This window comes from Mesorhizobium helmanticense, assembly GCF_003034915.1.
GTDB classification, from domain to species: domain Bacteria; phylum Pseudomonadota; class Alphaproteobacteria; order Rhizobiales; family Rhizobiaceae; genus Mesorhizobium; species Mesorhizobium helmanticense.
This window is the reverse complement of record NZ_PZJX01000058.1, coordinates 1-55001: the sequence shown is the minus strand read 5'-3', so window position 1 is coordinate 55001 and position 55001 is coordinate 1. Positions and strand designations below refer to the sequence as shown.

General features: G+C 62.8%; 59 protein-coding genes, 1 other RNA gene and 1 pseudogene (1 of these 61 running past the window's edge). 35 read left to right on the top strand and 26 right to left on the bottom strand.

Annotated elements, in window-relative coordinates:
* From C9427_RS30050 to C9427_RS30035, 4 genes are all read right to left on the bottom strand, one after another.
* Positions 1-330: the beginning of an MBL fold metallo-hydrolase gene (locus C9427_RS30050; protein ID WP_107652654.1), read on the bottom strand. 483 nt of this gene lie to the left of the window's left edge; the window shows 330 of its 813 coding nt (coding positions 1-330); the start codon lies at positions 328-330; its stop codon lies beyond the left edge, outside the window.
* A 9-nt stretch (positions 331-339) separates the two neighbouring features.
* The gene (locus tag C9427_RS30045; RefSeq protein ID WP_107652653.1) at positions 340-1530 is read right to left on the bottom strand and encodes a vWA domain-containing protein; all 1191 of its coding nucleotides are present in this window, start codon (positions 1528-1530) and stop codon (positions 340-342) included.
* A 7-nt stretch (positions 1531-1537) separates the two neighbouring features.
* The gene (locus C9427_RS30040) at positions 1538-1984 is read right to left on the bottom strand and encodes a GNAT family N-acetyltransferase (protein ID WP_107652652.1); all 447 of its coding nucleotides are present in this window, start codon (positions 1982-1984) and stop codon (positions 1538-1540) included.
* 80 nt (positions 1985-2064) lie between these two features.
* On the bottom strand, positions 2065-2904 hold the full coding sequence (locus C9427_RS30035) for an AAA family ATPase (RefSeq protein ID WP_107652651.1): 840 nt from the start codon (positions 2902-2904) through the stop codon (positions 2065-2067).
* 172 nt (positions 2905-3076) lie between these two features.
* Here C9427_RS30035 and ssrS point away from each other — a divergent pair.
* From ssrS to C9427_RS30015, 4 genes are all read left to right on the top strand, one after another.
* Positions 3077-3232, top strand: a non-coding RNA gene (gene ssrS / locus C9427_RS30030) — 6S RNA.
* 92 nt (positions 3233-3324) lie between these two features.
* Positions 3325-3912 (top strand): 5-formyltetrahydrofolate cyclo-ligase, encoded by a 588-nt coding sequence (locus C9427_RS30025; RefSeq protein ID WP_107652650.1) that lies wholly within the window; start codon positions 3325-3327, stop codon positions 3910-3912.
* Positions 3913-3991: 79 nt separating this feature from the next.
* Positions 3992-4816 (top strand): TIGR00282 family metallophosphoesterase, encoded by an 825-nt coding sequence (locus tag C9427_RS30020; protein ID WP_107652649.1) that lies wholly within the window; start codon positions 3992-3994, stop codon positions 4814-4816.
* A gap of 68 nt (positions 4817-4884) precedes the next feature.
* Positions 4885-5652 (top strand): TerC family protein, encoded by a 768-nt coding sequence (locus C9427_RS30015; RefSeq protein ID WP_107652648.1) that lies wholly within the window; start codon positions 4885-4887, stop codon positions 5650-5652.
* Here the strand turns inward: C9427_RS30015 and C9427_RS30010 are convergent.
* Genes C9427_RS30010 through C9427_RS29995 form a run of 4 tightly spaced genes read right to left on the bottom strand, consistent with a single transcriptional unit; the run spans position 5600 to position 7496 of the window.
* Complete coding sequence (locus C9427_RS30010; RefSeq protein ID WP_245437217.1) at positions 5600-6157, bottom strand: SRPBCC family protein; 558 nt, start codon at positions 6155-6157, stop codon at positions 5600-5602. The two genes, C9427_RS30015 and C9427_RS30010, sit on opposite strands and share 53 nt — an antisense overlap.
* Before the next feature lie 26 nt (positions 6158-6183).
* Positions 6184-6546, bottom strand: a complete 363-nt coding sequence (locus C9427_RS30005; protein ID WP_107652647.1) for a hypothetical protein — start codon at positions 6544-6546, stop codon at positions 6184-6186.
* Positions 6547-6598: 52 nt separating this feature from the next.
* The gene (locus C9427_RS30000) at positions 6599-6991 is read right to left on the bottom strand and encodes a VOC family protein (RefSeq protein WP_107652646.1); all 393 of its coding nucleotides are present in this window, start codon (positions 6989-6991) and stop codon (positions 6599-6601) included.
* A 22-nt stretch (positions 6992-7013) separates the two neighbouring features.
* Complete coding sequence (locus tag C9427_RS29995; protein WP_107652645.1) at positions 7014-7496, bottom strand: SRPBCC domain-containing protein; 483 nt, start codon at positions 7494-7496, stop codon at positions 7014-7016.
* A 51-nt stretch (positions 7497-7547) separates the two neighbouring features.
* Here C9427_RS29995 and C9427_RS29990 point away from each other — a divergent pair, with 51 nt between their 5' ends.
* From C9427_RS29990 to C9427_RS29980, 3 genes are all read left to right on the top strand, one after another.
* Positions 7548-7871 (top strand): ArsR/SmtB family transcription factor, encoded by a 324-nt coding sequence (locus C9427_RS29990; protein ID WP_107652644.1) that lies wholly within the window; start codon positions 7548-7550, stop codon positions 7869-7871.
* A gap of 235 nt (positions 7872-8106) precedes the next feature.
* The gene (locus C9427_RS29985) at positions 8107-8856 is read left to right on the top strand and encodes a YebC/PmpR family DNA-binding transcriptional regulator (RefSeq protein WP_107652643.1); all 750 of its coding nucleotides are present in this window, start codon (positions 8107-8109) and stop codon (positions 8854-8856) included.
* A gap of 54 nt (positions 8857-8910) precedes the next feature.
* The gene (locus tag C9427_RS29980) at positions 8911-9207 is read left to right on the top strand and encodes an Rdx family protein (RefSeq protein WP_107652642.1); all 297 of its coding nucleotides are present in this window, start codon (positions 8911-8913) and stop codon (positions 9205-9207) included.
* A 23-nt stretch (positions 9208-9230) separates the two neighbouring features.
* Here the strand turns inward: C9427_RS29980 and C9427_RS34260 are convergent, their stop codons facing one another.
* From C9427_RS34260 to C9427_RS29970, 3 genes are all read right to left on the bottom strand, one after another.
* Positions 9231-9392 carry a glycine zipper domain-containing protein gene (locus C9427_RS34260; RefSeq protein ID WP_167434537.1) on the bottom strand — a complete coding sequence of 54 codons (162 nt, stop codon included), beginning with the start codon at positions 9390-9392 and terminating at the stop codon, positions 9231-9233.
* A gap of 64 nt (positions 9393-9456) precedes the next feature.
* The gene (locus C9427_RS29975) at positions 9457-9936 is read right to left on the bottom strand and encodes an anthrone oxygenase family protein (protein ID WP_107652641.1); all 480 of its coding nucleotides are present in this window, start codon (positions 9934-9936) and stop codon (positions 9457-9459) included.
* Between the two features lies 1 nt (position 9937).
* Entirely contained in the window at positions 9938-10768 is an 831-nt protein-coding gene (locus C9427_RS29970; RefSeq protein ID WP_107652640.1) for an NAD(P)H-binding protein, read from the bottom strand.
* A gap of 106 nt (positions 10769-10874) precedes the next feature.
* Between C9427_RS29970 and C9427_RS29965 the strand changes: the two genes are divergently transcribed.
* Positions 10875-11510, top strand: coding sequence for a TetR/AcrR family transcriptional regulator (locus tag C9427_RS29965; protein ID WP_107652639.1), 636 nt, complete (start codon positions 10875-10877; stop codon positions 11508-11510).
* A 97-nt stretch (positions 11511-11607) separates the two neighbouring features.
* On the opposite strand, the gene rpmE is transcribed toward C9427_RS29965, so the two are convergent.
* Positions 11608-11829 carry a 50S ribosomal protein L31 gene (gene rpmE, locus C9427_RS29960; RefSeq protein ID WP_077380693.1) on the bottom strand — a complete coding sequence of 74 codons (222 nt, stop codon included), beginning with the start codon at positions 11827-11829 and terminating at the stop codon, positions 11608-11610.
* Positions 11830-12039: 210 nt separating this feature from the next.
* Between rpmE and C9427_RS29955 the strand changes: the two genes are divergently transcribed.
* Positions 12040-13842 carry an ABC transporter transmembrane domain-containing protein gene (locus C9427_RS29955; RefSeq protein WP_107652638.1) on the top strand — a complete coding sequence of 601 codons (1803 nt, stop codon included), beginning with the start codon at positions 12040-12042 and terminating at the stop codon, positions 13840-13842.
* Between the two features lie 17 nt (positions 13843-13859).
* On the opposite strand, the gene C9427_RS29950 is transcribed toward C9427_RS29955, so the two are convergent.
* Positions 13860-15347 (bottom strand): carboxypeptidase M32, encoded by a 1488-nt coding sequence (locus C9427_RS29950; RefSeq protein WP_107652637.1) that lies wholly within the window; start codon positions 15345-15347, stop codon positions 13860-13862.
* Positions 15348-15538: 191 nt separating this feature from the next.
* Between C9427_RS29950 and C9427_RS29945 the strand changes: the two genes are divergently transcribed.
* Positions 15539-15892, top strand: a complete 354-nt coding sequence (locus tag C9427_RS29945; protein ID WP_107652694.1) for a DUF1304 domain-containing protein — start codon at positions 15539-15541, stop codon at positions 15890-15892.
* Positions 15893-16020: 128 nt separating this feature from the next.
* Here C9427_RS29945 and C9427_RS29940 read toward each other — a convergent pair whose 3' ends face one another.
* From C9427_RS29940 to C9427_RS29900, 9 genes are all read right to left on the bottom strand, one after another.
* The gene (locus tag C9427_RS29940; protein ID WP_107652636.1) at positions 16021-16455 is read right to left on the bottom strand and encodes a hypothetical protein; all 435 of its coding nucleotides are present in this window, start codon (positions 16453-16455) and stop codon (positions 16021-16023) included.
* 239 nt (positions 16456-16694) lie between these two features.
* Positions 16695-17726 carry a peptidoglycan -binding protein gene (locus C9427_RS29935; RefSeq protein WP_008873758.1) on the bottom strand — a complete coding sequence of 344 codons (1032 nt, stop codon included), beginning with the start codon at positions 17724-17726 and terminating at the stop codon, positions 16695-16697.
* A gap of 1 nt (position 17727) precedes the next feature.
* Positions 17728-18753 carry a MotA/TolQ/ExbB proton channel family protein gene (locus tag C9427_RS29930; RefSeq protein WP_107652693.1) on the bottom strand — a complete coding sequence of 342 codons (1026 nt, stop codon included), beginning with the start codon at positions 18751-18753 and terminating at the stop codon, positions 17728-17730.
* 112 nt (positions 18754-18865) lie between these two features.
* On the bottom strand, positions 18866-19558 hold the full coding sequence (trhA, locus tag C9427_RS29925) for a PAQR family membrane homeostasis protein TrhA (RefSeq protein WP_107652635.1): 693 nt from the start codon (positions 19556-19558) through the stop codon (positions 18866-18868).
* An 84-nt stretch (positions 19559-19642) separates the two neighbouring features.
* The gene (locus tag C9427_RS29920; protein WP_107652634.1) at positions 19643-20443 is read right to left on the bottom strand and encodes an inositol monophosphatase family protein; all 801 of its coding nucleotides are present in this window, start codon (positions 20441-20443) and stop codon (positions 19643-19645) included.
* 126 nt (positions 20444-20569) lie between these two features.
* Entirely contained in the window at positions 20570-21136 is a 567-nt protein-coding gene (gene efp / locus C9427_RS29915) for an elongation factor P (RefSeq protein WP_008873762.1), read from the bottom strand.
* Positions 21137-21288: 152 nt separating this feature from the next.
* Entirely contained in the window at positions 21289-22323 is a 1035-nt protein-coding gene (locus tag C9427_RS29910) for a tetratricopeptide repeat protein (protein ID WP_107652633.1), read from the bottom strand.
* 1 nt (position 22324) lies between these two features.
* Entirely contained in the window at positions 22325-22972 is a 648-nt protein-coding gene (locus tag C9427_RS29905; RefSeq protein WP_107652632.1) for a thiamine phosphate synthase, read from the bottom strand.
* Between the two features lie 244 nt (positions 22973-23216).
* Positions 23217-23678, bottom strand: a complete 462-nt coding sequence (locus C9427_RS29900) for a GNAT family N-acetyltransferase (RefSeq protein ID WP_107652631.1) — start codon at positions 23676-23678, stop codon at positions 23217-23219.
* Positions 23679-23857: 179 nt separating this feature from the next.
* On the opposite strand from C9427_RS29900, the gene C9427_RS29895 reads away from it, so the two are divergent.
* Complete coding sequence (locus tag C9427_RS29895; RefSeq protein WP_107652630.1) at positions 23858-24628, top strand: sulfite exporter TauE/SafE family protein; 771 nt, start codon at positions 23858-23860, stop codon at positions 24626-24628.
* Positions 24629-24671: 43 nt separating this feature from the next.
* Here the strand turns inward: C9427_RS29895 and C9427_RS29890 are convergent, their stop codons facing one another.
* Positions 24672-25223: a DUF2269 family protein gene (locus tag C9427_RS29890; protein WP_107652692.1), complete on the bottom strand. Its 552-nt coding sequence runs from the start codon at positions 25221-25223 to the stop codon at positions 24672-24674.
* A 325-nt stretch (positions 25224-25548) separates the two neighbouring features.
* Here C9427_RS29890 and C9427_RS29885 point away from each other — a divergent pair, with 325 nt between their 5' ends.
* The 8 genes from C9427_RS29885 to C9427_RS29850 all read left to right on the top strand — a co-directional run bounded on the left by C9427_RS29885 (position 25549) and on the right by C9427_RS29850 (position 31211).
* Positions 25549-25926 carry a hypothetical protein gene (locus C9427_RS29885; RefSeq protein ID WP_107652629.1) on the top strand — a complete coding sequence of 126 codons (378 nt, stop codon included), beginning with the start codon at positions 25549-25551 and terminating at the stop codon, positions 25924-25926.
* 360 nt (positions 25927-26286) lie between these two features.
* Positions 26287-26817 carry a protease adaptor protein RcdA gene (rcdA, locus tag C9427_RS29880; RefSeq protein ID WP_107652628.1) on the top strand — a complete coding sequence of 177 codons (531 nt, stop codon included), beginning with the start codon at positions 26287-26289 and terminating at the stop codon, positions 26815-26817.
* A 399-nt stretch (positions 26818-27216) separates the two neighbouring features.
* Positions 27217-27738 carry a crossover junction endodeoxyribonuclease RuvC gene (ruvC, locus tag C9427_RS29875; protein ID WP_107652627.1) on the top strand — a complete coding sequence of 174 codons (522 nt, stop codon included), beginning with the start codon at positions 27217-27219 and terminating at the stop codon, positions 27736-27738.
* A gap of 44 nt (positions 27739-27782) precedes the next feature.
* Positions 27783-28052 carry an AbrB/MazE/SpoVT family DNA-binding domain-containing protein gene (locus tag C9427_RS29870; protein WP_107652626.1) on the top strand — a complete coding sequence of 90 codons (270 nt, stop codon included), beginning with the start codon at positions 27783-27785 and terminating at the stop codon, positions 28050-28052.
* Complete coding sequence (locus C9427_RS29865; RefSeq protein WP_107652625.1) at positions 28030-28446, top strand: type II toxin-antitoxin system VapC family toxin; 417 nt, start codon at positions 28030-28032, stop codon at positions 28444-28446. The genes C9427_RS29870 and C9427_RS29865 overlap by 23 nt, the downstream gene beginning before the upstream one ends.
* Before the next feature lie 27 nt (positions 28447-28473).
* Entirely contained in the window at positions 28474-29094 is a 621-nt protein-coding gene (gene ruvA, locus C9427_RS29860) for a Holliday junction branch migration protein RuvA (protein WP_107652624.1), read from the top strand.
* A 43-nt stretch (positions 29095-29137) separates the two neighbouring features.
* Complete coding sequence (ruvB, locus tag C9427_RS29855) at positions 29138-30178, top strand: Holliday junction branch migration DNA helicase RuvB (protein ID WP_107652623.1); 1041 nt, start codon at positions 29138-29140, stop codon at positions 30176-30178.
* Positions 30179-30308: 130 nt separating this feature from the next.
* Complete coding sequence (locus tag C9427_RS29850; protein WP_107652622.1) at positions 30309-31211, top strand: metallophosphoesterase; 903 nt, start codon at positions 30309-30311, stop codon at positions 31209-31211.
* 6 nt (positions 31212-31217) lie between these two features.
* Here C9427_RS29850 and C9427_RS29845 read toward each other — a convergent pair whose 3' ends face one another.
* Positions 31218-32468 (bottom strand): glycoside hydrolase family 5 protein, encoded by a 1251-nt coding sequence (locus C9427_RS29845; protein WP_107652621.1) that lies wholly within the window; start codon positions 32466-32468, stop codon positions 31218-31220.
* Positions 32469-32601: 133 nt separating this feature from the next.
* Here C9427_RS29845 and ybgC point away from each other — a divergent pair, with 133 nt between their 5' ends.
* The 9 genes from ybgC to ftsH all read left to right on the top strand — a co-directional run bounded on the left by ybgC (position 32602) and on the right by ftsH (position 42652).
* Entirely contained in the window at positions 32602-33075 is a 474-nt protein-coding gene (ybgC, locus tag C9427_RS29840) for a tol-pal system-associated acyl-CoA thioesterase (RefSeq protein WP_107652620.1), read from the top strand.
* Positions 33076-33363: 288 nt separating this feature from the next.
* The gene (tolQ, locus tag C9427_RS29835; RefSeq protein ID WP_006327716.1) at positions 33364-34074 is read left to right on the top strand and encodes a protein TolQ; all 711 of its coding nucleotides are present in this window, start codon (positions 33364-33366) and stop codon (positions 34072-34074) included.
* Positions 34075-34085: 11 nt separating this feature from the next.
* A complete protein-coding gene (tolR, locus tag C9427_RS29830) occupies positions 34086-34538 on the top strand; it encodes a protein TolR (protein ID WP_107652619.1) in 453 nt (150 codons plus the stop codon).
* A gap of 7 nt (positions 34539-34545) precedes the next feature.
* Positions 34546-35703, top strand: a complete 1158-nt coding sequence (gene tolA / locus C9427_RS29825; RefSeq protein WP_107652618.1) for a cell envelope integrity protein TolA — start codon at positions 34546-34548, stop codon at positions 35701-35703.
* Between the two features lie 41 nt (positions 35704-35744).
* The gene (gene tolB / locus C9427_RS29820) at positions 35745-37055 is read left to right on the top strand and encodes a Tol-Pal system beta propeller repeat protein TolB (protein WP_107652617.1); all 1311 of its coding nucleotides are present in this window, start codon (positions 35745-35747) and stop codon (positions 37053-37055) included.
* Positions 37056-37320: 265 nt separating this feature from the next.
* On the top strand, positions 37321-37830 hold the full coding sequence (gene pal, locus C9427_RS29815; protein ID WP_107652616.1) for a peptidoglycan-associated lipoprotein Pal: 510 nt from the start codon (positions 37321-37323) through the stop codon (positions 37828-37830).
* A gap of 227 nt (positions 37831-38057) precedes the next feature.
* The gene (gene ybgF / locus C9427_RS29810) at positions 38058-39158 is read left to right on the top strand and encodes a tol-pal system protein YbgF (RefSeq protein WP_107652615.1); all 1101 of its coding nucleotides are present in this window, start codon (positions 38058-38060) and stop codon (positions 39156-39158) included.
* 52 nt (positions 39159-39210) lie between these two features.
* Complete coding sequence (gene tilS, locus C9427_RS29805; RefSeq protein ID WP_107652614.1) at positions 39211-40602, top strand: tRNA lysidine(34) synthetase TilS; 1392 nt, start codon at positions 39211-39213, stop codon at positions 40600-40602.
* Between the two features lie 121 nt (positions 40603-40723).
* The gene (gene ftsH / locus C9427_RS29800; RefSeq protein ID WP_107652613.1) at positions 40724-42652 is read left to right on the top strand and encodes an ATP-dependent zinc metalloprotease FtsH; all 1929 of its coding nucleotides are present in this window, start codon (positions 40724-40726) and stop codon (positions 42650-42652) included.
* A gap of 451 nt (positions 42653-43103) precedes the next feature.
* Here the strand turns inward: ftsH and C9427_RS29795 are convergent, their stop codons facing one another.
* The gene (locus C9427_RS29795) at positions 43104-43766 is read right to left on the bottom strand and encodes a hypothetical protein (protein WP_425351691.1); all 663 of its coding nucleotides are present in this window, start codon (positions 43764-43766) and stop codon (positions 43104-43106) included.
* Between the two features lie 781 nt (positions 43767-44547).
* Between C9427_RS29795 and glmM the strand changes: the two genes are divergently transcribed.
* From glmM to serA, 5 genes are all read left to right on the top strand, one after another.
* Positions 44548-45900 carry a phosphoglucosamine mutase gene (gene glmM, locus C9427_RS29790; RefSeq protein ID WP_107652611.1) on the top strand — a complete coding sequence of 451 codons (1353 nt, stop codon included), beginning with the start codon at positions 44548-44550 and terminating at the stop codon, positions 45898-45900.
* 236 nt (positions 45901-46136) lie between these two features.
* On the top strand, positions 46137-46952 hold the full coding sequence (locus tag C9427_RS29785; RefSeq protein ID WP_107652610.1) for an outer membrane protein: 816 nt from the start codon (positions 46137-46139) through the stop codon (positions 46950-46952).
* 279 nt (positions 46953-47231) lie between these two features.
* Entirely contained in the window at positions 47232-47996 is a 765-nt protein-coding gene (locus C9427_RS29780) for an outer membrane protein (protein ID WP_107652609.1), read from the top strand.
* Between the two features lie 203 nt (positions 47997-48199).
* Positions 48200-49375 (top strand): phosphoserine transaminase, encoded by a 1176-nt coding sequence (locus C9427_RS29775; protein WP_107652608.1) that lies wholly within the window; start codon positions 48200-48202, stop codon positions 49373-49375.
* A 68-nt stretch (positions 49376-49443) separates the two neighbouring features.
* Positions 49444-51045 (top strand): phosphoglycerate dehydrogenase, encoded by a 1602-nt coding sequence (gene serA / locus C9427_RS29770; RefSeq protein ID WP_107652691.1) that lies wholly within the window; start codon positions 49444-49446, stop codon positions 51043-51045.
* Between the two features lie 271 nt (positions 51046-51316).
* Here the strand turns inward: serA and C9427_RS29765 are convergent, their stop codons facing one another.
* Complete coding sequence (locus C9427_RS29765) at positions 51317-52207, bottom strand: DMT family transporter (protein WP_107652607.1); 891 nt, start codon at positions 52205-52207, stop codon at positions 51317-51319.
* A 421-nt stretch (positions 52208-52628) separates the two neighbouring features.
* On the opposite strand from C9427_RS29765, the gene C9427_RS29760 reads away from it, so the two are divergent.
* The gene (locus tag C9427_RS29760; protein WP_107652606.1) at positions 52629-53927 is read left to right on the top strand and encodes an adenylosuccinate synthase; all 1299 of its coding nucleotides are present in this window, start codon (positions 52629-52631) and stop codon (positions 53925-53927) included.
* A gap of 73 nt (positions 53928-54000) precedes the next feature.
* Positions 54001-55001 (top strand): annotated as a pseudogene (locus C9427_RS29755) (hypothetical protein); the annotation flags it as partial.

The window sequence follows — 55001 nt, the reverse complement described above, 5'->3', positions numbered from 1 at the left end:
GCCTCGCCGGTTGATCTCGGCCACCGCCTCATCGCTGACCATCGAGATGCAGTCCCACAGCACATTGCCGTGCGGCGTTTCGACCAGAAGCGCCCGCTGGCCGATGGCAAAGCGTGGCTCGATGCCGAAGGCGAGCACGCCGGCGTCGTCCTTCATTACGAGCCGATGCCCCGCCGCGAGCACTTCCGGCGTGATCCAGGCCTGGCCTTCCCAGCGCACATATTGCCGCTCGTCCTCACACACGGGACAACATTCCGGCGGCGCTTCGCTGGGGGCGAACTGGACGCCGCATTGCAGGCAGAGGAAACAGGTCGTCGTCGCACCAGTCATGGGAATTGCTCAATGCTTGCGTGAAAGCTGCTTCGTGGCGGCTTCGAGCCCGGAAAGCGTCAGCGGAAACATGCGGCCGCCGAAGATGTCGCGGATCATGGCGATCGAGTGGGTGTAACCCCAGTTCTTCTGGCTTTCCGGGTTGAGCCATACCGCATTCGGCCATTGCTGCAGCAGCCGGCCGAGCCAGATGGCGCCGGCCTCGGGGTTCCAGTGCTCAACCGAGCCGCCGGGATGGGCGATCTCGTAAGGGCTCATCGAGGCGTCACCGACGACGATCACCTTGTAGTCCGGCCCGTATTTGTGGATGAGATCGAAGGTCGGAATTGTCTCGGCATGACGGCGGCGATTGTCCTTCCACACGCCCTCATAGAGGCAGTTGTGGAAGTAGAAATATTCGAGCTGGCGGAATTCGGCGCGGGCGGCCGAAAACAATTCCTCGACGCTCCTGATGTGGTCATCCATCGAGCCACCGACATCGAAGAACATCAGCAGCTTCACCGCATTGCGCCGCTCGGGCCGCGTCCTGACGTCGAGATAGCCGTGCTCAGCGGTGGCATGGATGGTGCCGGGCAGGTCGAACTCCTCCTCCGCACCCTCGCGCACCCAGCGGCGCAGTCGCTTCAACGCGATCTTGATGTTGCGGGTGCCAAGTTCGACGGCATCGTCGAAGTTTTTGAACTCGCGCTTGTCCCAGACTTTGACCGCGCGGCGGTGGCGGCTTTCGTGCTGGCCGATGCGCACGCCTTCGGGGTTGTAGCCATAGGCGCCGAAGGGCGAGGTGCCGCCGGTGCCGATCCATTTCGAACCGCCCTGGTGGCGGCCCTTCTGTTCCTCCAGGCGCTGCTTCAATGTATCCATCAGCTTGTCGAAGCCGCCCAGCGCCTCGACCAGCTTTTTCTCCTCGTCGGTCAGGTGCTTTTCGGCAAGCCGGCGCAGCCATTCCTCGGGGATGTTGGCGACGTCGACCGCGTTTTCGCCGGCCAGCGCCTCGACCCCCTTGAAGATGTGCGCGAAGACCTGGTCGAAGCGGTCGATGTGGCGCTCGTCCTTCACCAGTGCTGCGCGGGCGAGGTAATAAAAACCCTCGACGTCATAGTCGACCAGCCCGGCCTCCAGCCCTTCCAGCAGCGACAGATATTCCCTGAGCGAGACGGGAATGCGTGCGGCCTTCAGTTCGAGGAAGAAGGGGATGAACATGGTCTATCTACAGCAGATCGTACTCGATGAAGCCGGTCCGCCGCGCCACATAGTCGTAGAGCTTGCGTGCCGTGGCGTTGGTCTCGTGGGTCATCCAGTAGACATTCTTGACGCCGATCTTGCCGGCTTCCTGCTTGACCGCTTCGATGAGCGCAGCACCCACACCCTTGCCGCGCACCTCGGGGTCGGCGAACAGGTCCTGCAGGTAACAGTTGTTTTTTTCGGACCAGCAGGAGCGATGGTAGAGATAGTGGGTCAAACCCACCGCCTTGCCGTCAAGGGTGGCGATGAAACCCTTCGGCTCGAACTCGCCCGCCGTGAACAGCCGCTTCCAGGTGACGGCATAGACCTCTTCCGGCAGCTTGGTTTCGTAAAAGGTGAGGTAGGCTGTCCACAGGCGCTGCCAGTCGGCATGGTCGGATTGCGCCAAGGGGCGGACGGTGGTCTCGGTCATTTCTCTTTCTCCTGCGAAGTTCAGGCCCGAAGCTGCCTTTCCGTTTGCTCTGCTGCAACGGTCCACAGCCGGAGAAACCGCTACTGCTGCCGTCGCGCCATGAAGGCCAGCCGCTCGAACAGATGCACGTCCTGTTCGTTCTTCAGCAATGCGCCGTGCAGCTTGGGCAGCGCGTTCTTCGGATCGCCACGCAGATCCTCCGGCGCGATGTCGTCGGCGACAAGCAGCCTTATCCAGTCGAGCGCTTCGGAGGTCGACGGCTTCTTCTTCAGGCCCGGCACTTCACGGATCTCATAGAACTGGGTCAGCGCGGCGCGCACCAGGTTCTGCTTGATGCCGGGATAGTGGACGTCGACGATCCTGTGCAGCGTGTCCACATCGGGGAAGCGGATATAGTGGAAGAAGCAGCGGCGCAGGAAGGCGTCAGGCAACTCCTTCTCATTGTTGGAGGTGATGATGACGATCGGCCTGACTGCCGCGCGGATGGTCTCGCCGGTCTCGTAGACGAAGAACTCCATCCGATCGAGTTCCTGAAGCAGGTCATTGGGAAATTCGATGTCGGCCTTGTCGATTTCGTCGATCAGAAGCACGACCTTCTTGCCAGCGGCGAAGGCTTCCCAGAGCTTGCCGCGCTTGATGTAGTTCCTGATGTCGTTGAATCTGATATCGCCGAGCTGGCTGTCGCGCAGCCGCGAGACGGCATCATATTCGTAGAGTCCCTGCTGCGCCCGCGTCGTCGATTTGACGTGCCATTCGATCAGGTCGAGGCCGAGTGCTGCCGCCACCTGGCGGGCAAGTTCGGTCTTGCCGGTGCCGGGCTCGCCCTTGACCAGCAAGGGCCGCTCCAGCGCGATCGCCGCATTGACTGCCACCATCAGATCCTTGTCGGCGACATAGGCCGCCGTGCCTTCAAAACGCATCTCTGCTCCTCGGTTTTTCCGGCGACCGTAAGGAGACGACCTGGCCAGCGCAAGCACTGCGGCCAAGCGCATGGCGGAACTTCGTGGCGATGCTGCCTGTCAGCCAGGGATTTGCAGCGAATTGCCCTGCCGTTCTCTGGCGCTCAGGCTGCCATCGGCCTATATTGAGGTTGACGGTCTGCGCTTCCCGGCAGGAGACACTTTTCCCCGGGGCCTTAACGATCCTTAGGGAGCTGTCCCTGGGAAGACCCGTGGGTTTTCTCACACGGCGCCCACCTACTTTGTAGGCACCCGGGATCGACTTCTCCACCGGTTGTGTGGATCGTCACTCGACGCAAAGGATCCATTTTGGTGGATCATGCGGTGGAAAACGTCGCTCCCAAAGCTTCAACCAGATCTGGCCTTTTCTACCGTCGGCGCATGACCTCATCAAAAGAACTGAAAAAACAGCTGCGCAAGGAAGCGCTCGGGCGCCGCGATGCGCTCGACGAATTCTGGCGGGTGGAAGTAGCGCTTGAAATGGCCGAGACGGCGCGGGATCACCTCGAGGTCGAACCGGGCCAGGTCGTCTCCGGCTTCTGGCCGATGCGCTCGGAGGTCGATGTCCGGCCGCTGATGTTCGCCCTGCGCGAGAAGGGCGCAAGGCTCTGCCTGCCGGCCATACTCGACAAGACCACCATCGTCTTTCGCGAACTGGTGCGCGGCGTGCCGATGGTCGAGATGGGTTTCGGAACCGTCGGGCCGCATGAGGAGGCCGCGGTGCTCGATCCCTCGGTGATGCTGGTGCCGCTCGCCGCCTTCGACGCGCGCGGCCATCGCATCGGCTACGGTGCCGGCTATTACGACCGCGCCATCGCCAGGCTGGTCGACAAAGGAATGACGCCCCGGCTGATCGGCATCGCCTTCGATTGCCAGGAAGTGGCGCTGGTCCCCGATGAAGACCATGACGTGATCATCCCGGAAATACTGACCGAGAGCGGGTTGCGTCAGTTCGCGCCACAATTGTAGATAGTTTCCTGGGCGCATGATCTTCGGGAAAGTCATGCAACTTTGGCTGCACTGACCTTCGGTTCGGGATCATGCTTAGATGAGACTTCTCTTCCTCGGTGACATGGTCGGCAAGACGGGACGCACGGCGGTTTGGGAACAATTGCCCGGCCTGATCTCGGATTTCAAGCTCGACTTCGTCATCGTCAATGGCGAGAACGCCGCCGGCGGCTTCGGCATCACCGAGGAGATCTTTCGCGAGACGATTGCCGCAGGCGCAGATGTCGTCACCACCGGCAATCATGTCTGGGACCAGCGCGATGCGCTGATCTTCGCGCCGCGCGAGGAACGCTTTTTGCGCCCATCGAATTTTCCCAAGGGCACGCCCGGGCGCGGCTCCGGCGTCTACATCGCCAGGAACGGCGCGCGCGTTTTGGTCGCCAACATCATGGGCCGGGTGTTCATGCACCCCGAACTCGACGATCCGTTCCAGGCCGGCGAGCGCGAACTGGCGGCCTGCCCGCTTGGCGAGCAGGCCGATGTTGTCGTTATAGACTTCCATGCCGAGGCGACCTCGGAAAAAATGTGCTTTGCGCATTTCGTCGACGGTCGCGCCAGCCTGGTCGTCGGCACCCACACACATATGCCGACCGGCGACCACCAGATCCTCAGTGGCGGCACCGGCTATATGTCCGATGCCGGCATGTGCGGCGACTATGATTCCTCGCTCGGCATGGACAAGGAGGAGCCGCTCAACCGGTTTCTGTCGAAGGTGCCGAAAGGCCGCTTCGAGGCGGCGACGGGACCGGCGACATTGTGCGGCGTCGGTGCCGAGATTTCCGACCGCACCGGCCTGACGGAGAAGATCGCGCCGTTTCGCCGCGGACCGCGGCTGGAAGAAACCGCGCCATCCTTCTGGTCGTGACATTGATATAAACGCCTGCAATACCTAACTGCCGGCGACACTGCTCTAGATCGTAGGGGACGACCTCCATGCAGCTCATCGAATTCCTGGCGCCGCACTTCGCCTTTGTTTCCGATCCGACCGCGTGGGTCGCGCTGCTGACGCTGGTGGTGCTGGAGATCGTGCTCGGCATCGACAATCTGATCTTCATCTCGATCCTCACCAACAAATTGCCGGAGGCACAAAGAGCCCGCGCCCGCCGGCTCGGCATTTCCGCCGCGCTGATCATGCGCCTGGTGCTGCTGGCCACCATCTCGATCATCGTCCAACTGACCACGCCGGTGTTCACCGCCTTTGACCATGGCTTCTCTTGGCGCGACCTGATCCTGATCGCCGGCGGCCTGTTCCTGGTCTGGAAGGCGACCAAGGAAATCCACCACACGGTCGATCCGGACGATCACAAGGATTCAATGATGGGCGAGACGCTGCAGATTTCGCTCGCCGGCGCCATCTTCCAGATACTGCTGCTCGATCTCGTCTTCTCGATCGATTCGATCATCACCGCGGTCGGCATGACCGATGAGATCGCCATCATGTACATCGCCGTGATCGTGGCGGTCACCGTGATGATGCTGGCGGCAGGGCCGCTCGCCGATTTCATCGCCAAGAACCCGAGCATCGTCATGCTGGCGCTGGGCTTCCTGTTGATGATCGGCATGACGCTGATCGCCGACGGCATGGGCTACCACGTACCGAAGGGCTACATCTACGCGGCCATGGGTTTTTCGGCCTTGGTCGAGGGGCTCAATATGCTGTCGAGGCAACGGAAGAAGGCAAAGTCCGGCGGCGGGCATTGAGCTCAAGGCGCTTCTTCGGAGTAAGACGGAGCGCTTTCCAACTCGCCGGCACACCCTTCGGGTGGCGGTCGCCGATCAGGCCAAGCGTCAGGCCTTGCTCCAGCCATGCCTTGGCTCCGGCCAGCACGAGCGTGAAGCCGCCGGTTGAACCGATGGCCTCTTTCACCTGCTCGTCGCCATTGCCGGCAAAGCCGAAATTGCGGACCTCGATAAAGGTGGCACTCCCAGGCATTTCGGTGAAGGTCCAGACCACGGTGGTCGGCGGCCCGCTCCACTGCATGACGATCTTCTTGTCCTTGACGATCTCGCTGACATCGACCGTCGCCGAGACGTCGTACATGCGCCACTCCCAGCGGATCTGCCTGCCGCTGTCCAGCCGGCCGCTGCCGTGCGTGAACCAGAATTTCGTGGTGATGGCCGGATCGACGATGGCTTCGAACACTTCTGCGACCGGCCGGCGGATCAGCATGCCGGCTTCGGCTGTCGGGTTTTCGCGGATCTCCATGGAATGCTCCTTCCAGGCTTTGGCACTCACCAGGCGTCGGGCTCGCGCACCATGTGGATGATATTGGCCGGATTGCTGATCCAGCCGCCGCGGAAGCGCTCGCCCAAAGGCTCGATAGCGTCGCAACGCACGACGCGGGCCTTGGAGAAATGATCGGCGGCGGCCGGAAAATCGTCGGTGAACAGCTCCAGCCAGACCTCGGCCTGGCTCAGCATCGGCGCTTCATCGATCCACAGGCGGTTGGGACCAAGCTCGAAACCGATTGCCGGCGCCTTGGCGGTGAACGGCTTCAGGCCGACGACATCGCGGTAGAAGGCGATCGTGTCCTGGTATTGGTGCGGGGGCACTTTCATGGCGATGTTGATGCCACCGGTGATTTTCGCGGTCATTGCTGGCTCCGTTGTCGGCTTAGTTGTTGTGGTTGGCCCGGCGCTGACCTCGCTATGCCAGATTGATCTGCCAGGAGACCCCGAACCTGTCGTTCAGCCATGCGAAACGGCAGCTGAAGCCGTAATTGTCGGGCGGCATTAGGAACCCGCCGTCCTTCACCAGCGTCTCGACAATGCGGTTCAGTTCCTCCTCGGAAGAACAGTCCACATAGAGCGAGACCGACGGCGTGAACGTGAAGGCATGGTGGACGGGGCTGTTGAAGACCATCACGTCCAGGCCGCCAATGGACAAGCGCGCCAGCTTCACCGTTCCTTCCGGGCCGTCTTCGCCGGGGCCGTAGCGTGTGACTTCAAGGATGCTGCTGTCGGGAATGGTCTCGCAATAGAGAGCCATTGCCTCCTCGGCCCTACCCTCGAACATCAGGAATGGCGTTACTTTTCTCATCGCGGACCTCCCTTACGGTCGCTCAAATATTGGTCTCGTTGGCCGGCTCGCCCCTCATCTCGCTGCGATAGTAGCCGTCGCGCAGGTTGATGCCGTGTTCGACATAGGCCTTCATGCAGGCCAGCATCTGCGACCAGCCCTCGCAATTGAGGTAGGATTTCTTCAGGCCGACGGCGTCCTCGCGCCAACCGGTCTCGGCGATGGTCACGAAGGTGCCGCCGTCGTCCAGCGGCTCGAAATTCATCTCGATGCGCGTCTTGTAGGCCGGCTTGCCGTCGGCATCGGTGGCGTCCCAGCGCAGCACGATGCGGCGATCCTTCTCCACCTCGTCGACCTCGACCGGGACCTTGCCCCACCAGACGACGCCGGCACCCGCCACCAGCGGCGCGCTGGCGCCGCCGATGGTGGTGAAATAGCCGCTGAGCTTCCTGGGATTGACGACCGCGTCGAAGACTTCGGCGACCGGCTTGCCGATGCGTCCGGAAACCTTGAATCCAAGAGTCATATCCACAGCTCCTTCCTTGATTGGCTCAAGGATATGTTATATAAACATAACATGTCAAGCCGATCGCAAGACGACAATGTTTTCAAGGCGCTGGCGCATCCGCGCCGGCGTGAATTGCTGGACGAATTGAGGGATGAGCCGAAAACCACGGGCATGCTCTGCGCGGCCTTTGCCGACATGGACCGCTGCACCGTCATGCTGCATTTGAAGGTGCTGGAAGAGGCCGAGCTGATCGTGGCAAAGCGCCAGGGGCGCGAGCGCTGGAACCATCTCAACGCGCTGCCGATCAAGCAGATCCACGACCGCTGGATCAGCCAATATGCCGGCCACGCGATCAGCATCATCGACCGGCTGAGGTCCGATCTCGAGGGGTGAGCTGCTGCGGCGATCCGTCAGGGTTCCGCTCCGCGGAGCCTCTGTGCACGCATCGCATGGCGCGGCTGGACGAATTGAGCCGATTTATCTATAAGCCGGCCATTCCGACAGAGAGCGCCGTGCGTCCATACGGACCATCAGGGACGTTCTGAATTTGAATTCGAGCATTTTTTTGCGAAAACGCCGGGTGAATCCACCTGGTGCAAATGCTCTAGCCGAAGACGACAGGGGTGCCATGGCTGGCCATTCACAGTTCAAGAACATCATGCACCGCAAGGGCCGCCAGGATGCGGTGCGGTCGAAAATGTTTTCCAAGCTGGCGCGCGAAATCACTGTCGCGGCCAAGACGGGCACGCCCGATCCTTCGATGAACCCGCGCCTGCGCCTTGCCGTGCAGAACGCCAAGGCGGTGTCGATGCCGAAGGACAACATCCAGCGCGCCATCAACAAGGCCTCGATGGGCGATGCCGAGAATTATGAAGCCGTGCGCTACGAGGGCTATGGGCCGGGCGGCGTGGCGCTGATCGTCGAGGCGCTGACCGACAACCGCAACCGCTCGGCCTCCAATGTGCGCGCCGCCTTCACCAAGGCCGGCGGGGCGATGGGCGAAACCGGCTCGGTGTCGTTCATGTGGGACCGCGTCGGCGAGATCTACTATCCGGCCTCGGCGGGCAGCGCCGAGAAGGTGATGGATGCCGCGATCGAGGCCGGCGCCGACGACGTCCAGTCGGACGAGGAAGGCCACACCATCTATTGCGCCTTCGAAAATCTCGGCGAAGTGTCGAAGGCGCTGGAAGGCACGCTCGGCGAGGCGGAATCGGTCAAGCCGATCTGGCGGCCGCAGAACAACATTCCGGTCGACGAAGAGCGGGCGCAGTCGCTGATGAAGCTGGTCGCCACGCTCGAGGACGATGACGACGTGCAGAGCGTCTACGCCAATTTCGAGGTCGACGACGAGACCATGGCCAAGCTCAGCGCGGCATGAGCGGAGCCCTGCCTGAGATATGAGCGGAGCTCAATCTGACATGAGCGGACTGACATGACGGAAAAGCCGCTGCCCATCATCCGCATCACCTATTGCACGCAGTGCCTGTGGCTGCTGCGTGCCGGCTGGATGGCGCAGGAATTGCTCTCTACTTTCGGCCCGGATCTCGGCGAGGTGACGCTGGTGCCCGGCACCGGTGGCATCTTCACCATTTCCTGCAACGACACACTCATCTGGGACCGCAAACGCGACGGCGGCTTTCCCGATGCGGCTAGGCTCAAGCAATTGGTCCGCGATGTGATCGATCCCGACCGGGATCTCGGCCATGCCGACCGTAAGGCGAAGAGCTGAGCTCTACGCGCAACGCGAAAAGATCACTTTCCACGCCGCTGTCCGAAAAACGCACCAATGCCGGCACCGATGGCAATGCCCATGCCGATGCCGGCCGATATGTCGTCCATCGCAACACCAAAGGCGACCCCGAGACCGACCCCGATCGCCATGCCGAAGGCCATGTTCGAATATTGATCCTTCAAGGTTCTTCTCCGCACGATGCTGTAAATGCCTCCAGGCGGGCCGGGCGCAGCGGCCCGAGACATTTCAACGTGCGGCGAACCAGAAGGATGCCAGCGCGGCGATAGCGGTAATGGTGCGGACGTGGTTCCACATCACCCAGTCCCTGAGATAGGTGGTCCAGACAGTGGCGCCGCTGGCGCTGACCGGATCGACGGCGGCGAGCGCGTTGTTGAGCGGCACGTTGAAGACCATGGTCACGACCAGGTTGCCGACGAGGTAGATCAGGGCGCCGGCGAGCAGCCAGAACGAACCCGGCTGGCTCCAGCCGATGACGGCGCCAACCGCGAGGACGAGGCAGACCAGCCCGGTGCCGAAAAGCGCGGTCATGAACATCGGCGTCACCGCAGTGACGTTGATCGAATTCATGGCGGCGATGCCGCCCGCGGCAGGCATGCGGGCGAGGCCCGGCATGACGAAGCTGGAAAAGGCGAAGAAAACGCCAGCGACGATGCCCGAGCCGAGCGCGGCGATGAAGGTGAGGGTGGGAAGCAGTTTCATGATCATGTCAGTTGCTCCAGATGCCAGAAGCGGCGGTTTCGGTTGCATAGGCGGAAAAGTCTTTTGGCGCGCGGCCGAGCACGCGCTGGACGCCATCGGTCAGCGACTCGTTGCGACCGTCGAGCACCTCGGTGAACAGCTCGTTGATGAGCCAGACGAACTCGGCCGGTAGTTGCTGGGTTGCCACCGCGGCTGTGAACTCGGCATGCGAAATCCTGATGTAGCGAATGCTGCGCCCGGCGGCCCTGCCGATCTCGGCGACCGCATCGGCGAAGCTCATGAGCCGCGGTCCGGTCAGTTCATAGAGTTGGCCGACATGGCCCGGCTGGGTCAGCACGACAAAAGCTGCCTCGGCGATATCGTCGGCATCGACGAACGGCTCGCCGACATTGCCGATCGGCAACGCCACCTCGCCTTCGAGCAAGGACTCGACAAGGAAGCCTTCGCTGAAGTTCTGGGAAAACCAGGCGCAGCGCAGGATCGTCCAGTCGGCGCCAGACGCCTTCAGCATCTCTTCGGCGCGCTGTGCTTCCGTTTCGCCGCGCCCTGACAGCAGCACCAGCCGGGTGACACCGCGTTCCACTGCAAGTTCGGCGAAGGCGCCGACCGCTTCGGCCGCGCCCGGCACCGCCAGATCGGGATAGTAGCTGATGTAGACGGCGCCGACGCCAGCGAGCGCCGGAGCCCAGGTCGTCTTGTCCTGCCAGTCGAAGGCTAACGCGGCCGAGCGCGAGCCGATCCGCACCGGCAGGCCTTGCGCCGTCAATCGTTCCGCCAGCCGGCGGCCGGTCTTGCCGGTGCCGCCGAGGATCAAGGTCGGTTTGCTTGCATCATTCATTGTGGCTGTCCTCCGTTTCAAAATATGAATAATCCTCACATTTGCAAAACGTGATAAACCCTCGTATTTTGCGAGTCAAGCCGTTTGTTGAGTCCGGGAGACGTTCATGGAAGGCAGAGTTGGTTCGCAGGATGGACAGATCGCCTCGCCGCGCCGGGCGCCCAGCCAGCAGCGCAGCCGCGAGCGGGTCGAGCGCATGCTGGCCGCCGCATCGGCGCTGATCGCCGAGCAAGGCAGCGACGCCATGCGCATGGGCGAGGTAGCGGAACGGGCTGGGGTGTCGATCGGCTCGCTCTACCAGTTTTTTCCCGACAAGCGGGCGATCGTCTGGGCATTGGCCGAGCGTTACACCGCCGAAAGCCAGGCCTGCATTTCAGCCGCGCTGGCGGATGTCAGTGATGCCGAGGGCCTGGGCCAAGCATTTTCGGAGCTGGTCGATATCTATTACCGGCTGTTCCTGGCGGAGCCTGTCATGCGCGACATCTGGTCGGGCACGCAGGCCGACAAGGCGCTGCGCGAGCTCGAACTCGCCGACAGCCGGGCCAATGCCGAATTTCTCACCGCGGTGCTGAAGCGGCTGCGGCCCGCCGCCGATCCGGCGGCGCTGGAAACGACGGCGTTTCTGGTCTGGCAGATGGGAGAGGCGGCGATGCGCTTAGCAATCTCGGTCGGGCGAGAGGAAGGCGACAGGCTAGTCGCCGCCTACAAGCGTATGGCGCTGCGGGAGTTGCTTGACCAGTAGGCAGCCGATGTCCGCAATGCTGGTTGCTACTCGGCGGGCAGCAACAAAAAACCCGCCTCAAGGGCGGGTTTTGATCTGCGACAAAGCCAAGAGGGCTTTAGAGGCCGAAACCTTCGAAACGCTTCTTGAACTTCGACAGGCGGCCGCCACGGTCGAGCAGGGTCTGCTGGCCGCCGGTCCAGGCCGGATGGGTGGTCGGGTCGATATCGAGGTTCATCGTATCGCCTTCCTTGCCCCAGGTCGAACGGGTCATGTATTCTGTGCCGTCGGTCATGACGACCTTGATGGCGTGGTAGTCGGGATGGATATCGGTCTTCATGGTTCTGTTCCTGAGCTCTGGCTTGCCGGCGCTGTGACGGGCCTATGGCCTGCGTCGATGCGCCCCTTTTTAAAACTCGAAGCCGCAGCTATTGAGGAGCCGCGGCTTCTAAAACGGTCGGCGAGCCTATACATCAGCCGGAATTGAATCACAAGGCCGCAGCAAGCGCATATTGAGGCGCATGGCAAAAGGCGGCCAGAGGAAACGGTCATGGCGGACATCAGTGGCGATGCAGACGAGCGCCGGCGCTCGCTGAGGCCGCTGCGGCGCCTGTTCCCCTACATCACCCGTTACCGGAAAATGGTTATTGGCGCGGTCGTCTCGTTGACCGTCGCGGCGGCGACGACGCTGGCGCTGCCGCTGGCCGTGCGGCGGATGATCGACCACGGCTTTTCCGCTTCCGATTCCAGTTTCATCGCCGAGTATTTCGCCATGCTGGTGGTGATGGCTGGCCTGCTCGCCGCGGCGTCGGCGAGCCGCTACTATTTCGTCATCACGCTGGGCGAGCGCGTCGTCGCCGATATCCGCAGCGATGTGTTCGCCCATGTCACCACGCTGTCGCCTTCCTTCTTCGACACGGTCCAGTCTGGCGAGATCGTGTCGCGGCTTGCCGCCGACACGACACAGGTGAAATCGGCCGTAGGCGCCACCGCCTCGGTGGCGCTGCGCAACGTCATCCTGGGTCTCGGCGCCGTGGCGATGATGGTTTTCACCAGCCCGAAATTGTCTGGTCTCGTCATCGCCGCCATCCCGGTGATCGTGCTGCCGCTGGTCGCCTTCGGCCGCTCGGTGCGACGCAAATCGCGGCAGGCGCAGGACACGCTGGCCGACGCCACCGCCTATGCCAGCGAGCAGATCGGCGCGGTGCGCACGTTGCAGGCCTTCACCAACGAGAAGCTGGTGACAGGGCATTTTTCATCCGCCGTGGAGGCCGCCTTCGAAGCGGCGCGTTCCTCGATCTTCGCCCGCTCCTTCCTCACCTTCTTTGCCATCTTCATGATCTTTTCCTCGGTGGTGGCGGTGTTGTGGTTCGGCTCGCGTGACGTGCTTACCGGCACGCTGTCGCCGGGCACGCTCGGCCAGTTCCTGCTTTATTCGGTGTTCGCCGCCGGCGCGCTCGGCGCGCTGTCGGAAGTCTGGGGCGAGCTGGCGCAGGCGGCGGGTGCTGCCGAACGGCTGACCGAGATCCTGGCGGAGACGCCCGCCATCCAGCCGCCCGCCAATCCGAAGCCGCTGCCGGCGACAGCCAGGGGCGCGATCCGTTTCGATGACGTGTCCTTCTCCTATCCCGCCCGGCCCGACCGCGCCGCCGTCCATGGCCTGAGTTTTGAGGTGAAGCCTGGCGAGAAGGTGGCGATCGTCGGCCCGTCGGGCGCCGGCAAGAGCACCGTCTTTTCGCTGATCCTGCGCTTTTACGATCCTGAAACCGGCAGCATCCTGATCGACGGCGTCGAAGCACGCGAAGCCGACCCCGCCGCGATCCGGGAACGCATCGCCATCGTGCCGCAGGACGTCACCATCTTCGCGGCGAGCGCGCGCGACAATATCGGCTTTGGCCGACCAGGCGCCAGCGACACCGAAATCGAGGCGGCGGCCAAGGATGCGCTTGCCGACGAGTTCATCCTGAAACTCGAAAAGGGCTATGACAGCCAGGTCGGCGAACGCGGCGTGACGCTATCCGGCGGCCAGCGCCAGCGCGTGGCGATTGCGCGCGCCATCCTGCGCGACGCGCCGATCCTTCTGCTCGACGAGGCGACCTCGGCGCTCGACGCCGAAAGCGAGACGCTGGTGCAAACGGCCCTGGAACGGCTGATGCAAGGCCGCACCACCATCGTCATCGCCCACAGGCTGGCGACCGTGCTCAAGGCCGACCGAATCCTGGTCATGGAAAGCGGCCGCATCGTCGAGGAAGGCACGCATCAGAGCCTCGTCGCCAAGGGCGGCATCTATGCGCGGCTGGCCAAGCTGCAATTCGAAACCGGGGCGAGTGCCTTCAGGGGCGCTGCGGAGTAGCCAGGGATCGCCTCGCCTCATGCGGTTCCGTAGCGCTTCTTCAGATGCTCGGTGAAATGCGCTGCGTTGAGTTTTTCACCCGTCGCGCGTTCGAGCAACTCCGGTGTCGACCAACGCGAACCCTGCGACCAGATTCTTTCAAGGCGCCAGTCGTTGATAGCAGCGAAGTCACCCTTGGCGAGGTCATCGTCGGCCGAAGGATGGTCTCGCGTCAGCGCCGCCCATTGCTGCGCTGCCATCATCGCGCCCAGCGTGTAGGATGGAAAATAGCCGAAGGCCGCACCCGGCCAGTGCACATCCTGCATCGGCCCGTCAGCGGGGTTGTCGATGGTCGAGAGGCCAAGGTATTCGCGCATCTTGGCGTCCCAGGCCTCGGGCAGGTCCGCCGCCTCCAGCCGCCCTGATACCATCTCCTGCTCCAGCTCGTAGCGCAGGATGACGTGCAGCGGATAGGTCACCTCGTCGGCGTCGACGCGGATCAGGCCGCGCTCGACCCGGTGTACATGCGGCAGGATGTCGTCGATCGACCACGCCTCGCCGAGATGCCTTTCGACCACCGGTAGCGCCCAGCGCCAGAATTGCGGGTTGCGGCCGAGCTGCTTTTCGACGAACAGGCTCTGGCTTTCATGCACCGCCATGCCGCGCGCCTTGCCAAGCGGCCAGTGCGACCATGCCTTGGGCAGGTTCTGCTCGTAAAGCGCGTGGCCGGTCTCGTGCAGCACGCCCATCAGCGCCGACAGGAAGTCGGTCGTCTTGTAGCGGGTGGTGATACGAACGTCGCTGGGCACGCCGCCGCAGAACGGATGATGCGACACCGACAGCGAGCCGTGAGTCAGGTCGAAGCCGACGGCCGCCATCATGGCAAGGCCCAGTTCTCGCTGCCTGTCGATCGCGTAGCTGCCCGAAAGCGGCTTCAGCGGGTGCTTTGCCAGCCGCGCTTCCTGCACGGCCAACGCCTCCGGCACGAATCCTTTGAGGAAAGTCTTCAGCTCGGCAAAGACCGGCGTTATGTCGGCGGCGCGGTTGCCTGGGTCGTACTGCTCCATCAGCGCGTCATAGGGATCGAGACCGAGCACGTCGGCGCGCAGGGCAGCTTCCTCGCGTACCAGGGCAACGACGCCTTCGAGTGCCGGCAAAAACCCTGACCAGTCGTTCTTGGCGCGCAGATCGCGCCAGAGCTGCTCGGAGCGCATGCGCGCGGCCGTCTGGCGCTCGACGAATTCGACGGGCAGGCAGGTCAGGTTGGTGTATTGGCGCCGGAATTCCTTGAGCGCCGCCTGCTGTTCCTCGTTCAGCGTTTCCTGTTCGGCCGCCGCGATCCAGTCGGCGATCTCCAGTGCCGTGGCCTGCCGGTGATGCATGCCGGCAAGGGCCGACATCGCCTCGGCGCGCTTCTCGCCGCCGCCGACGGCCATATGCGTCGCCTCGTCGGCGCCGAGGATGGCAAGTGCATGTTCCAGCGCTTCGAGCTTGTGGCCGAGGTCGTCGAGTTTTTGAAAGGACATGGCGGGTTCCGGTGAATTTGAACGGCGGGAAAAGATACCAATGCGCTGATGTTGGCAACCCTCAAGCGGGTGCACTGCCATGGTGTCCGGATCGCGATCCGCCATGCCAGGAGCAACATACCTTGCGGAAGCGACGGTGTGCGTGATCAATGGCGTTGGCGGCGCGCAAGACCGCGACGGGGAGACGAAACATGATCGCCAATGTGCTGGTCGGGCTGGTGGCCCTGATCCACCTCTACATCGTCTATCTGGAGATGGTGCTGTGGGATACGCCGCGCGGCCACAAGGCGTTCAGCCTGACGCCGGAATTCGCCAGCGCATCAAAGGTGCTTGCCGCCAATCAGGGACTCTACAACGGCTTTCTGGCCGCTGGGCTGATCTGGGGACTTTATCTCGGCGGAGCTGGCTTCCAGGTCAAGATATTCTTCCTGCTCTGCGTCGCCATCGCTGGTCTCTACGGCGCGGCGACCGTCACCCGGAAGATCCTGTTCATACAGACCGCGCCGGCCGCGCTGGCGCTGGTCGCGGTCGTGCTTGGCTGGTGACAGGCCGGTAATCGAATCGGGCCAGTCATTGGATCAGGCTAACAGTCAAAACGGGCCAGCGATCAAAAAGGACGCCAGCGGGGCACGGCCCCGAGGCGTCAGGCGGTCCCTTCCTCCCTGTGGCGATTTCAGCCGTTTGGATAATGGCCACCGTCGGAGCCGTCGCCCATCAGGAAGCCGGTGCCGCTATCGACCCTCAGCGCCTGGTCGACGTTGTCGAGCCGGCGCAGCAATTGCCGATATTGCGGAGCCGGTATCCGGCCATGGTTCGCGGCGGCCGTCCGTTCGGCAACCCGGCTGATATGGGCGGCCCGCATATGCAGTTTTTGCGCCTCGGCCGGCGCGATCGTTTTCGCCTCTCTGGCGTCCGCGATGCCTTCGTCCACACCTTGAATCTGATCGATAAGGCTCCTCTCGCGCGGACCGTAAATGGCGGGCTGCGCCGATTCGTCGAGCGCGCTCCGTCTGTGATGCCCCGCGGCGTGGGCGCCGGCGAATGGTGCAGTGATGAAAAGTGCGGTGAGAGTTACAGTCCTGAGGGTTCCAGGAGCGAAAGAGCGCATGGTTGCATCCTCCTCTTACTGTGGAAGGGGCGATGCTTTCGCCCAACTTCCGGTCACGGGCCGTCCGGTTCCGTCGCGTCGCGATGCGGGAGACATCGCCGGCGGTTCTCGGCCCGCAACGGAAATTAGAAGCGCCTCGCGGCAAAGTGTAATTAAAAAAAGATAATCTTTTCAGGCCTTGTCGGCCCGACACCTGCGCCCTAGCGTTGAGCCGGCGAACAAATTCGCGTGATGCGGGATCACCGTTCGGTGAGCTTCAGTTCAATGCGGCGGTTCTTGTTGCGCGCCTCTTCGGTGTCGGCAGGATCGAGCGGCTGGAATTCACCGAAGCCGGCCGCGACCAGCCGATTGGCCGGCACGCCGTTCTCGATCAGGAACTTCACCACCGAGGTCGAGCGCGCCGTCGACAGTTCCCAATTGTCACGGTAGCGGCCGGTGCCCGACAGCGGAACGTTGTCGGTATGGCCGTCGACGCGCAGCACCCAACTGATCTCCGGCGGGATCTCCTTCTGCAATTCGATGATGGCGTCGGCGAGCTTCTTCATCTCGACCTTGCCGGCATCGTTGATCACCTCGGAGCCGGGCGGGAAAAGCACTTCCGACTGGAAGACGAAGCGGTCGCCGACGATGCGGATGTTTTCGCGGTCGGCAAGGATTTCGCGCAAGCGCCCGAAGAAGTCGGACCGGTAGCGGTTCAACTCCTGCACGCGTTGCGCCAAAGCGACATTCAGCCGGCGGCCAAGATCAGCGATCTTGGTGTTGGAATCGCGGTCGCGAGTTTCGGACACGTTGAGCGCGTCTTCGAGCGCTCCGATCTGCTTGCGCAGCGCTGCGATCTGCTGGTTGAGGATTTCGACCTGGCTCAGCGCCTGCTGGCTGATCTGGCGCTGGCCTTCAAGTTCGCCTGAAAGTGCCGTGGCGCGCTGGTTGGCCGCGTCGCCGGCACCGGCGCCTTGCGCCAGCAATTGTTCGAGCCGGCTTTTTTCCGCTTCCGACTGCGACAGCGACGCCTGCAGATTGGCGAGCGAATCTTCCTTGTCCTGCGTCGTCGAGCGCTCCAGCGCCAGAAGCTGGGTCAGTTCGTTGATCTGCGAGTTGAGGCGGTTGAGGACCGTGTCCTTGCCGGAAATTTCGCGACCGAGCAGGAACTGCGCCAGCACGAAGACCGTCAGCAGGAACATGATCGCCAGCAGCAGCGTCGACAGCGCATCGACGAAGCCCGGCCAATAGTCGATGCGGCGATCGCTGCGCCGCGTCCGCGCCAGGGCCACGTCAGTGGACTCCCGGCTTCTTCAGGGCGTCGGCGATCTTCTCCAGCGTGTTGCGCATCGCCTTCTGCTCGTCGGACTGGGCCTCGACCCAGTCGCGCATGATCTGCTGCTCGGAGCGCATGTTCTTGACCAGGCCGGAAATGCCGTCGGCAAGGTTGGCCATGGCGGTGGCAACGCGCGGATTGGGGCTGCCACCATTTTCCTGGAGGCTGCGCAGCTTCTCGGACAGGACGCGGATCTCGTCGGAGGATTCAGCCTTGGTCGGGTCGGAAACGACGATATCCGACGACAGATCGGTGACCGAGGACAACCAGTTCTCGAGCTCGGTGTAGAAGCGCGTCTGGGCGCGACCGGCCTGCAGGTCGAGGAAGCCGAGCACCAGGGAGCCGGACAGGCCGAACAGCGAGGACGAGAAGGCGGTGCCCATGCCGGCCAGCGGCGCGGAAAGTCCCTGCTTCAGGGAATCCAGCACGGCGGCGGCGTCACCGGTGCCTGGATCGAGCGACTCGATGGTTTCGCGGATCGAGCCGATCGTGTTGAGCAGGCCCCAGAAGGTGCCGAGCAGCCCAAGGAACACCAACAGCCCGACGAGGTAGCGCGAGGTGTCGCGGCTTTCGTCGAGGCGGGTGGCGATCGAATCCAGCATGGTGCGCATCGAACTGGTCGAAAAGGCCATCGACGACGAGCGGCTGAGCATGGCCTTCATCGGCGCCAGCAGCACCGGTTCGGTGGTTTCGGAGCCGGCCCGGAAGGAGTTGACCCAGCGCACTTCGCGAAACAGCCGCCCGACCTGCACGAAGGCCAGCAGGATACCGACCACAAGCACGCCGACGATCAGGCCATTGAGGCCGGGATTGGTGACGAAAGCGGTCGAGATCTGGCGGGTCAGGATGGCGGCGATGAAGGCGACGATCACCAGGAAGATGAGCATGGTGAGCAGAAAGACCTGCGGGCTCGACAATTTGTGGGGGTCGTAGACCAGGACGTCGGAGCGCCTGCCTATGCCGAGGGATTTGAGAAAAGCCATCCGTGCCCCGTTTCCGATGCCGCCGCCGATCACGTTGAGCGCGACTCTAAACGGAATTGTGACGAAATTGAATGGCGCTTGGCAATATTGGCCGCCGATTGCAAGCTCGACATCAGAGTCGGTTAATGACCAGGCAGTCGACCATGGCGGCCAGATGCAGGCCGGCCCCGGTGACGACAAAGCCGTGCCACAGCGCGTTGTGGTAGCGTAGGCCCTTCCAGGCGAAAAAGATGACGCCGCAGGAGTAGACGATGCCGCCGGCAACGATCAGCACGATCGATGTCGCCGGCAGCGTCTCAACGAGCGGCTTGACCAGGACGATGCCGCTCCAGCCGATGGCGAGATAGAAGACGACCGCCAGCCGGTCGAAGCGGCCGGGAAGAAACACCTTGATGGCGATGCCAATCACTGCCGCAACCCAGACCAGGACGATCATCGAGACGGTCAGTGGCGAGCCATCGAGCTGGGCCAGGAAGGGCGTGTAGGTCGCGGCGATCAAAAGATAGATCGCGGCATGGTCGAAGCGCCGCAGTATCCACTTCACCGGTGAGGATATTGGCCACAGATTATAGGCCAGCGAGACCGAGAGCACGGTGAGCAGCGAGACCACATAAAATGCGGCGGCGATATATTCGCCAGGACCGGTACGGAAGGCGGCCAGCGCCAGCAACGCGGAACCGGCCGCTATCGCCAGCACGATGCCGACCGCATGGACGATGCCGTCGGCGATCATCTCGGCGCGCGAATAGTGCCAGCGTCCCACAAAGGGGATTTCGATCTCGGTTTCGGGGCCGGTGTTGGTCATGAAAGGTCCTGCGTCTCCCTTATCTGGGCGGACACCGGACAGTATTTCAAGTTTCGGTTGCGGTTTTGCGACTGCGCCAAATTGTCAGCGCGGCGTCACCGGCTTCTTCACCGTCTTCAGCAGCGCGCGCTGGATGACCTCGTTGCCGGCGACGACCGAGCCACCCTCCAGCATCTCCTGTCCGCCGGCGAAGTCGGAAACGAAGCCACCGGCTTCACGGATCAAAAGCAGGCCAGCGGCGATGTCCCAGGCCGACAGGCCGACTTCCCAGAATCCGTCCATGCGGCCGGCGGCGACATAGGCGAGATCTAGCGAGGCGGAGCCGAGGCGGCGCACGCCCGAGACCTCGGCCATTACGTTGCGCAACTCGACGAGGAAGTTGCCGTGCTGGCCGCGCCCGAGATGGGGTATGCCGCAGCCGATCACGGCATCGGTGAGCTTCGTTCTGCCGGCAACGCGCAGCCGGCGGTCGTTCATGAAGGCGCCGCCGCCGCGCTCGGCGGTGTAGAGTTCGTCCATCGCCGGATTGTAGACGACGCCGGCGACGATCTGGCCCTGGCGCTCCAGTGCGATCGAGATGGCGAAGAGCGGAATGCCATGCAGGAAATTGGTGGTGCCGTCGAGCGGATCGACGAGCCAGCGGTGCTGGCCGTCGTCGCCCGCGACCGCGCCGCGCTCCTCCATCAGGAAGGCATAGCCCGGCCGCGCCTTCGACAGTTCGGTGAACAGGATTTCCTCGGCCTTGCGGTCGGCCTGGCTGACATAGTCGCCCGGCCCCTTCATCGAGACCTGCAGGTTCTGGACTTCGCCGAAATCGCGCGACAGCGAGCGGCCGGCCTTCATCGCGGCCTGGACCATGACATTGAGAAGTGCTGAACGCGCCATATGCTTCTTCCTGCTGCTAAAGCACGTCGCGGCTATCCTGATTTATGCGACGTACTTTAAGTCTTTGTCTTATGCATGTCGTTATCCCAAAACCGCTGCGCGTTTTTGGACGACATGCACTGGGCGTCAGTCCGCGCGGCGCACGTAAGTGATTTCGTTGGTGTCGACGATGATGCGCTCGCCCGAGCCGATGAAGGGCGGCACCAGCACGCGGATGCCGTTCTCCAGCATCGCCGGCTTGTAGGACGAGGCCGCCGTCTGGCCCTTCACCACCGGGTCTGCTTCGGTGATGGTGAGCGTCACCTGGTCGGGCAGCGAAATACCGATCGGCCGTTCCTCATAGAGTTGGACCGTCACCATCATGCCGTCCTGCAGGAAGGCGGCGCGGTCGCCGACGAAATCCTTCTGCAATTCGAGCTGCTCATAGCTTTCGGTGTCCATGAACACCAGCGCCCCGTCCTGCTCGTAGAGGAAGGAGAAATCCTTCAGATCGAGCCGGATCTGCTCGACGGTCTCAGCCGAGCGGAAGCGCTCGTTGAGCTTGGTGCCGTTGATGAGGTTCTTCAGCTCGACCTGGTTGTAGGCGCCGCCCTTGCCGGGCTTGACGGTATTGGTCCTGACCGCCACCCACAGGCCGCCGTCGTGCTCGATGACATAGCCGGGACGGATTTCGTTGCCATTGATCTTGGCCATGATGATCTTGATCCGGAATGAGATGTTCGCCGAATGGGCGATTTTCGCCCCCAAGACCACAAATCGCACGAAGAGGCAAGGCACGAAGAGGCAGGGGAGCGGCAGAGAGGGAGCGGGCAGAGAGGCCTGAACCGCGGCGGCAATCCGCGGCGTTACGGCAGACGGTTCGCCTTCTGCAGTATTTGCTTGGTCTGGTCGTCGTCCAAACCTTGCAGAAAATCATCCATCCGCGGATCGATGAGCCCGGCGCGGCGGGCGACGATGTACCAGGCGCCGGCAAGGATCATATCCGGATCGGTGCCGATGCCTTCCATATAGAGTTTGGCGAGGCGGTTCTGGGCGGCGACATTGCCGCCCTCGGCGGCCTGCTTCATCCAGCCGAAGCCGGATTTAAGGTCGCGCGGTCCGCCACGTCCCTCGATCATCCAGGCGGCGAGATCGATCTGCGCCGTGTCGTAGTTCTGCCGCGCGGCCTGCGCCAGCAGGCCCCGCGCCTGGACATCGTCGCGCGGCTTGCCACCGGCGCCGTTGGCATAGATCTGCGCCATCGCATATTGCGCGTCGGCAAGGCCGGTCGCGGCGGCGCGCTCATAGTAGGACGCGGCCTTGGCGATGCCGGCGTCGCCGGGATCCTGCTTGACCAGCAACTGCGCGAAGTTGAACTGCGCCAGGCGATTGCCGGCTTCGGCGGCCGACTGCATCAGCGCATAGGCTTCCTTTTCATCCTTCTTGACGTAGCGGCCGTCGAGCAGCATCAGCGCATACTGGAACTGCGATTCCGGTATGCCCTGCTCGGCGGCAAGCGCGTACCATTTTGCCGCTTCCCCAGCGTTGAGCGGCACGCCGAGACCGCGCGACAGTATCTCGGCCACCAGTGTCTGCGCCGCCGAATCGCCGTTCTTGGCGCGGACCAAAGCCAGGTTATAGGCCGTCTTGTAAAGGCCGCGCTGAAAGGCGCCGTAGGCGGGGTCCGACGGTTTGGCACCGAAACGTTCGGGATTGATGGCGTCGGCCGACGGCAGCGGAGCCGTGGTGGCGGGCTGCGGCAACGGCGTGTCGATCGGCTTGTCCGCGTGCGCGCCGGCGTCCGGCTTGGGTTGCGGCAATGGGACGGTCTTTTCAGCCGCGACAGCCTGCACCGTGAGCGCCGCGAGGAAGGCATGGAAAAGGATTGTCCGGGACAGCACGTCAGTCCTCGAAACGCGGCGCGGTTTCGTCGAGCAGCGCGTTGGCCCTGGCGATCGTCACCTTCGGATCGACGCCGTCGGCGAAGACGGCGCTGGACAGAGCGACGAATTCGGCGCCGGTGGCGGCCACTGCCTCGACAGAGGCGATGTCCGACCCGGCCATGACGATGCAAGGGATCTGGATCACATCCGCCCACCATTGTCCCAGCGACAGGTTGCGCGGGTGCGGCTCCGGCTTGTTGTCGTAACCGAAGCGGCCGAAGAAGATATAATCGGGCCTGAGTTCACCGAGCTCCAGCGCATCGTCTCGGGTCTTGGCGCCGCCGCAGCCGACCATCATCTTGGCCTGGAAGTGTTCGATCGTCTCGGCGAGTTCGGCCTTGCCGACCTCGACATGGATGCCGTCGGCCTGGACGCGGCCGGCAATGCGGGTGTCGCCGGCAATGACGACGGCGGCGCCCGCCGCTTGTGCCACCGGCACGATCTTCTCGGCGAAGGCCTGGAAGGAGGCCTCATCCATGCCGTTTTCGGGCAGGATCAGCGAGGCGACGTCGCCGCCCTCGAATGCCGCGCCGATACGCTCGGCCGATGCGCCGGGCGGCGCGATCAGCACGATGCGGCAGCGATTTGGAGGCGTTGCGTCGTTCATCGGTCTTCGATCCCGGTTTTCGCCTATGCCGGGCGAAGATGGTTGCATTGCGGCATAAAGCGCGTCGCGTAGAACGGATTCATGCAACGCGCCTTAAGCTCTTGTTGTTGCAAAACCGCTGCGCACCCATGGGCCAAGCCCGAGGACATGCTTTTGCGCGACATGCATTAGAACAAAGTGCTCGCCTTGAACAGGCTCGCCAGGATCAACGCGATGGGCTTGGTTTACGGTCACAATCGGCAGCTCATCTAAGCTCGAGCTTGTAGCCGACATGGCTGGCCTTGAAGCCTAGCCGCTCATAGAAACGATGCGCATCGGACCGGCTCTTGTTGGTTGTTAGTTGGACCAGCCGGCAGCCGCGCCTGTCGCACTCCGCGACCGCCCATTCGAGCAAGCGTTGCCCGAGCCCCGTACCGCGCCGGTCGGCGGCGACACGGACCGCTTCGATCTGGCCGCGCAGGGCGCCTTGCGATGAGATCCCGGCCAGGAAAGTGAGCTGCAGCGTACCGATGATGCGCGCACCCTCGGTCATGACCGCGAGAAATTGATTGGGATCCTTGTCGATCGCGGCGAACGCATTGAAATAGGCCCTGGCAAGCGGCTCGCTCGTATCCTCCCGGGCGCGGCCGAGCGGATCATCCGCAAGCATGGCAACGATGGCCGGGAGATCGGATTGTTCGGCGCGGCGAACATTGATTTCGATCATTACAGAACCTCATGCATGTCTCGAATTTATGCACGTGCCGCCTGGTTGCGGCAAATCCGGTAGAGCCGAGTTGCGGACAGTTGGTCGCCGGTATCGGCTGTTGATGATATTGGCTATCGCGAGACAGGAGCTTCTGGTCTATTCGAGATCACCACCCATCCCTCCAGCCCGCTTTCCCCATGTCCGGTCTTCTTCTCGATCCCTGGTTCTATGCCGCGGCAATTCCGGCCGTCATCCTGACCGGCCTGTCCAAGGGTGGGTTCGGCGGCGCCGTCGGCCTCATCGGCGTGCCGATGATGGCGCTCGCCATGCCGCCGGTGCAGGCGGCGGCCATCCTGCTGCCCATCCTGTGCCTGATGGACATCGTCTCGGTGTGGACGTGGTGGGGCGTCTACGACCGCAAGATGCTGATCGATATGATGCCGGGCGCCATCGCCGGCATCGGGCTTGGCTGGCTGACGGCGGCGTTCGTCACGGAAGAGATGGTCAGGCTGATCGTTGGAACGGTGGCAATCGTCTTCGTGCTGCGCTGGATCTATGTGCAGATCCGCCACGGTGCGGCGCATTCGGCGCAGCCCAATCGCGTGGCCGCCGCCTTCTGGGGCACGATCGCCGGCTTCACCAGCTTCGTCGCCCATGTCGGCGGCCCGCCCTTCCAGATCTACGCGCTGCCGATCCGGCTCGACCCGAAAGTGCTGTCGGGCACCAGCGCCATCCTGTTCGCCGCCACCAATGCCCTGAAGCTCATCCCCTATTTTGCGCTCGGCCAATTCGACACCGCAAATCTGACGGCGTCAGCGGTGCTGATGCCGCTGGCGCCGCTCTCGACCATCGCCGGCGCCTGGCTGGTGCGGCGGATGCGGCCGGAAGTGTTTTACCCGTTCACCTATGCGACTGTGGCGGTGGTGGCGGTCAAGTTGCTCTGGGACAGTGTTGCCGGCCTGATGTAACCGATAGGCGAGGGGCGGCAGTTGCGCCACCTCGCTTCGGCACTCAGGCAGCGCTCGGCACCATCGTGCGGCTGCCACCAAAGGCCAGCCCGGCGCCCAACACCACGACCAGTGCCATGCCGGCAAGGATGCCGAGGTCATGCGCCGTCGGCTTGAGCACCATGTCAGCGACAATCACCAGCATCACCGCATAGTCGAAGCGTGCCGCGCTCATCATGCGCTGGCCGATGGCGAGAACGGCGGGCGTCACTCCCTCCTTGGCGATCATGGCGCCCATACGCTCTCCGGTCGGCTTGAAGATGAACATGCCGATCGAGAAGGTCGTGGCGTAACCGACAAGGCCGATAATGATCCACAGTTCGGAGAAGCCGACCCAGAAGCCGCACATGATGAGGCCGAAGATGAGGGTCAGCATCGACATCGGCGCGAAGAACCGACCGCCCAGCTGCCCGCTGGCGCGCATCGCCTGCAGCTTCTCCTCAATGTTGCCGGCGCGCTCGGCGAGCACGCCTAGGAGGAACAGCACGAAACCGCCGCCAACCCAAAGGACCGCCGAGGTAATGTGCAGGAATTTGACAATCGAGTACCAGTCCATGGTTCCCTCCTTGGACGTTTTGATCATTGCGAATGACACGAGGCGTGGGTTGCCTCGCTGCGAGGAGCGGGCGTTTAGCGTGGCGCCTGTTTCGGCAAGATGTCGCGTGGAAGGCGAGTTTGTTTCGGCCCTGCCGCGTGGAAACGTTCAGCGATGCACGAGCGTGCGGTGTCTTGCCATGCAACACATCGGGTGGGCGCCGGGGCGGCATCAATTGGAAACATTGTCGACGATAATGCGCCGAATCCGGGAACCCGGTGGCGGGGCCAACCGCCTGTGACTAGAACCCATTCCCGTGACGGGAAAAGGCAATTCGGGGGATATTATGCAAGGGACGGCACGAAATTTCTTCACACTGGCCATCATCTATTCACTGTGCGGCATGGCATTGGGGCTGCACATGTCGATCAGCCAGAACCATGACCAGATGCCCACCCACGCCCACACGATGGTGGCGGGGTGGCTGATGTCGGCGGTGTTCGCGTTTTTCTACCATCTGTTTCCGGCGATCGGGCACAAGAAGCTGGCCACCGTTCACTTCTGGCTGACGGCCATCAGCGGTATCGGCCTGTTGGTCGGCCTCTATGTCCTGCTTGCCGGCAACCCGGCGATCGAGCCGCTGGTGGCAGTGTCGTCGATGGCCTTCTACGCGGGGATGCTGCTGTTTGCTTTCATCGCCTTGCCGGCACTGTGGAGATCCTGACAGGCAGAACTCCTGTGCTGTTACGGCACAGGCGGACGGCGCTCGGTCAAAAAATATCCGCGCCGTTAAGAGTTCATTAAGCTTTACAGGCGTTTACTATGTGCATCCAGTGATTCTGGATTCTTACCGAGTGGTTGGAGCCACTTTGTTTGACGCCTCCCTGTTAAACTCCTGAGAGCCGCCTTATCCGCGGCTCTTTTTTTGTCCCAACTTCTGCCCCCACCGCGCCGTTAACCGTTTGTTAAACATGTGCTTGCCTTCATCGGCCCCGAAGCGCATTTTCAAGCCTCAGTTGATAGGGTGCGGCGTGACGGCAAGGAAGCCGAATCGGCCGGCTGTGAGGCAAGTGCTGGGGTATCGATGAACGAGACTTCGATGGGAAACGCGAAAACCATCAAACTGGCTGAGCGCCGGGTTTTCTCCCAATCCTTCAAGCCGCTCTACCAGGAAGGGATGGGCCTGGTCGAACAGGCGGCCGAATATCTGGACGGCAAGGGCCGGGCCGAGGCGAAGAAGCTTTCGAGATTGGCGGCGACGCTTTATGCGGCCGAATCAATGCGGCTGACCACCAGGCTGATGCAGGTTGCCTCCTGGCTGCTTTTGCAACGGGCGGCCAATTCCGGCGAGATGACGCGCGATCAGGTGGCTTCCGAAAAATCCAAGGTACGTCTCGACACCGCCTCTGCCCATGATGAAGCGACAGGCTGGGCCGAACTGCCCAAGGATTTTGTCGACCTCGTCAATCGTTCGCTGCGCCTGCAGGCGCTGGTGCGCCGCATGGACGAGGAAGTCTATGGCAGCGCGATGGCCGACATGCCGCCGGCAAGCCGCCGCGTCAATCCGGTTTCCGACCAGATTACGCTGCTCAACACGGCTTTTGCCCGCGGCTAAGAGACTGTTTGGAAACTCTACTCCGGCGGCCATCTGGCGGCGTTTTCTGCGCTTCCTGCAGCGCCGCGCGTCCTTTTGGACGCGCAAAGGACGCTGCAGCACTTTTGATTTTGCGGATGATCCTTTCCGAAAATCTTTCCGATTTTCGGGGTCATGCGCAGGCTCACGGACCCAAATGTCCGCTGCGCTCCGGCCTACGCCGGCCGAAGCACTCATGAGCGCCTCGCCCTATGAAGGCTACGGCCGGCGTAGGCCGGTTCTCGAAACCACCACCATATGACTCGCCAGAGCGAATTTCGAAACGGTCTCTTCGTGGCTCCCCTGGACGAAAGCCAGAGCCTGTTTCTGGTTTGTTCACATTTCGCTGGCGCCGCTTGCCGCCGTGGGTAAACTTGGCGGATGGGGGAAGCGATTCGCATCATCGGTATCGATCCGGGGCTGAGGCGCACCGGCTGGGGCATCGTCGAGAGCCTCGGCAATTCGCTGCGCTTCGTCGCCTCCGGCACTGTGCGTTCCGACGACAAGGCGGCGCTGGCGACGCGGCTCTGCCAATTGCATGACGGGCTGACTGAAATCCTGCATTCCGCCATGCCGCATGAGGCGGCGGTCGAGCAGACCTTCGTCAACAAGGACGCTGCAGCCACGCTGAAGCTTGGCCAGGCGCGCGGCATAGCCATGCTGGTGCCGGCGCGTGCGGGGCTTGTGGTCGCGGAATATGCGCCCAACGCGGTGAAGAAAGCGGTGATCGGCGTCGGCCATGGCGACAAGAAGCAGATCCATATGATGGTCAAGGTGCTGATGCCGAAGGCGGTCTTCGACACCGACGATGCCGCCGACGCGCTGGCCATCGCCATCTGCCACGCGCATCACCGGCAGAGCGTCGCCTATCGGTTGGCGCTGGCTGGACAGGTTTGTTCTTGACTTGTTCTCCGCCCGGCAATAAGTAATACCTGTGAGGTATTACCATGCGCGTGACAACCAAAGGGCAAGTGACCATTCCCAAGGAAATACGGGACCATCTGGGTATCGGCCCGGGCTCCGAGGTTGAGTTCGTGGCTGACGCCAATGGCGCCCGGGTCGTGGCCGTCAACGAAGACATTTCCGAGGAAGAGGCATCTCATCGGTTCAGCCAGGCGCTCGATCGGCTGGCCGGGACACTGGATTTGGGTGGCATGACAACGGACGAGTATATGGAGTGGCTGAGGGGCTCCCGTGAAGATCTCGACGTTGGTTGACACAAATGTCCTGATCGACGTCTGGGGGCCGGACGGGCGGCAGACCAAATGGTCGGCATCAGTGCTGGCCGCGTGCCGGCGCGACGGTGCCTTGGTGATCAACACGATCGTCTGGTCGGAACTTGCACCGCTGACGACGGAAGCGGCTCTTCGCAGAGCTGTTGAAACGCTCAAGATGGATCGCGAACTCCTGCCCTGGGACGCGGCGTTCCTTGCTGGCATCGCTCACGCCCAATACCGTCGCGCCGGCGGTCTTCGCGAACGAACCCTGCCCGATTTCTTCATTGGAGCCCACGCGGCCGTAGCCGGACATCGTCTGCTGACGCGCGATGCCGTGCGCTACCGAAGCTACTTTCCGGACCTCGATATCATCTCTCCGGAAACCCACCCATGAGGGCTCTGATATGATCGGCAAGCTCAAATGATCGGCAAGCTCAGGGGCACCGTGGATGAGGTCGAGGAGGATTTCTGCCTCGTCGACGTGCATGGCGTCGGCTATGTCGCCTACTGTTCGGCGCGCACGCTGGCGGCGTTGCCCGCGCCTGGCGAGGCGGTGGTCCTGTTCATCGAGACCTATGTGCGCGAGGACATGATCAGGCTCTACGGCTTCCAGTCGGTGCTGGAACGCGAATGGTTCCGGCTCCTGTTGAACAATGTGCAGGGCGTCGGCGCCAAGGTGGCGCTGGCGGTGCTGTCGACGATGGCGCCGGCCGACCTCGCCAATGCGATTGCGCTGCGCGACATCGCCATGGTCAGTCGCGCGCCGGGCGTAGGCAAGAAGGTGGCCGAGCGCATCGTCACCGAATTGAAGAACAAGGCGCCGGCCTATGCCGGTTCTGCTTCTGGCACCATCGGCCTGAAGCAGGAGTTGGGCGAGGGGGTGGCGCCGGCGCCGATTACCGACGCCGTCTCGGCGCTGGTCAATCTCGGCTATTCGCGCGACATCGCCGCCAATGCGGTTGCCGCGGCGCTGAAGGCGGCGGGCGGGGACGCGGATGCGTCCAAGCTCATCCGTTTCGGGCTGAAGGAACTGGCTCGGTGAGACCTCGCTTGTCCGGTTGCCTGCCATATGCAAGGAAGGCGGGATGAGCCTTTCGCCCCGCCTCATTGCTCCCGACAAGCGCGGCGAAGACGCCGAGCAGACCTTGCGTCCGCAGACGCTTGGCGAGTTTGTCGGCCAGGCGGCGGTGCGGGCCAATCTCAAGGTCTTCGTCGACGCCGCCAAGGGGCGCGGCGAGGCGCTCGACCATGTGCTGTTCGTCGGGCCGCCCGGCCTCGGCAAGACGACGCTGGCGCAGATCATGGCGCGCGAGCTCGGCGTCAATTTCCGCTCGACCTCTGGCCCGGTCATCGCCAAGGCCGGCGATCTGGCGGCACTGCTCACCAATCTCGAAGATCGCGATGTGCTGTTCATCGACGAAATCCACCGGCTCAATCCGGCGGTCGAGGAAATCCTCTATCCGGCGATGGAGGATTTCCAGCTCGACCTGATCATCGGCGAGGGGCCGGCGGCGCGCTCGGTCAAGATCGACCTTGCCCGCTTCACCCTCGTTGCCGCCACGACACGGCTTGGGCTTCTCACCAATCCACTGCGCGACCGCTTCGGCATTCCGGTGCGGCTCAATTTCTACTCGGTCGAGGAGCTTGAACAGATCGTGCGGCGCGGCGCCCGCATCCTTTCAATGCCACTCGGCGACGACGGCGCGCTGGAGATCGCGCGGCGGGCTCGCGGCACGCCGCGCATCGCCGGCCGGCTCTTGCGCCGCGTGCGCGATTTTGCATCGGTCGCCGGTGACGGCCACGTCGACCGCCGGATCGCCGACGAGGCGCTGACGCGACTTGAGGTCGATGCGCTTGGCCTCGACGCGCTCGACCGCCGGTATCTCTCGATGATCGCCAGGAATTTCGGCGGCGGGCCGGTCGGCATCGAGACGATCGCGGCCGGGCTTTCCGAGCCGCGCGACGCCATCGAGGACATCATCGAGCCCTATCTGATCCAGCAGGGTTTTATCCAGCGCACGCCCCGCGGCCGCGTGCTGACGGCCAATGCCTGGCGCCATCTCGGCCTCGATGCGCCAAAGGACTTGGCGCAGCAGCAGATCAGCCTGTTCCAGGAAGAGCAGTAGGTTCTCGGCTTTCCTGCGCGGTTCTTGCGCAAAATCTCCTCATCTCGGCCAGCGTGCCGGCGCAATTCCGGGATTTAACGCAAGCCTCCCCTGTGGGACCGCCGGTCCCTGGAACAGCCGGAGCTGACCGATGATCTCCAGACGTGGTTTCCTGCGCCTCGTCGGTGGCTCGTTCTTTTCGATGGTGTCGCTCGGCGCCTATGCGGTCGGCATCGAGCCGATGCTTTTGACCCATGTGACGCGTTACTCGTTGACGCCGCCAAACTGGCCGGCAGGCTTGCGGCTCCGCATTGTCGCTCTTGCCGACATTCATGCCTGCCGCCCTTGGATGACGCCCGAAAGGATCGCTTCGCTTGTCAGGGATGCGAATGCTTTGCAGCCGGACCTCATCGTGCTGCTTGGCGACTATACAGCCAGCATGCGTCTGGTGACGGATGGTGTGCCGGCATCGGAATGGGCGCAGGCGCTTTCCGGGCTGAAGGCACCGCTCGGCGTCCTCTCGATCCTCGGCAATCACGACTGGTGGTCGGACCCTGAAGCACAGAAGGCGGGCGCCGGACCGGTCGTGGCACGCAGGGCGCTCGAACATGTCGGCATTCCGGTTCTGGAGAACGATGTCGTGCGCCTGGAAAAGGACGGACACGGCTTTTGGATCGCCGGGTTGGCGGACCAACTCGCCTTCCTTCCAAGCCAGGATCACGATGGATTCAAGGGATTGGACGATCTCGATGGCACGCTTGCCAAGGCGAGCGACGGCGCGCCCGTCATCCTGCTGGCGCATGAGCCGGATATCTTTCCTAAGGTGCCGCGGCGCGTTTCGCTCACGCTTTGCGGCCATACCCATGGCGGGCAGGTGCGGCTGTTCGGTTATTCCCCGGTCGTGCCGTCGCGGTTCGGCAACCGCTTCGCCTATGGCCATGTGGTGGAGGAGAACCGCAACCTGATCGTGTCCGGCGGGCTCGGCTTCAGCATCCTGCCGGTGCGTTTCGGGATGCGCCCGGAGATTCTTTCGATCGAACTGGGTCCAGCATGAAGGCCTTCAATGGAGCGACTTGATCGCTTCCATCACATTCGGCTCGGCTTTCTCTCCGTTGAAAGCGTCGACGATGCCGAAGGCGCCGCCATAGCTCCACACCGACCATGAAAAGCCATGCGCTTCAGCGCGCGCGATCATGTCCTTGACGTAAGCGGCGCGATATTGGCCCAGCATGACATAGGCATTGCCGTATTCCTGGCGGATCATGCCGAATTCGCCGAGCGTGATGTTTTCGGGTTTTATCCCATTGGCCTTTGCCCAGGCTTCGACAGTCTTGAACGGCGCATCCATGACATTAAGCAGCTTTTCGTCCGTGTCCATGCTGGCGACTTGTTCATCAAGGTAGGCGAGTAGGCCGTTCCGCCGCGCCCATGGCGCCTCGGCCTTGATCCTGGCGCGGATCGTGTCGAGCGTCACGTCGAGCTTGGCACGCGGCACGGCGGTCAGCGGATAGGGCAGGCCGGTGACATAGGGGATGAAATCGCCGGCCCAGGTCGCGCCCTGATGGGTGAGCAGGAACGGATCGTAGGAGTGAAAGGTCCAGATGACGTTGTCGTCGGGGATCGCCTTCGGATCGATCCTGGCCAGCGATGCCGCATTGGCGTAGCAGGCGCCGGTCAGGATCAGGGTCAGCTTCGTCGCCGACGCACGCGCCGCCGCGAACAGTTTCCGCTGACGCTCCGGCCACAGGCTGGTGCCGTCGCTGTCGCAGTCGACGATCGGCTCGTTCATCGGCTCGAAGGCGACCTTCGTCGGGTCTTCCGCCGCCAGTGTGCGCGCCATCTTGCGCACCATTTCGACATAGGCGTCGAAGGTCTTGGGATCGTCCATCACCTGGCCCATGCCGATCTTGCGGCTGCCACCGGCCGGGATCAGGTGCATGTCGACGATTACTTTCAAGCCGGCGCGATTGACCATGCGCACCGCTGCCAGCACGCTGGCATAGAGGTCGTCGCGCAGCGCCAGCGTCTCGCCGGACAAGAACGGCGACGGGTCGACCGGCATGCGCAGGAAATCGAAACCGGCGCTCTTCAGCGCCTTGATGTCATCCTCGTTGAGAAATTTTCGCCATTCCGGATAAGGCAATATGGTCTGCCGGTCGCCCCATTTGTCCTCGCCCGGCCATGTCGTCCACTGGTCGAGGTTGAGGCCTCGCTTCATCGAAAAGCTTGCAGCCTGGCCGGGCAGCGCCAACGCGACGAGCATTAGCAGCCCTGCCATCAAGGTCTTGATCATCGCCGTCAACAGTGCCATCGGGTTCTTGCGCCAAGCTAATGCGTGTCGCCCAAAAGTGTGTAGCGGTTTTGGGGCAACGGCACGCACGGAAACAACTACCTGAAGCGCGCCGCGCTTTAGGTGCCCGGTCAGGGCCGAAAAGGAAAGCGCGATGGACGATCATGGTGAATCGGCGGCGATGTCCGCAGGGCTTTCGGGCGCGCTGACCGAGTTCGGCCACCGGCTGATGGCGCGGGTCTATTACGCCGACACCGATTTCTCCGGCGTCGTCTACCACGCGCGCTACCTCGAGTTCTTCGAGCGCGGCCGTTCCGATTATCTCAGGCTTGCCGGCGTCCACCACACCGAGCTCGCCGAGGGCAAGCATGGCGAACGGATCGTGTGGGTGGTGCGGCGCATGGAGATCGATTTCCGCTCGCCGGCCCGCATGGACGACATCCTGACCATCGATACGCGCACCGAGGAGATTTCCGGCGCGCGCATCTTCATGGGGCAGCAACTGAAGCGCGGCGACGATGTGCTGGTCGAGGCGCGGGTCGAAGCAGCGATCATCGGCGAGAACGGCCGGCCGCGCCGCTTCCCGAAGGAATGGGTGGCCGCGTTCATGCCGCGAGCCGCTGGCTAGAACTCTCTTCCTGGCACGAGGGAAGGCCCTGGTAGATCCGGCGGTTGGCGCCGGAGGCGCGGCAATGCGCCGCGCTATGCGTCCTAACCCATCCTTAACCATAACGGTTCATGAAGAGATTGGTGAAGATTGGAAGAATCCACGCGCCTTCCTTTCACCAATATTTGCCCCGAAAAGGCCGCCAACGGTGCATTTGGGGTTGTTCCGCGAGCTTTGCGCGCACGGACCACAAGGGATGCCCATGGGCCAGCCGTCAGCGATGCCCGGAAAATTCTTAAGGACGTAACCATGGAAAACATCGCACTCGCCGAACCGGGCGCGCATTTGTCGATTTGGGCGCTGTTCATGCAGGCCGGCTGGGTGGTCAAGCTGGTCATGATCGGCCTGCTCTGCGCATCGATCTGGACCTGGGCGATCATCGTCGACAAGCTCGTCGCCTATGCCCGTATGCGGCTGGCGCTCAACCGCTTCGAGCAGGTGTTCTGGTCGGGACAGTCGCTGGAGGAGCTCTACCGCACGCTCGCCGACCGCAAAACCACCGGCATGGGCGCGATCTTCGTCGCCGCCATGCGCGAATGGAAGAAGAGCTTCGAGAAGGGCGCCAAATCGCCGCTCGGCCTGCAGACCCGCATCGACAAGGCGATGGACCTGGCGCTGACCCGCGAGATGGAGCGGCTGGAAGGCCGCCTCGGCTTCCTCGCCACGACAGGCTCGGCCGCACCCTTCATCGGCCTGTTCGGCACGGTCATCGGCATCATGACGTCGTTCCAGGCGATCGCCGCCTCGAAGAACACCAGCCTCTCGGTGGTGGCCCCCGGTATTGCCGAAGCGCTGCTGGCTACCGCAATCGGCCTGCTGGCGGCAATCCCCGCCGTCATCGCCTACAACAAGCTGTCATCGGACGCGAACAAGATCGCCGTGCGCATGGAGGGCTTCGCCGACGAGTTCTCCGCCATACTCTCGCGCCAAATCGATGAAAAAGTAGCGCCCAAGGCCTGAGGAGTGACGAGATGGGTATGTCCGTAGGCATGGCGGGACGCGGCGGGCGCGGCCACAGGCGGCGTGGCCGCCATCATGCGCTGATATCGGAAATCAACGTCACGCCGATGGTCGACGTGATGCTGGTGCTGTTGATCATCTTCATGGTCGCAGCGCCCTTGCTGACGGTCGGCGTGCCGATCGACCTGCCGGACACGCAGGCCAAGGCGATGAATGTCGATACGCAGCCGATCACCGTTTCGATCAACTCCACCGGCCAGATCTATCTCCAGGAAACCGAGATCCCGATCGAGGAACTGGTGGCGAAGCTGCAGGCGATCTCGAAGACCGGCTACGACGAACGCATCTTCATCCGCGGCGACAAGTCGACGGACTATGGCACCGCGATGAAGGTGATGGCTCGTATTTCGGCCGCCGGCTACAAGAATATCGGCCTGGTTTCGCTGCAGGAACAGGATCAATAACGCCAAGATGAGGACCGGCCTCACCACATCGGTGATCTTGCATACGGTGGCGCTGGCCTTCGGCCTCTTCACCTTGTCATCACCGCCCGCGATGCCCGCCTCCGATGTGGAATCGGTGGCGGTCGACATCGTGCCGATGGAAGAGATGGCTCAGGTTCTGCAGGGCGACAAGAAAGCGGTGATGCACGAGAAGCCGGCGCCGACGCCGACCAAGCGACCGGATATCGTGCCCGATGCCCAGAAGGTCGGCGAAAACAGCGTCGATACCGACAAGCCGATAACGGACGAAGCCAAGCCCAAGCCTGTCGATCTGGCGGAAGCACCACCGCCTGCGCCGACGCCAGTCGAAAAGCCCAGGCCCGAGGACGTGCCGAAGCCGAAGGAACAGCCGAAGCCGGTTCCGGCGACGGAGGTGGCGCCGGTGCCGCAGCCGAAGGAAGAGGTCAAGCCCGAGCCGGTCAAGCAGGCGGAGCCCAAGCCGACACCGGCCAAGGAGCCGCCCCCGGCCCCGCCGCAGGACAAGACCGCCGCGATCGAGCCGAAACCCGAGGTCAAGCCCGATGCCGTGGCCGAGGCGATTGCCCAGGAGCCGCCGACCGAGACGACGCAGCTGCCGGATTCAGCGCCGGCGCCTCAAGCTCGCCCGAAGCCGCAGCCAGCCCAGGCCGAAAGCGCCAAGGCGCCGGACCGCAAAGATGCCGACAAGCCGGTCAAGGAAGCCTCGTCCAAGCCGAAATCGGACGACAAGCAATTCAATGCCGATGAAATATCCGCGCTGCTCGACAAGCAGAAGCCGTCGGGCGGCGGCGCCAAGCGCTCGACCCAGCAGTCCTCGCTCGGCGGCGAAAAGGACCAGGGCCAGAAGCTCTCCAGGTCGGAGCAGGGAGCATTGGAGTCTCAACTCGGCGGTTGCTGGACCCTTCCGGTCGGGCTTGAGGGTTCGGAGAATTTCGTCGTCGTGGTCCGGTTCAATCTGGACGCCTCCGGCAAGCTGACCGGCCGGCCGGCCGTCGAAAAATCGAGCGGCAACCGACCGTTCGACGAAAGTGCCGTGCGCGCGGTTCAGAAATGCGATGTGGCGGGCCTGCAAGTTCCGGCCGGCAAGCAGGATATCTGGTCCGACATCCGGGTCACGTTCGACCCAAGGGAGATGCTTGGCCTCTAGGCCACGGCGTCCACACAATCAAGGAAGAGAAGCGAGAAGATATGAAATCCATTCTCAAGCCGCTCCTGACGATCGCAGCGATGGCGCTGGGCATGACCGCTGCCGCCACCTTGCCCGCGTATGCGCTGGTTGAGCTCAACGTCAACAAGGGCAATGTCGAGCCGCTGCCGATCGCCATCACCGATTTCCAGGGTGGCGATGCGCTGGGTGCGGAGATTTCCGGCATCGTCAGCGCCGATCTGAAACGCTCCGGCCTGTTCGCGCCGATCGACAAGAGTGCCTTCATTGAGAAGATCTCCAGTCCGGATGCGACACCGCGCTTTGACGACTGGAAGGTGATCAATGCGCAGGCGCTGGTTACTGGCAGCGTTACCAAGGAAGCCGACGGCCGCATCCGCGCCCAATACCGGCTTTGGGACACTTTCGCCGGCCAGCAGATGTCGGGCGAACAGTTCTTTGCCAACGATGCCAATCAGCGGCGCGTGGCTCATATCATCGCCGACGCCATCTATGAGCGGCTGACCGGCGAGAAGGGCTATTTCGACACACGCGTCGTCTTCATCGACGAATCCGGCGCCAAGAACGCGCGCAAGAAGCGGCTCGCCATCATGGACCAGGATGGCGCCAACGTCCGCTATCTCTCGAACGGCAAGTCTATCGTGCTGACCCCGCGTTTCTCGCCGAACCGGCAGGAAATCACCTACATGTCGTACGAGAGCGGCCAGCCGAAGGTCTATCTCCTGCAGATCGAGACCGGGCAGCGCGAACTGGTCGGCAACTTCCCCGGCATGACCTTTGCGCCGCGCTTTTCGCCCGACGGCCAGAAGGTGATCATGAGCCTGCTGCGCGACGACGGCAATTCCAACATCTTCGCCATGGATCTGCGAAGCCGCTCGACCACTAGGCTGACCAATTCGACGGCCATAGACACCTCACCATCCTATTCGCCCGACGGCAGCCAGGTCGTATTCACCTCGGACCGCGGCGGCCGCGCGCAGATCTATGTGATGGGCGCCGACGGCTCGGGCCAGACCCGTATCTCCTTTGGCGACGGCGTCTATTCGACGCCGGTGTGGTCGCCGCGCGGCGACCTCATCGCCTTCACCAAGCAGACCGGCGGCGAATTCCAGATCGGCGTCATGAAGACTGACGGTTCGGGCGAGCGGATTCTCTCCTCCGGCTTCCAGCAGGAGGGGCCGACCTGGGCGCCGAATGGCCGCGTGCTGATGTTCTTCCGCGATTCGGCCGGGGGGCCGAAGCTGATTTCTGTCGATCTCACCGGTCGCAACGAACAGTCGATCCCGACGGCGAACTTCGCATCTGACCCGGCTTGGTCGCCGCTGCTGGAGTAAACCAAAGCGTTTTTTTGGCCGGCCTCGCTTCGTTGCAACTTGGCAACAGTATCTCAAAAGCCCCGATTTGGGGCTTTTTTCACGTCAAAGACGCCTTTTGGCCGCATTTCCGCCTACGGTCCGCGACCACTGTGGCGCTCGGTCATTTTGGCTGCGGACGGGGCGGCCGAAACCAAATTTTAACCGTGTTTCTTGAATGCCGGTTAACCCAAACGTGGTTACTGGGTGATCAACGAAATCACTCGAAATGCGAAGGAGAGGCGGCATGAGCCGTATCGCAAGACTTACCACAAACCCGGTGATGATCGCGCTTGTCGCGATGCTCGCCATCACCGGTTGCGCCTCGAAGAAGACCCCGAACAGTGCCGCCGACCTTGGCCTCAACGGCGCAGGTGCTGCCACACCCGGATCGGCCCAGGACTTTACCGTCAACATCGGCGACCGCATCTTCTTCGATACGGATTCGTCCTCGATCCGCGCCGACGCGCAGACGACGCTGTCGCGCCAGGCGCAGTGGCTGAACCAGTACAAGCAGTATGCCATCGTTGTCGAAGGCCATGCCGACGAGCGCGGCACGCGCGAATACAATCTGGCGCTCGGCGCCCGCCGCGCCGCAGCCACCCGCGACTTCCTCGTCGCCCGGGGCGTTTCGGCCAGCCGCCTGAAGACAATCTCCTACGGCAAGGAGCGTCCGGTCGCGGTCTGCGACGACATCTCCTGCTGGTCGCAGAACCGCCGCGCCGTCACCACGCTTGGCGGCGGTGCGGGCTCCTAGGTTCAAAAGGGCTAAACCGTCGTTCACGTCCAAGGACAGGCGGCGCTGTAGTCGGCAGAAATGCCACATGTCGATGCGAAAGGGCGGCCATCTGGCCGCCTTTTTCATATGTGACCTCCTGAAACAAAATTTGGCCGAAGTCTCACGCCCTGCTATGAGCCGAGGGCGCTTGGTCCCACTCCGACCGCAGGGCGCAAAAGGCTAACGATTTTCACGGCGAGAGGCACATGCATTTCAGATCGGTCTTGAGCGGCACGCTTGCGCTGCTGCTCGTATCAAGCGTCGCCGCATTTGCTAGCGGTACCGGGGCAAGCAGCACCGGGCAGCCAGCAGACAGCGGGTTTTCCTTCCACCTGCCAACGTTGGGTATTTTTGGCCAGAAAGAGAAGGCGGACCAACAGCAGGTCGCGCAACAGGACGGCGCCGGAGTCACCGGCCTGGAAGACCAGCTCCGGCAGATGAACGGCAAGATCGAGGAACTCAATTTCCAGATCCTGCAGATGCAGGAACAGATCCGCAAGCAGCAGGAAGACAACGAATTCCGCTTCCAGCAGTTGGAAGGCGGTTCGCAGGGCGCGCAGCAGCCGCCCGAGCAGAAGAAGTCGGAAGCCGCTCCTCAGGATAACAACACCGACAGCAGCGTCGCCGAGGCTCCGGCGACGCAGGCACCGGCCGACGCGGCTACACCACCCGCCGGTGGCCAGAGCGCCGGAGAGGTCATCGTCGAATCGCCCACAGGCGATCCCGGCAAGGTAGTGACCGGCGCACCGCCGAAGACATTCGGCACCATCACCGTCGACAAGAACGGCAATGTGGTCAACGCCGACGGCACCACGCAGGCGACGGCTCCGGCAGAGTCTACCGCACCGGCCACCGGCGCCCCGGCCGCCAGCGCAAATACCGGCAAGGCCGATGGCACGGTGGTCGCGGCGCTGCCTTCGACCAATGACCCGGAGGAGCTCTACCGCAACTCCTACCAGTTCATCCTGTCTGGCGACTACAGCACCGCCGAACAGGGGTTTCGCGATCATATCGCTCGTTTCCCCAAGGACGCCAAGGCGGCGGACGCGCATTACTGGCTGGGTGAATCGCTGCTCGGACAGCAGAAATACCGCGACGCGGCCGAGACGTTCCTCGCCGCCAGCAAGGACTATCCGAAGGCCAAGAAGGCGCCGGACATGCTGCTGAAGCTCGGCGTGTCGCTGGTCGGGTTGAACCAGCGCGACGTGGCCTGCGCCACCTTCGGTGAAATCGGCAAGCGTTATCCCGGCATCTCGGGTGCGCTCAAGGAACGCGTCAAGCAGGAAAGGGCGCTGGCGGCGTGCTAGTTTTTCTCTTGCATGTGGTTGCCCCGGCTCCGCTTTTGGGCGACATGCATTGATGCTCGAAACCGAGCCTGATCTTTCGGAACGCCTTTTTTCTGAGATCGATTTTACCAACGGCGCTGTTGCAGCCGTGTCCGGCGGCAGCGATTCGACCGCCCTCCTTCTGCTCCTCAAAGACCATCTCGACCGTACCGCACCCGCAACGAAACTGCTGGCGGTGACGATCGATCACGGCCTGCGACCGGATGCGGCGAGTGAGGCGCGATCCGTGGCCGGCGTCTGCGCGGAACGCGGCATTGCCCATCGGATCCTGGCCTGGTCTGGGCCTAAGCCTTCGACCGGCCTGCCCGCCGCCGCGCGCGAGGCACGCTATCGGCTGCTGGCCGAGGCCGCCGAGGGGGAAGGCATTGGCCTGATCCTGACCGGGCACACGGCCGACGACCAGGCCGAGACCGTGCTGATGCGACAAGCACGTGACGAGGAGGAAGGACGAGGCCTTGCCGGTATGGCGCCGGCTACCCTCTATGATTGGCAAATCTGGATCGTAAGGCCGCTGCTCGGTACACGGCGGGGGGTCCTGCGCGAAATCCTGCGGCGCGCAAATGTCGGCTGGGCCGAAGATCCTACCAATGAGGACGATGCTTTCGAGCGGCCTCGCATCCGCGCAGCGCTCTCGGCCGCGGACGGCGGACAGCGCATGGGCAACGCGCTAGCGCTGGCCGGCCGCGCGGCCACCGAGCGCGAAGAGCTTGGCCGTCGGGCGGCCGCGCTGATCCGCAGTCACGCCTCCCAGCCGGCCGATGGTCTCATCCGCCTCGATCCGCACCTTATGGCATCCGGCGACAACCAGGCTGCCGTCTATGCATTGCGCATCCTGCTGGCGACCGTCGGCGGCGTTGGCTTCCTGCCCGACCAGGCCCGCAGCGAAGTCTTGTTCGACCGGCTGAGGGGCGAACTGTTTGGCGCCACCCCGTTTCGCGCCACATTGTCGCGGACGGCAGTCGACGCGCGGCGCGCCGGCATCTTCCTGCGTCGCGAAACCCGCAACCTGCCACCCGCGGCTCCAGCAGAGGAAAATGCCCTCTGGGATGGCCGCCAGCGGATCACATTGAGCGACAAATTAGACGCATCGGTGATCGCATCGCTGTCGATCGCGCCCCTCGGGACGGCCGCTGCCGCAAAGCACGCAAATGCCAGGGACGGAAAGCCACCAAGCCTCGTCCGCGCTGCGCTGGCGGCCGAACCGGCGCTGTGGTGCGGCGGCAAATGCCTTGGTTTATCGGGGAATAGCCAGGTTTCGGCCGCCGTCGCCTGCCAGCCGGTCGTTGCGCCCTTTGCCCGCTTCCTGCCGTCCTTCGACCTGGCGCCGGCCGGGGCGGTTGCCGAGCTTGTCGGCGCACCGCCTGCTCCGGCTCTGCCTTTCGGCCGCCGCAGTGCCGGTTCATGATGGGGCGAAAGCTTAACCGAGACATGCTGTTTAGCTTGGCAAGGGGAGGCGCTCTCCCTATGTTAGGCCAAAGCTTCCTCTCATGACGCGTGTCCGCCAGCGGACGCCAACGGGACAATTGATGAATCCGAATTATCGCAATCTAGCGCTCTGGGCGATCATAGCGGTCCTGCTCATCGCTCTCTTCAATCTGTTCCAGACGCCGCAGACGCGCGGCGCATCGAGCGATGTCCCCTATTCGCAGTTCCTGCAGGACGTCGCGGCGGGCCGGGTCAAGACGGTGACGATCGCGGGTGCCCGCATCTCCGGCACCTATACGGACAGCTCCACCGGCTTCCAGACCTATTCGCCGGGCGATCCGTCGCTGGTTTCAAGGCTGCAGGACAAGAACGTCACCATCAATGCGCGCCCCGAATCCGATGGCTCCAATTCGCTGTTCGGCTACCTCATCTCCTGGTTGCCAATGATCCTGATCCTTGGCGTCTGGATATTCTTCATGCGCCAGATGCAGTCGGGCTCCGGCCGCGCCATGGGCTTCGGCAAGTCTAAGGCCAAGCTTTTGACCGAGGCGCATGGCCGTGTCACGTTCCAGGATGTCGCCGGCGTCGACGAGGCCAAGGAAGATCTGGAAGAGATCGTCGAGTTCCTGCGCGATCCGCAGAAGTTCCAGCGGCTCGGTGGCAAGATTCCGCGCGGCGTGCTTTTGGTCGGCCCTCCCGGAACCGGCAAGACGCTGCTTGCCCGCTCGGTCGCCGGTGAGGCCAATGTGCCGTTCTTCACCATTTCCGGCTCGGACTTCGTCGAGATGTTCGTCGGTGTCGGCGCGAGCCGCGTGCGCGACATGTTCGACCAGGCCAAGAAGAACGCACCCTGCATCATCTTCATCGACGAAATCGACGCGGTCGGCCGCCATCGCGGCGCCGGCCTCGGCGGCGGCAACGATGAGCGCGAACAGACGCTGAACCAGTTGCTGGTCGAGATGGACGGTTTCGAATCCAACGAAAGCATTATCCTGATCGCCGCAACCAACCGCCCCGACGTGCTCGACCCGGCGCTGCTCAGGCCCGGCCGTTTCGACCGCCAGGTGGTGGTGCCGAACCCCGACATCGTCGGCCGCGAGAAGATCCTGAAGGTGCATGTGCGCAATGTGCCGCTGGCGCCCAATGTCGACCTCAAGGTGGTCGCGCGCGGCACGCCGGGCTTTTCCGGCGCCGATCTGATGAACCTTGTCAACGAATCCGCCCTGATGGCGGCGCGGCGCAACAAGCGTCTCGTCACCATGGCCGAGTTCGAGGACGCCAAGGACAAGATCATGATGGGCGCCGAGCGCCGCTCGTCGGCGATGACCCAGGCCGAGAAGGCGCTCACCGCCTATCACGAGGCCGGCCACGCCATTCTGGCGCTCAACGTGCCGTCGGCCGATCCGCTGCACAAGGCGACCATCATCCCGCGCGGCCGGGCGCTTGGCATGGTCATGCAGTTGCCGGAGGGCGACCGCTATTCGATGAGCTACAAATACATGATCTCGCGCCTTGCCATCATGATGGGCGGCCGTGTCGCCGAAGAGTTCAAGTTCGGCAAGGAAAACATCACTTCCGGCGCCTCCTCGGACATCGAGCAGGCGACTAAGCTGGCGCGCGCCATGGTTACGCGCTGGGGCTTTTCCGACAAGCTCGGCCATGTCGCCTATGGCGACAACCAGGAGGAGGTCTTCCTCGGCCACTCGGTGGCGCGTACGCAGAATGTCTCGGAAGAGACAGCGCAGATCATCGACGCCGAAGTGCGCCGGCTGATCGACGAGGCCTATTCGACGGCGAAGTCCATCCTGACCAAGAAGAAGAAGGAGTGGATCACGCTGGCTGAAGGGCTGCTGGAGTACGAGACGCTGTCCGGCGAGGAAATCAAGCAGCTTATCGCCGGCCACAAGCCGGCGCGCGACCTCGGCGACGATACGCCGCCGAGCCGTGGCTCGGCTGTGCCGAAGTCCGGCAGCCGCCGCAAGAAGGGTCCGGAGCCCGAAGGCGGCATGGAGCCTCAGCCGTCAAGCTGAGTTCGGCCAGGACATTGATTTCGAAACGCCGCGGCTGGACCGCGGCGTTTTTGCTTGGAAGGCCTTGTCGGTCGGTCAGTCGTAGCTTGAAATCTTGCCGCAAGGGTGGGTGCTGTTCGCTTGGATCTGACGTCAGGACGGACCGATTGTCGAAGCTGGTGCTGCCCCTCACCGCCTGCCGGCACCTCCCCGTATAGTGACGGCGAGAAGGGCGCTGGCCGCGACCTCGGCGCCTTTCCCGCAACGTTGGTGATTGACGGAATCGTTCTTGACAGCGCCCCCCGTCACTATACGGGAGATGATGCCGGCAGGCAGGTGAGGGGGCGGCACCAGCGCTCGCGAATGTCATCGCCAACTGCTTCGACTCAGCCGACATGCCGCGCGGCGGTAAAAAGCCCGCGAACCTTGCGGTTCGCGGGCTTTCGGTTCGTTCAGATCGTACTGTCGCCGATCAGCTCTTCAGCCTGGCGTTGCACAGGCTGTAGAAGCCGCCGCCTTTCTGGATCCACTTGAGGCCGCCCAGCGTATTGGCGTCCTTGTTGGCATAGTAGGTTTCGAGGCAGGTGTGCATGCGGCCCTTGGCGGGAGTCTCGCCGGCAAACTTCTTCGAGATCGCCGTCGGGAACTTGACGCCTCTGGGCGCCGTGACGGTCGGTGTTTCCGGGTCGCTGGTATAGCTTGCCTCATCGGGGGCCGGTACGGTGTCGTCGTCGGATGCACCGGCGCCGCATGCGCTCTTGCGGAAATCGTTCCACTTCATGCCGTTCAGCGTGTTGCCGGCCTTGGCAGCCTGATATTTGGCGCTGCAATCGGCCATGCTGAGGCCTTTGCCGGTGTCAGTGGTGGTCGCTGCCGTGGTTGTCGTGTTGGCGGGTTCTGCCGCGGCGCTGGCGCCGGCGGCGCATTCGCTCTTGCGGAAGTCGTTCCACTTCATGCCGTTCAGTGTACCGGCGGCTTTCGCGGCCTGATACTTGGTGCTGCATTCTTTCGCCGTCAGGCCTGGTGCGGCGTCATCAGCCGCCGCTGACGACTTGGTCGTCTTGGCAGGCGTTGTGTCGACCGCGGCGGTGGCGCCGGCGGCGCATTCGGTCTTGCGGAAATCGTTCCACTTCATGCCGTTCAGCGTACCGGCGGCTTTCGCGGCCTGATATTTGGTGCTGCATTCCTTCGCCGTCAGGCCCGGCGCCGCGTCATCCGTGGCCGCGGCCTTGGTCGTGTCGGTGGCCTTTGCCGTCTTCTTGGCCGGCTTGGTGTCAGTGGTGGCGGCACTGGCGTCAGTACCGCATTCGGCCTTGCGGAACTGGTTCCAGTTCTGCCCGTTTAGTGTTCCCGCATCCTTGGCCGCATTGTACTTGGTGCTGCACTCGGCCATGGTCAGCGCGTTGGCCGGCGCCGCCAGGAACAAGGTCGCGACGGCAAGGCCCGTCATAGTGGCAAGTCGATGGATGAGCATGGCGTTTCTCCGTTGCTGCCGCCCATATTATGTCCCTGGCAAATCCATAGCGCTCAACGGGCGGTTGCGCCAGATGCTAAGTCCGCAGGGAGCGTAAAGAAAACGCGTTCTTTGCGACAAGGTGATGAAATCGTTGCCGATCATCGGTTCCAGGCAAGAGGTTTTGGCGGATGCATTAGCACCAATTTGCGCTTTTGCCGGTACCAGTCTATCGCAGCAAGGCCGTCCTGTGGTAGCAATCGCCCGGTTTGGCCTGGAGTTCCTGAACCCCGACGCGGTCTCATTGGCGAAAGCATTAAATCCACGCGCCGGCGTGACACAAAACATACAAAACAATGATTTTCTAAGGATTGATAACGCACAATCATTCAATGTGATGATAGGGGCTCAGGCCAATTGTGGCATGAGTTCTCGGGAAGAACCATCGAGGAAGGTGGCTGGCATGGCAGGACGTTATTTCGGCACGGACGGTATTCGCGGGCGCGCGAACAGGTTTCCAATGACGGCGGAGGTCGCCATGAGGGTCGGCATGGCCGCCGGCCTTTCGTTCCAGCGCGGCAGCCACCGCCACCGCGTCGTGCTCGGCAAGGACACCAGGCTTTCCGGCTACATGATCGAGAATGCGATGGTGGCTGGCCTGTGCGCCGCCGGTATGGACGTGTTCCTGCTCGGCCCGATCCCGACGCCTGCTGTCGCCATGCTGGTGCGCTCGCTGCGCGCCGACATCGGTGTGATGATCTCGGCCTCGCACAATCCCTACTACGACAACGGCATCAAGCTGTTCGGCCCCGACGGCTACAAGCTCTCCGACGAGATCGAGGAGCGCATCGAGGGGATGCTCGACAAGGACATCGAGCTGGCGCTCGCCGATTCGGACGGGCTTGGCCGCGCCAAGCGCGTCGACGGCGTGCATGACCGCTATATCGAATTCGCCAAGCGCACGCTGCCGCGGTCAATGTCGCTTTCGGGGCTGCGCATCGTCGTCGATTGCGCCAATGGCGCCGCCTACAAGGTGGCGCCCGAGGCGCTATGGGAACTCGGCGCCGATGTCGTCGCCCTCAATGTCGACCCCAACGGTTTCAACATCAACAAGGAATGCGGCTCGACCCATCCGGCCGGCCTGCAGAAGAAGGTGCACGAAGTGCGCGCCGATATCGGCATCGCGCTCGACGGTGACGCTGACCGCGTCGTCATCGTCGATGAAAATGGCGCCATCGTCGATGGCGACCAGATCATGGCGCTGATTGCGGAGTCCTGGCAGCAGAGCGGACGATTGGCCGGCGGCGGCGTCGTCTCGACCGTGATGTCCAATCTCGGCCTCGAACGCTTCCTCGGCGACATGAACCTGCAACTGCACCGCACCAAGGTCGGCGACCGCTACGTCGTTGAGCACATGCGCGCGCATGGTCTGAATGTCGGCGGCGAACAGTCGGGCCACATCGTGCTGTCCGATTTTTCCACGACCGGCGACGGCCTCGTCTCAGCGCTGCAGGTGCTCGCCTGCATCAAACGGCAGAACCGACCGGTCAGCGAATTGTCGAAGAAGTTCGAGCCGGTGCCGCAGCTTCTGAAGAACGTCCATATTTCCGGCGGCAAGCCGCTCGAGGAGGCCCCGGTCAAGGCGGCGATCGAGGATGCGCGCCATCGCCTCGGCAAAGCCGGGCGCCTGGTCATCCGGCCGTCCGGCACGGAGCCGCTCATTCGCGTCATGGCGGAAGGTGACGACCAGCAACTGGTCGAGGCGGTCGTCAACGACATCGTCGAGGTCATTTCGGAAGCGCGCAGCGCCGCCTGATCCCTGCGCCTGTCAGAACTGAAGTCAGCTCGAAAGCCCGCCCTCCGGCGGGCTTTTTCGTTTGATTTGCGCGTTCGCCACCTGCAGCAACGGATGCCCCAATCCCTGGAATTCTAAAGATTCGTGGTTAAGCAATAGGGTTAAATGCCTTTTAACCTTTGCAATTCATTATCCACGTTGAAATCAACCGCAGCCGGACGCATTCGCCGTTCCGAGGGTTCTTAGGGGTGACAAGTATGTTCAATACAGCAAGAATGGCCCTCTTTGCCGCGCTGCTGGCGGGCGTAGCCGGACCGGTGTTAGCCGCCGACTTCGTGGAGCCGCCGGTGGTCGAGCAGGCGCCGGCGCCCGTCTATGAACAGCCGACTGATGTTGGTGGCTGGTATATTCGTGGCGACATCGATTATCACTGGTCGGATTTCCGTGGCGCCGACTACATCACCTACGGACCTCCACCCGGCACAAACAGTTTCAGCAGCGGCGATCTGAAAGGGGCATTTTCGATCGGCGGTGGTGTCGGCTACAAGATGAACAATCATTTCCGTACGGATCTGACCGCCGACTACTGGTTCAACTCGGACTTCGATGGCGCAACTACAGATGGCGTGACGACGTCGACCGAGGTGTCGAAAATGAGCGCCTTGTTGCTGCTCGCCAACGCCTATGTCGATATCGGCACATGGCAGGGCATCACCCCCTATGTCGGCGCTGGCATCGGCGGCGCACGCGTGAAATGGGACAATGTCAGGGATCCGAATACCACCGAATTCAACCCCGGTACCTCCAACTGGCGGTTCGCTTACGCTCTGATGGCCGGTGCTTCCTACTGCCTGACTGACAAAGTGATCCTCGACGCAGGCTACCGGTTCTCCCACATCCAGGGAGGCCGCATGTTCGAGTATGACGTAAGCAGCTCCGGCCCAGGCTTCGATAGCGGCTTCAATACGCACGAGGTGCGCGGCGGTTTGCGCTATCAATTCGGCGGTAACAATGGGTGTGCCGCGCCGCAGGCTGTCTACGAACCGGAACCCGAGCCGGTCTACACCAAGTAAGCGCATTCGAAAGCCAAGCATCCCCGAACCGCCCGGCCAGCGCCGGGCGGTTTTCGTTTAGGCTGCTCCAGATGAGAGCCGATCTAAGCTTGTGCGAAGCGCGTGGCATGTCGTTGTCGCAAAACCGCGGCACACTTTTGCGCGACATCCACAAGACGAGAGTCGTTCAAATCAATTCGGTAACCCCCTGTTATCCTTAACTGCCACTTAACCACTATGGTTAACAATGCCTCCTGAGATGGCGCTTGCGAAAGGCGCCAAGTTCGGGAGTCGGGGACCATGACATTGAAAACGCGCATAGCGCTGGCGCTCGCCGCAATCATGCTTACGCCGCTGTCGCAGGCGCTCGGCGCCGACTACGATCCGCCTGTCTATGTCGACCAGGCGCCTGACTATGTGCCGGTCGAGGTCGGCTCCGGATGGTATCTGCGCGGCGATGTCTCCTACCTGCCGCAAACGAGCTTCGAGGATCAGGATTTCGCCTTCACCCCCGCCAGCGAGAGCGAGAGCGAAGACGCGTATTTCGCGAGCATCGGCTTCGGATATCATTTCAATGATTACCTCCGCGCCGATATCAACCTCGGCTATCTGCCCGGCAACAAGTTCAGCTTCAGCTATGACGATTCGGCGACGGCGGCAGAGCCGACCGTGGCGTCTGGAAACCTCAAGAACAATGCGATCTCGGGCATACTCAACGGCTATGTCGATCTCGGCACATATGTCGGCATTACGCCTTATATCGGCGCAGGCATCGGCGTCGTTCGAAGCAAATACGATCTCTCGGCGAGCTATTTTACCGACAATGGCGACGACACGGATGATTTTGACCAGCATAGCTCCAAGGCGAAATATTCTGTGGCCTATACGTTGAATGCGGGCCTTGCCTATCAGGTTTCAAAGAATGTGCAGGTCGATCTGGGCTACCAGTATTTTTCCGCTCCCGATGCCGAATACATCACTGCCGCGAGCCTGAATTCGTTCCCTGTTCAAAAAGGGATCAGCAACCATCAGGTCAAGCTCGGGCTGCGCTACGATCTCTGGTAGCAGGCTCGGTATGCATGAAAGCACCGACGGCGGATCTCCTGGTCCGCCGTTTGCGTTTAAAGTCACGACATCCTGATCACAGATCGCCGGTATCCCGGCAGCGACAAAAACTTTCCTCTTGACGCCGGAAACCTGAACGCATATCGCCGTCCGTGGGCCACCCCTCCCCAACGAGGGGCCACTATCTGGAAGGATAGACCACGATGACGACGCATACGAAGCCCGGACTCCGTCCGGCGAACCCCAATTTTTCCTCAGGTCCCTGCGCAAAACGCCCCGGCTGGTCGGTCGAGGCGCTGAGCAATGCCGCGCTTGGACGCTCCCATCGCGCCAAGGTCGGCAAGGCCAAGCTCGAACAGGCGATCGAGCTGACGCGCGAGATCCTTCAGGTTCCGGCTGATTATCGCATCGGCATCGTGCCGGCGTCGGACACCGGCGCGGTCGAGATGGCGCTGTGGTCGCTGCTCGGCGAGCGCGGCGTCGACATGGTCGCCTGGGAAAGCTTCGGCTCCGGCTGGATCACCGATGTGGTCAAGCAGCTGAAGCTCGCCGACGTGCGCAAGATTGAAGCCGACTACGGCGTGCTGCCCGACCTTACGAAGATCGATTTCGACCGCGATGTGGTCTTCACCTGGAACGGCACGACCTCAGGCGTGCGCGTTGCCAATGGCGATTTCATTCCGGCCGCTCGCAAAGGTCTGACCATCTGCGATGCGACCTCTGCGGCGTTTGCACAAAGGCTCGATTTCAGGAAGCTGGATGTCGTCACCTTCTCCTGGCAGAAAGTGCTGGGCGGCGAGGGCGCACACGGCATGCTGATCCTCAGCCCGCGCGCCGTCGAGCGGCTGGAGAGCTACAAGCCGGCCTGGCCGCTGCCAAAAATCTTCCGCCTCACCTCGGGCGGCAAGCTCATCGAAGGCATCTTCAAGGGCGAGACCATCAACACACCGTCGATGCTATGCGTGGAGGATTATCTCGATGCGCTCCATTGGGCGAAGTCTATCGGCGGTTTCGATGCACTGATTGCCCGCGCCGATGCCAATGCCGCCGTTATCGACGGCTTCGTCGACAAGTCCTCGTGGCTAGGCCATCTCGCCGTCGACCCGGCGACGCGGTCGAACACATCCGTCTGCCTTTCCTTCACCGACCGGCAAGTTGCAGCCCTCGACGCCGACAGGCAGGCGGCCTTCGCCAAGGGGCTGGTCTCCGCGCTCGACAAGGAGGGCGTCGCCTACGACATCGGCGCCTATCGCGACGCGCCGCCCGGCCTGCGCATATGGTGCGGGGCGACGGTCGAAACCTCCGACGTTGAGGCACTGCTGCCTTGGCTAGACTGGGCATTCGCCCAGCAGAAGGCGTCGCTCAAGGCGGCCGCCTGAGTTTTCCTGTGGCGGCCCTCGGGGCCGCCCATTCCCAAACGGATCAATCCTATTTGAAGGAGGCCGCCATGGCGCCCCGCGTTCTCGTCTCAGACAAACTCTCCACCACCGCCGTGCAGATATTCAAGGACCGCGGCATCGAGGTCGACTATTTGCCGGATCTCGGCAAGGACAAGGAAAAGCTGCTCGAAGTGATCGGCCAGTATGACGGCCTCGCCATTCGTTCGGCGACGAAGGTCACCGAAAAGCTGATCAATGCCGCCACCAGGCTCAAGGTGGTCGGCCGCGCCGGCATCGGCGTCGACAATGTCGACATCCCGGCGGCGAGCCGCAAGGGCATCATCGTGATGAACACGCCCTTCGGCAATTCGATCACCACGGCGGAACATGCCGTTGCCATGATCTTCGCACTGGCCCGCCAGATACCGGAAGCCAATGCCTCGACCCATGCCGGCAAATGGGAAAAGAACCGCTTCATGGGCATCGAGATCACCGGCAAGACGCTGGGCGTCATCGGCTGCGGCAATATCGGCTCGATCGTCGCCACGCGCGGTGTCGGGTTGAAGATGCACGTCATCGCCTTCGACCCGTTCCTGTCGGACAGCCGTGCCGAAGAGCTCGGCGTTGAAAAGGTCGAGCTGGACGAATTGTTCGCCCGCGCCGACTTCATCACCCTGCACACGCCGCTGACCGACAAGACGCGCAATATCATCGACGCAGCCGCCATCGCCAAGATGAAGCCCGGCGTGCGCATCATCAACTGCGCCCGTGGCGGGCTGATAGTCGAGGCCGACCTGATCGCGGCGCTGAAGAGCGGCAAGGTGGCTGGCGCCGGCATCGATGTGTTCGAGGTCGAGCCGGCAGAGAACAACGAACTGTTCGGCATGGAGAATGTGGTGGCGACGCCGCATCTCGGCGCCTCGACAACCGAGGCGCAGGAAAATGTCGCCCTCCAGGTCGCCGAGCAGATGGCCGACTATCTGATCAAGGGCGCCGTCTCCAACGCCATCAACATGCCCTCGATCACCGCCGAGGAAGCACCGCGGCTCAAACCTTTCGTCAAGCTGGCCGAGGTGCTCGGGGCTTTTGTCGGCCAGGTTACCGAGGATCCGATCAAGGAGGTCGAGATCCTGTTCGATGGTTCCACCGCGACGATGAACACACGCGCCCTGATCAGCGCCGCGCTTGCCGGGCTGATCCGGCCGCAGGTCTCCGACGTCAACATGGTCTCGGCGCCGATCATGGTGAAGGAGCGCGGCATTATCGTCGCCGAGGTCAAGCGCGACAAATCGGGCGTGTTCGACGGCTATATCAAGCTGACGGTCAAGACCGAGCACATGACGCGCTCGATCGCCGGCACCTGCTTTTCGGACGGCAAGCCGCGCTTCATCCAGATCAAGGGCATCAATCTCGATGCCGAGGTCGGCCAGCATATGCTCTACACGACCAATGCCGACGCACCCGGCATCATCGGCCTGCTCGGCACGGTGTGCGGCGAGAACGGCGTCAACATCGCCAACTTCCAGCTCGGCCGCAACCGGCCGGGCGGCGATGCGATCGCACTGCTCTATCTCGATGCGCCGTTCCCGGAAAACGTGCTGGAGCAGGTGCGTTCGCACAAATCGATCGACTCGGCCAAGAGGCTGCATTTCGATGTGGGTATTGCTTGAGACGAGGTCAGAAGTTTCCAGTCGATCGCGTTTGGAACAGCGCATCATAGCAGCTCCGCGTGCCTTGGGAGGCGCGCGGAGCGGTTCGCTATAATTGCCTGATTGTCGTTACCTGCAGGGGAAGCCGGGGGCGATGTTGCACTGCGGCTTGTGCGGCCGTGGCGGGCGCGGCTTGTGCGGCCGGTGCGCGCGTCACTGTAAGGGTTTGGTTCACCATGAGGGCAACGACGGGCTGTGGTTTGCCCGATCCTTAACCGTGGGCATAGGCCGGCTATATCGCCATCTTCCTCCCCTTGTATTCGGCCAGGCTGATGCCGCCGAGCACCAGTACGAGCGCCAGGGCCTGATAAAGGTGGAACGTCTCACCGACGATCAGCACCGAAAGCAGCGTGCCGAAGATCGGCACCAGGTTGATGAACAGGCCGGCCCGGTTGGCGCCGATCAATTCGTTGCCTCTGATGTAGAAGATCTGCGAGACGATCGAGGCGCCGATGGCAGTGTAGAGTGTAACCGCCCAGCCGCGGGCATCAGGCACGATGACCTTGCCGGCGGCGATTTCCCACAGGAAGAAAGGCAGCGACGTGACGAGGGCCGCAATCGACAGCGCCAGTATCAGGCTCTGCCAGCGCATGGCCGGTTTCAATCGCAACCCGACCGAATAGCCGCTGTAGAGAACCACGGCGACCAGCATGATCGCATCGCCGAAATTGAGCTCCAGCGTCAGCAGTCGTCGAGGATCGCCGTGGCAGGCGGTGAGGATCACGCCGGCGATGGTCAGCACCACGCCAACAATCTGGGCCCAATTCACGCGCAGGCGAAAAAATATGAAATTGGCGACGATGATCAGGATCGGCATCGCCGCCTGTTCGATCGAGACGTTGATAGCCGTGGTGTAGTTGAGGGCCGTGTAAAAGATCGCGTTGAAGAAGGTGAAACCGCTGGCGCCCAGCGCCGCCAGTATCAGCCAGTGCCTGCGCACCAAGGGCCAGTCCTGGCGCAGTGCGCGCCAGCCGATCGGCAGCATGATCAGAACGGCCAGCACCCAGCGTAGGAAGACCAGCGTCATCGGCGAAACATGATCGACCGCCAGCTTGCCGGCCACGGAGTTGCCACCCCACAGCAAGGTGGTGATCAGCAGGAAGAGATAGGCGCTTCGATGCATGGCTGAAGGTCCGGCCGGTGGAGGGGTTTGAGGGTTTGCGCCGGCCTTAAAGCGCGTCGCGTTTGAACAGGTTCATGCGACGCGCTTTAAGCTCTTGTTTTGTGCATGTCGTTTGTCGCAAAACCGCTGCGCACTTTTGCGCGACATGCATTATTGCCACGGTCTGCCCAAGTAAATGATGGCAAAGCTGAAAATTGTTGTGCCTCAAGGCGTTTTCAGCGGCAAAGAATGGTCGCGTCAGCCTGCTCTAGACGCTATAGAGCGACATGCGTCCAATTGGATGCACAAAGTACGCGTCTCAAGGCTTTGAACCTTCGCATCGATTTCGGGAAATCGATTCCGATTTTCCGGCGGATGCGGTAGAGGCCTGTCGTCTCGAACCATTCAAGCCGCATCGAGCGGCGTCTCAAGGGAATGAAACATGGCCAATGTGGTGGTCGTCGGCTCGCAGTGGGGCGACGAGGGCAAAGGCAAGATCGTCGACTGGCTGTCGGAGCGCGCCGACGTCGTCGTGCGCTTCCAGGGCGGCCACAATGCCGGCCACACGCTGGTTGTCGACGGCAAGGTCTACAAGCTGTCGCTGCTGCCGTCCGGCGTGGTGCGGCAAGGCAAATTGTCCATCATCGGCAATGGCGTCGTCTTCGATCCGCACGCCTTCGTCGCGGAAGTGACGAAATTGAAGGCACAGGGCGTCGAGGTGACGCCGGAGCGCCTGAAAATAGCCGAAAACACCGCGCTTATCCTGTCCTTGCACCGGGAACTGGACGGTTTCCGCGAGGACGCCGCCTCCAATTCCGGAACGAAGATTGGCACGACCCGTCGCGGCATCGGCCCCGCCTATGAGGACAAGGTGGGTCGGCGCGCGGTCAGGGTGATGGATTTGGCGGATTTGGAAACACTGCCCCTGAAGGTCGACAGGCTGCTGACGCACCACAATGCGCTGCGCCGCGGGCTCGGGCATGCCGAGGTCACGCATGACGCGATCATGCAGGAACTGAGTTCGGTGGCCGACGAGATCCTGCCCTATATGGACCGGGTCTGGAAGATCCTCGACGACAAGCGGCGCGCCGGCGAGCGCATCCTGTTCGAGGGAGCGCAGGGCACGCTGCTCGACATCGACCACGGCACCTATCCGTTCGTCACCTCGTCCAACACGGTCGCCGGTCAGGCCTCCGCCGGTTCCGGCGTCGGTCCGGGCGCCATCGGCTATGTGCTCGGCATCACCAAGGCCTATACGACGCGTGTCGGCGAAGGTCCGTTTCCGACCGAACAGAAGAACGAGATCGGAGAGTTCCTGGGCACGCGCGGTCACGAATTCGGCGTCGTCACCGGCCGCAAGCGCCGCTGCGGCTGGTTCGATGCGGTGCTGGTTCGCCAGGCCGTCGCGGTCAACGGCATCAAGGGCATCGCGCTGACCAAGCTCGACGTGCTCGACGGACTGGACGAGATCAAGGTCTGCACCGGCTACCGGCTCGATGGCGAGATGATCGATTATCTGCCGGCCAGCCAGGGTGCGCAGGCGCGCGTCGAACCGGTCTACGAGACGCTCGAGGGCTGGAAAGGCACCACCGCCGGCGCCAGAAGCTGGAACGATCTGCCGGCCCAGGCCGTCAAATATGTCCGTTACATCGAAGAACTGATCGGCGCGCCAGTCGCACTCCTCTCCACCAGTCCGGAACGGGACGACACGATACTTGTGACCGATCCGTTTCAAGATTAGTTTCTCAGCCTTCCGGGCATCGCGGCTGATTTGCGGGGGCCGGCCCAGGAACAGAATGCAGGTCGACTGAAGTATGGCAGATTTCGTTAGTCCTCTGAAAAAGACACTCGCCGGCATCGTTGACCCGACGCCGGAGATACGCGCGAGAGTCTATGACAAGGCTCGTTCCACCATCGCGGCCAAGCTTGCCGAGCGTATGCCGCCGCTGACGCCTTCGGCTATTGCCCAGCACAAGCGTATCCTTGAAGACGCCATCGAAAGCATCGAGCGGGAGTATGTCAAGCCTGCGCCGGCGTCCGATCCGCTGGCCGAACTGGAAGACATCTTCTCCTCCATCGACCGCAACAAGAACCAATCCAGCCATGTCCGGCAACCGGCAAAGGCCGAACCGGCATGGCAGCCCGCGCCCGCCGCCAAGACGGCGCCGAACACACCTGCGCCTAACTGGCAAAAACCGCAGCCCGCTCCTCTTCCCCCAAACCGCGTCGATCCGGCGCCCTCGGGCAAAGATTTTCAAGAGGCGGTCGACAGGAACGATGCGTCCAGGAAGGATGGCTTCAGGAGCGACGCCTTTTCCAATGACGAAGAGCCGGCGGCGGACACTTTCCCGCGCTTGCGCCCTGTCGAGCGCAAGCGCGGCTATGGTGGCCTGATCGCCGCAGTCGTCGGCTTGCTCGTCGTCGCCGGTGGCGGCTATGGCATCTGGCTGAACAAGGATGCGTTCAGCGATATGCTGGGCCTCAGCGACACCAAGGTCGCGACCACCGAACCGCTGGTGAAGCCGGCTCCGGCCAAGCCGGCAACCGATGCCGCGGCAACGGCGCCGGCCACACCGGCCGCCAACGACGCCGCCGAAAGCGCCAAGTTCACCCAGCGCCTGACGCCCGAGGGCGGCGAGGTCGATCCCGGCCCCGCGGCAGGGCACACCGGCATCGGCGAGGGCGAATCCGTCGCGGCATTGACCACGCCGCCGCCAGCCGTACCCGCGGCCCCCGCTGGCGAGGCGCCCGTCGCCAATGCTCCTGCGGCCAATGCGCCAGCGCCAGCCGCGCCGGAAGCCGCCCCTGCGCCCGC

Coding starts and splice junctions, on each gene's coding strand:
- rcdA (WP_107652628.1), top strand. CDS start 26,287: ATGAACGAGACTTCGATGGGAAACGCGAAAACCATCAAACTGGCTGAG.
- C9427_RS29950 (WP_107652637.1), bottom strand. CDS start 15,347: ATGTCCTTTCAAAAACTCGACGACCTCGGCCACAAGCTCGAAGCGCTG.
- C9427_RS29895 (WP_107652630.1), top strand. CDS start 23,858: ATGTCCGGTCTTCTTCTCGATCCCTGGTTCTATGCCGCGGCAATTCCG.
- C9427_RS29900 (WP_107652631.1), bottom strand. CDS start 23,678: ATGATCGAAATCAATGTTCGCCGCGCCGAACAATCCGATCTCCCGGCC.
- C9427_RS29965 (WP_107652639.1), top strand. CDS start 10,875: ATGGAAGGCAGAGTTGGTTCGCAGGATGGACAGATCGCCTCGCCGCGC.
- C9427_RS29905 (WP_107652632.1), bottom strand. CDS start 22,972: ATGAACGACGCAACGCCTCCAAATCGCTGCCGCATCGTGCTGATCGCG.
- C9427_RS29975 (WP_107652641.1), bottom strand. CDS start 9,936: ATGATCATGAAACTGCTTCCCACCCTCACCTTCATCGCCGCGCTCGGC.
- tolA (WP_107652618.1), top strand. CDS start 34,546: ATGAGGACCGGCCTCACCACATCGGTGATCTTGCATACGGTGGCGCTG.
- ftsH (WP_107652613.1), top strand. CDS start 40,724: ATGAATCCGAATTATCGCAATCTAGCGCTCTGGGCGATCATAGCGGTC.
- C9427_RS29850 (WP_107652622.1), top strand. CDS start 30,309: ATGATCTCCAGACGTGGTTTCCTGCGCCTCGTCGGTGGCTCGTTCTTT.
- C9427_RS29780 (WP_107652609.1), top strand. CDS start 47,232: ATGACATTGAAAACGCGCATAGCGCTGGCGCTCGCCGCAATCATGCTT.
- C9427_RS30010 (WP_245437217.1), bottom strand. CDS start 6,157: ATGGAGATCCGCGAAAACCCGACAGCCGAAGCCGGCATGCTGATCCGC.
- tolB (WP_107652617.1), top strand. CDS start 35,745: ATGAAATCCATTCTCAAGCCGCTCCTGACGATCGCAGCGATGGCGCTG.
- C9427_RS29765 (WP_107652607.1), bottom strand. CDS start 52,207: ATGCATCGAAGCGCCTATCTCTTCCTGCTGATCACCACCTTGCTGTGG.
- serA (WP_107652691.1), top strand. CDS start 49,444: ATGGCGCCCCGCGTTCTCGTCTCAGACAAACTCTCCACCACCGCCGTG.
- C9427_RS30040 (WP_107652652.1), bottom strand. CDS start 1,984: ATGACCGAGACCACCGTCCGCCCCTTGGCGCAATCCGACCATGCCGAC.
- efp (WP_008873762.1), bottom strand. CDS start 21,136: ATGGCCAAGATCAATGGCAACGAAATCCGTCCCGGCTATGTCATCGAG.
- ybgC (WP_107652620.1), top strand. CDS start 32,602: ATGGACGATCATGGTGAATCGGCGGCGATGTCCGCAGGGCTTTCGGGC.
- tilS (WP_107652614.1), top strand. CDS start 39,211: ATGCTCGAAACCGAGCCTGATCTTTCGGAACGCCTTTTTTCTGAGATC.
- C9427_RS29945 (WP_107652694.1), top strand. CDS start 15,539: ATGATCGCCAATGTGCTGGTCGGGCTGGTGGCCCTGATCCACCTCTAC.
- C9427_RS30025 (WP_107652650.1), top strand. CDS start 3,325: ATGACCTCATCAAAAGAACTGAAAAAACAGCTGCGCAAGGAAGCGCTC.
- C9427_RS29760 (WP_107652606.1), top strand. CDS start 52,629: ATGGCCAATGTGGTGGTCGTCGGCTCGCAGTGGGGCGACGAGGGCAAA.
- pal (WP_107652616.1), top strand. CDS start 37,321: ATGAGCCGTATCGCAAGACTTACCACAAACCCGGTGATGATCGCGCTT.
- trhA (WP_107652635.1), bottom strand. CDS start 19,558: ATGACCAACACCGGCCCCGAAACCGAGATCGAAATCCCCTTTGTGGGA.
- C9427_RS29795 (WP_425351691.1), bottom strand. CDS start 43,766: ATGAAGTGGAACGATTTCCGCAAGACCGAATGCGCCGCCGGCGCCACC.
- C9427_RS29985 (WP_107652643.1), top strand. CDS start 8,107: ATGGCTGGCCATTCACAGTTCAAGAACATCATGCACCGCAAGGGCCGC.
- C9427_RS29930 (WP_107652693.1), bottom strand. CDS start 18,753: ATGGCTTTTCTCAAATCCCTCGGCATAGGCAGGCGCTCCGACGTCCTG.
- ruvB (WP_107652623.1), top strand. CDS start 29,138: ATGAGCCTTTCGCCCCGCCTCATTGCTCCCGACAAGCGCGGCGAAGAC.
- C9427_RS29990 (WP_107652644.1), top strand. CDS start 7,548: ATGTCAAGCCGATCGCAAGACGACAATGTTTTCAAGGCGCTGGCGCAT.
- C9427_RS29980 (WP_107652642.1), top strand. CDS start 8,911: ATGACGGAAAAGCCGCTGCCCATCATCCGCATCACCTATTGCACGCAG.
- glmM (WP_107652611.1), top strand. CDS start 44,548: ATGGCAGGACGTTATTTCGGCACGGACGGTATTCGCGGGCGCGCGAAC.
- C9427_RS30045 (WP_107652653.1), bottom strand. CDS start 1,530: ATGTTCATCCCCTTCTTCCTCGAACTGAAGGCCGCACGCATTCCCGTC.
- C9427_RS29785 (WP_107652610.1), top strand. CDS start 46,137: ATGTTCAATACAGCAAGAATGGCCCTCTTTGCCGCGCTGCTGGCGGGC.
- C9427_RS29885 (WP_107652629.1), top strand. CDS start 25,549: ATGCAAGGGACGGCACGAAATTTCTTCACACTGGCCATCATCTATTCA.
- tolQ (WP_006327716.1), top strand. CDS start 33,364: ATGGAAAACATCGCACTCGCCGAACCGGGCGCGCATTTGTCGATTTGG.
- C9427_RS30015 (WP_107652648.1), top strand. CDS start 4,885: ATGCAGCTCATCGAATTCCTGGCGCCGCACTTCGCCTTTGTTTCCGAT.
- ybgF (WP_107652615.1), top strand. CDS start 38,058: ATGCATTTCAGATCGGTCTTGAGCGGCACGCTTGCGCTGCTGCTCGTA.
- C9427_RS30000 (WP_107652646.1), bottom strand. CDS start 6,991: ATGAGAAAAGTAACGCCATTCCTGATGTTCGAGGGTAGGGCCGAGGAG.
- C9427_RS29890 (WP_107652692.1), bottom strand. CDS start 25,223: ATGGACTGGTACTCGATTGTCAAATTCCTGCACATTACCTCGGCGGTC.
- C9427_RS29775 (WP_107652608.1), top strand. CDS start 48,200: ATGACGACGCATACGAAGCCCGGACTCCGTCCGGCGAACCCCAATTTT.
- C9427_RS29970 (WP_107652640.1), bottom strand. CDS start 10,768: ATGAATGATGCAAGCAAACCGACCTTGATCCTCGGCGGCACCGGCAAG.
- C9427_RS30005 (WP_107652647.1), bottom strand. CDS start 6,546: ATGACCGCGAAAATCACCGGTGGCATCAACATCGCCATGAAAGTGCCC.
- C9427_RS30035 (WP_107652651.1), bottom strand. CDS start 2,904: ATGCGTTTTGAAGGCACGGCGGCCTATGTCGCCGACAAGGATCTGATG.
- C9427_RS29870 (WP_107652626.1), top strand. CDS start 27,783: ATGCGCGTGACAACCAAAGGGCAAGTGACCATTCCCAAGGAAATACGG.
- C9427_RS29995 (WP_107652645.1), bottom strand. CDS start 7,496: ATGACTCTTGGATTCAAGGTTTCCGGACGCATCGGCAAGCCGGTCGCC.
- ruvC (WP_107652627.1), top strand. CDS start 27,217: ATGGGGGAAGCGATTCGCATCATCGGTATCGATCCGGGGCTGAGGCGC.
- C9427_RS29920 (WP_107652634.1), bottom strand. CDS start 20,443: ATGGCGCGTTCAGCACTTCTCAATGTCATGGTCCAGGCCGCGATGAAG.
- C9427_RS29955 (WP_107652638.1), top strand. CDS start 12,040: ATGGCGGACATCAGTGGCGATGCAGACGAGCGCCGGCGCTCGCTGAGG.
- C9427_RS30020 (WP_107652649.1), top strand. CDS start 3,992: ATGAGACTTCTCTTCCTCGGTGACATGGTCGGCAAGACGGGACGCACG.
- tolR (WP_107652619.1), top strand. CDS start 34,086: ATGGGTATGTCCGTAGGCATGGCGGGACGCGGCGGGCGCGGCCACAGG.
- C9427_RS29940 (WP_107652636.1), bottom strand. CDS start 16,455: ATGCGCTCTTTCGCTCCTGGAACCCTCAGGACTGTAACTCTCACCGCA.
- ruvA (WP_107652624.1), top strand. CDS start 28,474: ATGATCGGCAAGCTCAGGGGCACCGTGGATGAGGTCGAGGAGGATTTC.
- C9427_RS29845 (WP_107652621.1), bottom strand. CDS start 32,468: ATGGCACTGTTGACGGCGATGATCAAGACCTTGATGGCAGGGCTGCTA.
- rpmE (WP_077380693.1), bottom strand. CDS start 11,829: ATGAAGACCGATATCCATCCCGACTACCACGCCATCAAGGTCGTCATG.